This is a genomic window from Deinococcus sp. KSM4-11, assembly GCF_004801415.1.
In the GTDB taxonomy this organism is placed as follows: domain Bacteria; phylum Deinococcota; class Deinococci; order Deinococcales; family Deinococcaceae; genus Deinococcus.
Genome location: NZ_SSNX01000002.1, coordinates 173,015 through 229,952 on the forward strand (window position 1 = coordinate 173,015; position 56,938 = coordinate 229,952).

Below are 56,938 nucleotides of genomic sequence, written 5' to 3' on the forward strand. Positions count from 1 at the left end.
TGCTGCCCAGTTTCGCCTGCACGCTGCTCTGCGCGGCGGGGGCGACCCCGACGATGCGGGACGCGAAGGTGGTGGCGAGCGCCTCGGCGTCCTTCACGGTGACACTCTGGCGCGGCCCGGCGCGCACCAGGCTGCCACCGCCGAAGCCGCGCGCACTGCCCACCGTGAGCAGGTTGGTGCCCAGCGATTCGAGGTTGCGCGTGACGCCCGCCGTGCTGCCCTGGCCGATGGCGGTCAGGGCCACGACCGCCGCCACCCCGATGATCACGCCCAGCGCCGTCAGGATCGAGCGCAGCGGCGTGCCGATGATCGCGCGCCACGCGATGGTGAACGCGCCGCCCAGGCCGATTCCTCCACCGCGCCGATGCGGCGTGGCCGCGAGCGGCGCCGCGGCCGGGGCGCGCTCCGGGGAGGTCGTGGTCATGCCTGCGCCTCCAGCGGAGCGGGTACGCGTGGCACCTGCCGGGTGTCGCTCTCGATCAGGCCGTCGCGGACGCGCACGACCCGTTCGGCGTAGGCCCCGATGTCCTGCTCGTGCGTGACGAGGACGACCGTGGTGCCCTCGCGGTGCAGTTCGCTGAAAAAGGCCATGACCTCCTCGCTGGTGCGGGTGTCGAGGTTCCCGGTGGGCTCGTCCGCGAGCAGCAGCCGGGGACTGCCGGCCAGAGCGCGGGCGATCGCCACGCGCTGCTTCTGCCCACCGCTGATCTGGCTGGGCAGGTTCTTCGCCTTGCTGTCCAGACCGACCCGCGTCAGGACGTGCATGGCCCGCTCCCGCCGCTCGCGCGGGGGCACGCCGGCGTAGGTTAGGGGCACCTCCACGTTCTCGACGAGGCTCAGGCGCGGCAGCAGGTGGAAGGCCTGGAACACGAAGCCGATGTCCTGGTTGCGCGCTTCGGCCCGTTCGTTCTCGGTCAGCGTCGTGACGTCCCGGCCGCCCAGGACGTAACTGCCGCCCGAAGGCCGGTCAAGCAGTCCGATGATCTGCATCAGGGTGGTTTTGCCGCTCCCCGACGGGCCCATCAGGGCGACCATCTCGCCCGGATAGATCTGCACGCTGACGCCCTTGAGGGCCGCGAACACGATGTCGCCCGTCTCGTACACCTTGCGCACGTCCCGGATGTCCACGACCGCCGGTCGCGTGGGCGCGGCGGCGGACAGATCCGGGGTGGGGGCGGCGGTCATGGCGCGCCTCCGGGTGGCGGGCCGAAGCCGCCCTGGGTTCGCGCCGTGCCCGAGCGGGTGGCCGCGCCGCTGCTGGCGCTCTTGCCGGGCACGATGATCGTCTGACCGGGCGTGAGCCCGCCCGTCACGACGGTGTTGGTGCCGTCGGTCGCGCCCGTCTCGACGCGCACCCGCTCGGGATCGGCCCCGGCGGCGACGGGCACCTGCACGTACGAGCGGGTGCGAACCGTCTGGATCGCCTTGCTGGGCACCAGCAGGCCGCGCTGCTCGCTCTGGATGATATCGGCCTGGGCGGTCATGCCGCTGCGCAGCTTGCCGCCCGCATTGCCGAGCTGCACGGTCGCGGTAAACACCGAGATGCCGTTGCTCTGCGTGGCGCCCGGCGACACGCGCACGACCTTCCCGGAGAAGGTCTGGCCGTCATAGGCGTCGAGCGTCACCTCGGCCGCCTGCCCGACCTTCACGCCGGAGATCTCGGTCTCGTCGATCTGCACCGGCAGGTTCAGGGTGGTGTCGTCGAGCAGCGTGAGGATGGTCGCGCCACTGGTCACGACAGTGCCCTCGGTGGCGCTCACGGTGCTGATGACGCCCGTGATCGGCGCGTACACCTTGAGTTCCGACCGGGCCTTCAGGGCAGTACTCAGCGCGTCCTGCGCCTGCTGCACGGCGATCACCTGACTGCGCAGGTTCTGCGCGTCGCTGCTGCCGCCGGTGGCCGCCTGGGTCTGCGCAGCGTCCAGACTGGCCCGCGCGGACTCCGCCGACTGCTGGGCCTTCAGCACCGCCGACTGGGCGTCTGCGAGCGCCTGGGCACTGACGGCCCCGATGGCGCTGAGGCGCTGCTGGCCCTGCAACGTGCGCTGGGCGTCCGCAAGGGCCTGCTCGGCCTGCGTCAGGCTGTTCTGCGCCTGCGTGACCGAACTGCTGCGTCCGGCGGCCGAGTTCGCCTGGCTGGCCCGCGTGGCGTCCACGGCGGCGCGGGCCTTGTCCAGGTTCAGCTGAGCGGTCTGCACGTTCTGGTCGACCGTGTCGCTTTTCAGGACGGTAATCAGCTGGCCCTTCGTGACGCGTTCCCCCACGGCCGGCACCGGCCCGACCGTGGCGGTCAGGTCGGCGCCCACGGTACGGGTCACGTTCGCCTCGAGGGTGCCGGGGCCGCTCACGCTGACGCGCAGGACACCCGGATCGGCGGTGGCCGTGGTCGTGGTCACCGGAGCGGTGGTCGTGGCGGCCGACCGGCTGCGCGCCACGTACACCCCGCCGCCCACCCCCGCCAGCAGCACCAGGCCCGCGAGCACCCACGGCCAGCGGCGCCGACGGGCTGGCCGGGAACCGACAGACGGAGAGGTCATGGTCATATGCTGCCGCCGATGCCCGTGAGATTCACCCCGCTCGCCACGGACAGCGCCGCGAGACTCACCAGCACGTTGTCCTGTGCCTGAAGTCGGGCGTACTGCGCCTTCTTCAGGGCCAGCTGCGAACTCTGCAGTTCCACCGCCGAGATGGTGCCGCTCTTGAGGCGGGCGGCGTCCTGCGTGGCCGTCTTCTGCGCGGCGGCCTCGCGGCTCTGCGCGACCGCCAGCAGCTCGTAGGCGTTCTGGGCGGCCTGGTACGCGCTGGCGAGACTCTGCGTGGCCGCCTTGCTGGCGCTGTCGGAGCTGCGCTGCGCGTTCGCCAGGGCCGTCTTCGCGTCCTGCAGGGTCCGGGCGGGCGTGAAGTCGTTGTCGGCGAGTTTCACGTTCAGGGTGGCGAGGGTCAGGTCACCGGCGGCCGACGTGACGGCGCTGAGATTCCCCAGGCCACCTTGCAGGGTCGCCAGCGTGCTGCTCAGCTTGGGTACGTTGGGCACCCCGGCCGCGCGCACGCCGCTCGCCAGGCCCGTGAGGGTAGCGAGCTTCGCGCTGGCGAGGTTCACCTGCGCTCTGCCGTCCGCGAGGTTCTGCTGGCTGCTCGCCAGGGTGTTCTGCGCGTTCGTGACGTCGAGCGTCGTGGCGTTCCCGATGCCGAGCTTGACCTGCGCGACCTGCACGCCCTTGGTGTCGACCTGCACCTGCAGGGTCTGGAGGGTCACGTTCTCCTGCGCCTCGAGCAGGGTGGTGTAGGCGGTGACCGTGTTCTGGAGCGCCCCCAGCTTCGCGCCACGCAGCTGCGCCTGGGCCAGCGCGTACGTGTTCTTGGCGGAGAGCTTCGCGGCCACCAGCGAACTGGGGTCCGCCTGCGCGGCCACGTTCGCGGCCTGGGCCTTGTCCAGGTTCGCCTGCGCGGTCTTCACGTCCGTGTTGTTGGCGAGCGCGGCCGTCACGGCGGCCGTCAGGGTGGCGCTCGCGGCGGCCTGCGCGTGCGCGGCGCCCCCGAGCAGCAGGGCGGCGGTCAGGGCAGGGACGGTGAAGCGTGGGCGGGTGAACATCATGCGGGGCCTCCGGCGGCGTTCTGAAGCTGAATGAGGGTGAGTTGGGCGGTGACGCGCGCGGCCTGGAGGTCACGCTGCGCCTGGGCGAGGTCGAGCTCGGCGGCCATGACATCGTCGGCCGTGCCGGTACCGGCCTTCAGGCGGGCGTTCGCGGTGTCGAGCGCGGCCTGCGCGACCTGCACGGCCGTGACCTTGGCCTGCACGGCGATGATGCTGGTCTGCAGGGTGGAGTACTTCGTGCGGACGTCGAGCTCCACGGTCTGCTGCGCGACCGTGAGGCTGAGCTGCGCCTGCGTGACGTTCGCCTGCGCGGCGGAGACCTGCGCGGCGACGGCCGGGGAGTACACGACGTACGACCCGCTGATGCTGGCGCTGATCCGGTCGGTGGTGGTGCCCGTGGTGCTCGAACTGGTGCCCAGCGGCACGGCGTAGCCCGCGCCCACGGTGCCCTGCGTGAGGTTCAGGTTCGCGCTCAAGCCGCCGCTGCCACTTGGGCCGTAGCGCACCGAGGCGGTGATGTCCGGGAGGGCCTGGGTGCGTTTTTGCGTGTCGAGGGTGTCCTGTGCGGCCGCGAGCGTATTGCGGGCGTCGACGACCTCACTGCGGCTGGTGCGGGCGCGGGCGACCAGGGCCGCCACGTCCGGCAGGGTGACGGTCTCGGCCGGCACGCTCGGGAAGGCGCTGGTGCCCACGGTCTGCCCGAGGGCCGCCCCGAGGCTGCGCTGGGCGGCCTCCAGACTGGCCGCCGCCTGCAGCTGGGCGGCCTGCGCCGCCTGCAGGGCCGCCTGGGCGCTCAGGACACTCTCGGAGGTGGCGTTCCCGGCGGTCTGCTGCGTCTGCGCGACCGTCAGTTGCCGCTGCCGCAGGGCCAGCGTCCGGGCGGCCACATCGATGTCGAGGTTCGCGAGCACGGCCGCGTAGTACTGCTGGTACACGTTCAGGCGCGCCGAGGCGCCCGCCGCGAGCAGGTTGGCCTGGGCGAGATCCAGGGATCGCTGGGCGGCGCGCAGGCTGCTCTGGTTGCTCGACCAGGGCAGCAGCCCCAGGCTGACGTTTACGCCCGCGCTGCCGCTCAGCGAGGACGCGAGGCTGGTGGTCGTGCCGTCCGACGCGGTGGTCGTGCCGGGGCCGGTGTAGGCGGCATTGCCGCTCACGCTGACGGTCAGGCCCAGCGCGGTGCGGGCAGCGTCGAGGTTCTTCTGCGCGACCTGCACGGAGAGCTGCGCCTGCGTGACGCTGGGCGCGCCGCTGAGCAGCGCCAGGGCCGCGTCGAGCGTGAGGGGCGTCGTCGTGGCCGTGGGGGTCGCGGCGGGCGTGGACGACTGGGCCAGGGACGCGCCGCCCAGGGCGAGGCAGACGGTCAGCGCGGCGGAGCGGGCAACCAGGGCAGGAGCGCGGGGTCGGGTGGTCATGCTGCGCAGTGTCGGCGGGGTTCACGAACAGACCGCGCAGCTTGTTTGAAGATTTGTCGAAGATCGATCCAGACTGTCCAGCACAGTATTTCTATAGTATTTAGGGTGGATCGGGAGTGGATGTTCATTCGCATCCCCTTCACGCGGGGTGCGTACCATGGCGGGCATGAGCGCCCTGATCCTGATTGTCGAGGACGAACCCCAGCTGGCTGAAGTTCTCGAAGCCTACGCCCGCCAGGAGGGCTACCGCACCGAACGCGCCGGCGACGGCGTGAGCGCCCTGACCGTGTTCCGCGCCGCCAGCCCCGACCTGATTCTGCTTGACGTGATGCTGCCCGGCAAGAGCGGCCTGGATGTCCTCAAGGCCGTGCGCGCCGACGGGCAGACGCCCGTGATCATGGTCACCGCCCGCGCCGAGGAGACGGATCAGATCGTGGGACTGGAACTCGGCGCAGACGATTACGTGGTCAAGCCCTTCCGGCCCCGCGAGGTGATGGCCCGGGTGAAGGCCGTGCTGCGCCGCGCGAGCGCCGTGCTCGAGGACGACGAGAAGCCCCTGCGGGTCGGCGTGCTGGAAATCGACCGCCGGGCCGTGCTGGCCCGCGTGAGCGGCCAGATCCTGAACCTCACGCCCGCCGAGTTCCGGCTGCTGTGCCACCTGGCCGAGGCGCCCGGCCGGGCGTTTACCCGTGAGGAACTGCTCGCGGCCGCGCTGCCCGACAGCGACGCCCTGGAACGGGTCGTGGACGCCCACCTGGCCAGCGTGCGCCGCAAGCTCGAGGCCGGCGGCGCCGGGCACCTGCTGCATACCGTGAGGGGCGTCGGCTACCGCCTGGAAGTGAGCACCTGATGCTTACCCGGCTGCTGCGGGCAACCGGACTGCGGCGCGGGCCGAGCCTGGCGCTGACCATGCTGCTGGCCATGCTGGCCGTGTCGCTGCTCACCGTGGCGAGCATGTTCGTGCTGTCCAACGCCGTGGTGGAGCGCGAGGTGCGGCGCCTGCCGCCGGAGATGCAGACCTATCTGCGCGCCCAGGCCGAAGCGCAGCGGCGCGGTCAGGTGATCGTCTCCACGCCCAATCCGGAGGTTCGCACCGGGTCGGTCGCCGACCCGTACCTGCCGCCCGGTCAGAGCAGCCCGGATGTGGGCGGCAGCGTCTACAGCGCCGCCGGGCAGGTTCTGACCATCGTCGAGGGCCGCCGCGTCCGCACGCGGGACGATGGGAGCGGAGGCGGCGGGCCGAAGACCTTTGCGCCCCGCACCCAGGATTTCGTGCGGCAGGTGCAGGCCGCGCTGGTGCAGGTGGGCGTCATCGCCGCGATTGCGTCCGCGCTGCTGGCCTTCTTGCTGGCCCGGCGGGTCGCGCAGCCGGTGAGTGCCATCAGCCGGGCCGCCCAGGGCCTCGCGAAGGGGAACCTCGCGGTGCGCGCCCCGGTCTTCCGGGGGGAACGCGAGGTGGCGGACCTCGCGAGAACCTTCAACGAAATGGCCAGCAACCTCCAGCACCTCGAACTGGAGCGGCGGCAGGCGGTGGCGGACATCGCGCATGAACTGCGCACACCCCTGGCCGTGATCCAGGCCCGGCTGGACGCCCTGGAGGACGGCGTGTACCCGCTGAACACCGAGCAGGTGCGGATGCTGAGCATCCAGGCGCAGGTGCTCACGCGGCTGGTCGACGACCTGCGCACCCTGACCCTGCTGGAGGCCGGGCAGCTCCCGCTGTACCGCGCGCAGACGGACCTTGCAGCCCTGGGCGCCCAGGTCGTGCACGACCTGACGGACCGGGCGGCGGCGCGCGGCGTGGCCCTGACGCTGACGTGCCACCCCGCCCAGGCCTGGGCCGATCCCCACCGGGTGCGGCAGATCCTGGCGAACCTGGTCGAGAACGCGGTGCGCCACGCGCGGGGCCACGTGCAGGTCAGCGTGGAACCCCTGGGTGACGCGGTGGTGCTGCGCGTCGACGACGACGGCCCCGGCATTCCCGCCGAGAGCCGCGACGCGGTCTTCACCCGCTTTACCCGCCTGGACGACAGCCGCCAGCGCGACACGGGGGGCAGCGGCCTGGGCCTGGCCATCGTGCACGCCCTGGCGGCCGCACACGGAGGCCGTGCCCGGGCGGACGAGAGCGAATTCCTGGGCGGCGCGAGTTTCATCGTGCAACTGCCGCAACACACGCCCACCCCGGCGTGACCCGGTTCGACGCGACCTTCATCGCGGCCTGATTTTTCAAGACCATCGCCGGAAAACTCATTAGAGGACTGAAAAAATCACGTGATGCACGCGTCTATCCGGCGCCTCGGGCGCGGGCCTACGCTACGGGCATATGCGCGTCTCCGTTCCCCTCCGCTCCACCAAACGAACCGCGATCCGGCCCCAGACGAGCGGCCTGCTGGCACTGGTGGCCGTGGCCCTGCTGAGCGGCTGCTCGCAGCAGGCCCCCAGCGTGCCCACCGCGACGGCCGTGGCGGCCACGGAGGCGACCACTCCCACACCGGTCAGCGCGACCCCCGCCCCCCAGCCCACCGCCGCGACGCCGTTCACCCTGACATCCAGCACCCGCGAGCTGAGCCTGAAACAGTGGAGCGTCAGCAGCCTGCCGATCACGACCACGGGTGGTGGCGGCCCCGTGACCCTGCGCATGGAGCGGGCCGACGGTGACACGGGCGACGTGATCGAGGTGTCTCCGTCGACGTTCACGCCGGGCGCAGCGCCGGCCGCCTTGAAGCTGCGTCCCACGAAGGTCGCGTTCCCCGCGCCGGAGGACGCCGCTCCCTGGAAACTGGTGGCATCGCAGGGCGGCAAGGATGTCGCCTCGGTCGACCTGAACGTCGTGCTCCAGACCGCGAACCTCACGTTCACGCTGCAACCCGTCACGGCCGCCGAGGGCCAGACGGTGGACGCCGTCCTGGTGGTGGACGCCGATGCCCATGACCTGCCGGGCTTCACCTTCAGCCTCAGCCCCTACATCCCGGACGAATCCGAATCCTATGAACTGGCGGGCAACCCGGCGACCACCTACACGGTCACGAGCCTGCCGGCGACCTTCCATGTGCCGATCACCTTCAAGGCGTTCCACGGAGACGAAGTGACCAGGACGGCTGGCTTCCAGCTCAGCGTGGACGGCCTGTCGGACACCCTCGGCTCGAACCGGTACCTGGGCAAGTACGTGCGTGCCAACCTCACCTGGAACCTCGCCCGCTGAGGGTTCTGAACGGCAGGGGACGGAGGTCAGCCTCCGTCCCCTGCACCTTCTTGCCCTGAGTTCAGGCCCTGGGTGGAGATCCGGAACGGCTGCCCCAGATCCTGCTGCCGGACCTCACGTCCGGCCTTGGCCCAGCAGCTGGCGCCAGCGGGCCGGCCCGGTTCGGACGGCCTTGAGATTCGACGTTCTGGACAGCACGGTGAACAGGTCGTCCACACAGCGGGTCAGGACTCGGGCGACCTCGTCGTTCACCGGCTGCTGATACGCTGCCGGGTCTGCCGACAGCTGCCGGTGGTGGCGTTCCTCCTCCTCAGGAAACAGCTGCTCCGCCACGCCGCGTTCCATCTGCCGCCACGCAAACTCGGGATTCCGGGGCCGCCGCTCCGTTCCGGGCCAGTCCAGCACCTCGCCCGCCCGGAACCGCTCGAACGCCTCCAGATGGAAGACAATCTCTTTGAGCAGCGCGTCGTTCCGCAGGAACTGATAGATGTTCTCGCCCTCGTCCGTCCTCCAGACCAGCCGTGGAAAAACCGCCAGGACGGCCTCCAGCAGGGCCGGGAGGGAGGGGGCAGGCTCTGCCGGGGCCGGTGTGGCGGTCAGGAGGACGCGGGCGAGCTTGAGGAGTTGTCGCAGGCCGCCGGCCAGATCGACGAGGATCAGGAAGCGGGCGGTGTCGGTGTAGTGGGGCGCACGCTGGGCGGCCAGACCGCGGGCGAGGAGGGCCGCGGCCTTGTCGAGTTCCTGTTCGACGCTGAAGGCGAAGACGGGATCGTCGATGGCCATGCCCTACGGTAGCGGAGTCCTGGGTCTCCAGCCACCGGAAGCCCCCGGTGTGCCCGCGTGGCCGTGGGCCGATGAGCAGCTCTCAGGAGCGGCCACTATGGTAAAGGGGATGAACCATGTCAATCCCATCGACCTTCCCGTCTTGCTGATCTCCGTGCTGCTGCTCCTCGGACTCCTGGCCAGTAAGCTCGGCGGTCGACTCGGCATTCCGGGCCTGGTGCTGTTCCTGGTCATCGGCATGCTGGCGGGCAGCGAGGGGCCCGGCGGGATCGACTTCGAGAATTACCCCCTGACGCAGGCCGTCGGGATTCTCACCCTGACCTTCATCCTGTATTCCGGCGGCCTGGAGACCGACTGGGCGCACACCCGGCCCGCCCTGCGCGACGGACTGCTGCTCGCCACGCTGGGTGTACTCCTCACCACCGGGTTGGTGGCGGTGGTGGCGCACGCGCTGCTCGCGCTGCCCTGGCTGACGAGCGTACTGCTGGGCGCGGTGGTGTCGAGTACGGATGCCAGCGCGGTCTTCTCGGTGCTCAAGGAGCGGGCGCTGGGCCTCAAGGGCCAGATCAAACCTCTGCTGGAATTCGAATCGGGCGTGAACGACCCCATGGCCGTGTTCCTGGTGATCGGTCTGACGTCCCTGATCGCCCATCCGGGCACGCCGTGGACGGACGTCATTCCGCTGTTCCTCAAGCAGATGGTACTGGGGAGCGTCATCGGCCTGGGGCTGGGCCGGCTGGCCGTGCTGGTCTTCAACCGGATCAACCTGCCGTCGGACGGGCTGTACACCGTCCTGTCGGTCGCGCTGGTGGGCCTGGTGTACGCGTCCACGGCGCTGGTGGGCGGCAGTGGGTTTCTCGCGGTGTATATCGCGGGGGTCGTGCTGGGCAACAGTTCGTTCGTGCACAAGCGGTCGCTGCGCCAGTGGCACGAGGGCCTGACGTACCTGCTCGAGATCGGCATGTTCCTGCTGCTCGGCCTGCTGGTGTTTCCGTCGAAGGTCGTGCAGCTCGCCGTGCCCAGCCTGCTGATCTCCCTGTTCCTGATGTTCGTGGCCCGCCCGGTCGCCGTGTACATCAGCCTCGCCCTGGCCCGCATGCCCACCCCTCACAAGGGCATGGTGGCGTGGGTGGGGCTGCGCGGCGCGGTGCCGATCATCCTGGCCACCTTCCCGCTGCTCGAGCACCTGCCGGGCGCCGACACCATTTTCAACGTGGCCTTTTTCATCATGCTGACCAGTCTGTTGATCCAGGGCACGACCCTGCCGGTGGTGGCCCGCTGGCTTGGCGTCGATGCCGAGAAGGCCGGGGGCCAGAACACGCAGCGTCTGCAATTCACGCCCACCGGAGCCGGCAAGAACGACCTCGTGGAAGTGGTCGTGCCTCCGCACTCGCGGGTGGTCGGGCAGCGGATCGTGAGCCTGAACTTCCCGCCCGAGGCCCTGATCCTGCTGATCCACCGGGGCGGGGAGTACATCGTGCCCAGCGGATCGACGATCCTGGAGGCCGGCGACGAGTTGCAGATGCTGGGGAGCTCCGCGTTCCTCGACCGGGTGCGCGCCAGAATCGAGCCGTCGGCCGACGCCGCCACGTAGGCCCGAACGCCGCGTTCTGGCGCCGTACCTCCGGTGGTTCCTTCACCCGAGCGGGCGCCCGCCGTCCACCGGGATGACCGCGCCGGTCGTGAAGGTCAGGTGGGTCGCGGCGGCCAGGACGGCGCGGCCCACCTCCTGCGGCCGGGCGATGCGCCCCAGGGGGGTCAGCGTCGCCTGCGCCGCGATCAGTTCGGGCGGCATGCGGGCCGCGTACTCGCCGTCCACCCAGCCCGGCGACACGCTCAGCACCCGGATGTCCGGCGCGAGGGCGCGGGCCAGCGAGCGGGTCAGCGAGTCCAGGGCGGCCTTGGAGGCGCAGTAGGCCACGTTGGAGCCCAGGCCCGTGACGGCGGCCACCGAGGAGATGTTCACCACCAGCCCGCTCCCGTGCGCCCGCAGCAGCGGCGCGAAGGCCCGCACGCACGCGAACGGGCCCCTCACGTTGACGCGCAAGATGGTGTCGATCCACCCGTCGCTTAGGCCCTCCAGATCCGCGTGCGGCACCGGCGTCGTGATCCCGGCGTTGTTCACGAGGATGTCCAGCCGGCCCTCGAGGGCCTGCACATCGGCGGCGGCCGCGACCAGCACGCCGGAATCGTCGACCGTCACGCGGAGGGCGCGGTGGCCGCTGCCTGGCAGCCGGTCCGCCAGGGTCGCGGCGCGCTCCTCGCTGCCGCTGTAGCCCACGATGACCGCCGCACCGGCGCCGGCCAGGGTCTCGCAGATCGCGCTGCCGATGCCGCCGGCCCCGCCGGTGACCAGGGCAACGCGGCCGGTCAGGGGGCCGGGGCCGGAGGGACTGCTCACGACCGGCCGCCGACAACCGTGTCGCGCCAGATGAGTTCGGGCGCGTGCAGGCGCGGGCCTTCGCCCGACCGCGGGTCGTCCAGGGCGCGCAGGGCGTCCTCCACCATGGCCGCCAGCGGCTGTCCGATGGTCGTCAGCCGGTAGGCGAGGCGGGCCGACTCGTCGATGTTGTCGAATCCGATCACGCTGACCTCGTCGGGCACGCGCCGTCCCAGCGTGCGCAGCGCGTCGAGCACGCCGATCGCCACGATGTCGTTCGCGCCGAAAAATCCGTCGGGCCGCTCGCCTGCGGCGTCGAGGTGAAGGGTGGCCTGCACGCCCCAGTCGTACTGGAACGCGCGGGCGGGCGTCGCCACCGGCCGCAGGCCCGCCTCGGCGAGGCGATCCGTGAAGCCCCGCAGGCGATCCTGGTGGGTGGACGTGTCGGGATCGCCGCCGATGAAAGCCGGTCGGCGCACGCCGGCGTCCAGCAGCACCTGCGCCGCCAGCCGACCGCCGCTGTAGTTGTCACAGGCGACCGAGAGCAGCTGGTGGCCGGGCAGGTGCCGGTTGAACAGCAGCACCGGGATGCCGCCGTCCTGCACGTTGCCCAGGCTGGGGGGCCTGGCGGTCAGGCGGGTGGGGAACACGATGGCCGCCTCGATCTGGTACGACCTCGCGGCGTCCAGCGTCTCCTGCACGTCGCGCCGGGGATCATGGGTGAGCAACAATGCCCGCTTGCCGCGCGCCTCGAGCGCCTGGGCGAACTGGGAGAGAGCCTGCGGGTAGAACGGATTGTGCAGTTCCCCCACGATCAGCGCGACGATCCCGCTGCGCTGGGTGACGAGGGAGCGCGCGATGGCGTTGGGCTGGTACCCGAGCCGCTCAGCGGTCTCCAGCACCCGGCGTCGCGTCTCGGCGCTGATGGACGCGCCCGGCGTGAAGGCCCGCGACACAGCGGACTGCGACACGCCCGCCGCGCGCGACACGTCCAGGGACGTGATCCGCTGGGCGGGAACCGGTGGGCTCGTGGGCGGACGGGTCATGGACGTGCTTCCAGCATAAACGCCGGCTTCAGTCGTCGGTGCCCACGGCGAGTGCCGGGCCATACCGCTCGACACGCAGATCCGCCTGCCGCTGGTGACCGGCGAACCCCTCGATGCCGCAGATGACCGAGCAGTGCCGGCCCACCACGACCGAGGCCTCGCGGGTGGCCCGCTGGTACGTCACGGTCTTGAGGAACTTCCCGACCCACAGCCCGCCGGTGTACCGCGCGGCGCGGCCGGTCGGCAGGATGTGGTTGGTGCCGATGGCCTTGTCGCCGTAGGCCACGTTGGTCTCCGGCCCCAGGAACAGCGAGCCGTAGTTGGTCATGCCGCTGAGGAAGACATCCGGATCGCGGGTGAGCACCTGCACGTGCTCGGAGGCGATCTCGTCGGCCATGCGGATCATCTCGTCCTCGTCGTCGGCCAGAATGATCTGCCCGTAGTCGCGCCAGGCCTGCCCGGCCACGGCGGCGGTGGACAGCACGCCCAGTTGACGCTCGATCTCGGCCTCCACCGCGTGGGCGAGCGTCTCGGAGGTGGTGAGCAGCACTGCCGGCGAGTTCGTGCCGTGCTCGGCCTGTCCGAGCAGGTCCGTCGCGACCAGCTCCGCGTCGACCGAGTCGTCGGCGATGACCAGGGTCTCGGTCGGGCCGGCCAGCAGGTCGATGCCGACCTGGCCGAAGAGCTGCCGCTTGGCCTCGGCGACGTAGGCGTTGCCGGGGCCGACCAGCATGTCCACGGCCGGGATGCTCGGCGTGCCGAGCGCCAGCGCCGCGAGCGCCTGCACGCCGCCCATGATGTAGATCTCGTCGGCGCCGGCGAGGTGCATGGTCGCCACGGTGGCCGGGTACGGCTGCCCGTCCTTGGGGGGCGTCACGGCCACCACCCGGCGCACGCCCGCGACCTTGGCGGTCGCCACGCTCATGATGGCCGAGGCGATCATGGGGTAGCGCCCGCCCGGCACGTAGCACGCCACCGAGTTCATGGGCAACACCTTATGCCCCAGGGTGACGCCGGGCATCGTCTCGATCTCCACTTCGTGGATGGACGCCCGCTGCGCCTGCGCGAAGGTGCGCACCTGTTCCAGCGCGAACCGGATGGAGGCGAGCTGCACCTCGGGCACCTGGGCCACAGCGTGCTCGATCTGCTCGGCGCTCAGGCGGAAGCTCGGCGGATTCCAGCCGTCGAAGGCCTGCGAGTGCTGGCGCAGCGAGTCGTCCCCACGCGCCCGGATATCCGCGATGAGGCCGCGCACCGTGGTCTGCACGGTCTCGTTGAGGCTGAGCTGGGTCTGGGCGTTCATGCCGGATTTCAGAATGCGGGCCATCGGGCGCCTCCTTGCAGGTGCGGGCGGAACACGGGTCAGTACAGGGACGTGGAGGGGGTGGGCGTACCGGCGCGCAGGTCGCCCAGGACGCCGCGCGCGGCGCCCGCCAGCAGGGCGAAGTCGGAACCGGCGGTCACGAAGCGGTACCCGAGCGCCATCGCCGCGCGCGCCAGGTCACCGCCCTGCGTGAAGATGCCGGGAATCAGGCCGCGTTGACGGGTCGCGCGGGCGATGCGGGCGACGGCCTCCTCGACGTCACCGCCCCGGAAATCCAGGGTGGCGTGGCCCGTCAGACTGAGGCTGAGATCCCCCGGTCCGACGTACACGCCGCTGAGTCCGGGCGTGTCGAGGATGGCGTCGAGGTTCGCCAGGGCCACGGCGGTCTCGATCATGGCGAAGACCACGGTGTGCGCGTCGGCCCGCGCGGCGTAGGTGTCGCCGTGCACCAGGCGGGCACGGGTCGGGCCGAAGGAGCGGGTGCCCTGCGGCGGGTACCGGCACGCCTGCACCAGCGCCGCCGCCTGCCCTGGCGTATCGATCATGGGGCAGATGACGCCCACCGCCCCGGCATCCAGGACGCGCATCAGGTCTGGGGCATGCAGCCCCGGCACCCGCACGAAGGGCGCGGCGGGCGTGGCGGCCATGGCCTGCAGGGTGGGCACCAGGCCGCCCTCCCCGATCAGGCCATGTTGCAGGTCGATGGTCAGGGCATCGTAGCCGGCGTGGCCCATCACCTCGGCGCTGACGCCGCCGGGCAGGTGCAGCCAGCCGTTCAGGATCGTCTCGCCCCGGCCCAGGCGGCCGTGAAGCTCCGCCAGCACGTTAGGCATACAAAGGCTCCCGCAGGGCGTCCGAGACCGCCCAGGGGGCGTCCAGGGGCAGGTAGTGGGCTGCGCCCGGAAGGACGCGGAGGTCGGTCTGTGGGGCCAGCGCCGCCATCGCCAGGCTCAGCGCGGGCGGCGTGACGGCGTCGTCGGCGCCCACCAGCAGGGTCAGTGGGCCCGTGTAGGCCGCCAGGGTTGGCCGGCTGTCGGGGCGTGAGCGCAGCAGCGCCAGCTGCTCCAGAAAGGTGGCGGCCCCCACCCGGCGGGCCATGCCGAGCACCGCGGGCGCGTGAACTCCCGCCGCCCCGGCCACCTGCCGGGCGACCTCAGCGAACCCGCCCGCCTCGGTGGCCCGCTGCTGCCCGGCCCAGGCGTCCAGTTGCGCGGACGTGGGCGCCAGCGGATTGGCGCTGATCAGGGTCACGCGGCCCACCCGCTCCGGCCACCGGCGCAGCACCTCGAAGGCCACCAGCGCGCCCAGCGAGAAGCCCACCACGTGCAGGGCATCGCTCAGGCCGGAGACCGCGTCCGCAGCGGCGTCGGCGAGGGTGGCGCCCCGGATCGACGGGAGGACGCGACTGTCCTGGGGCCGCGCCACGCCCTCCCACAGCGAGTCGTCGCACAGCGTGCCGGGCAGCAGCACGGTGGTCACGGCCTCAGTCGTCCCCGAACTGCCCCAGCATCTGCTGTTCCAGCTCGGCGAAGTTGTCGGGTTTGATCATCTTGCCGCTCTCGCTGGCCTCGAAGCCGTACTCGCGCGCCCGGCGGATCACGTCCGGCGCCCAGTACGGATCTTTACCCTCGAAGGCCTGGTGCTTTTCGAGGACGGCAAAGATCCAGCTCTCCCCTTCGTCGATGCATTCGAAGCCGCGCCACAGCTGCGCCGGGAGGGTGATGTAATCGAACTCCTCCAGAATGGTCTCGCCATCGATCTTGTCTGGGCCCTGGCCCCAGTAGAAGCGCCAGCGGCCCTTGAGCGGCAGGAACGACTCGATGTAGTCGTGGGTGTGGTAGGCCGGGCCGTTGCCCTGGCGGGCGCGCACCATGCCGATCTGGAAGCCGTGCGGCGAGGTGATGAAGGGCGTGTAGGCGTCGTTCTCGGCGGCCGTGTCGCCGATCACGGCGTAGTTGTGGCGCTGGTGGCCGGGCAGGATCGAGTCGATGAACATCAGCGGGATGGGTCGTGAGGTCAAGTCACGGAAGCGGACGACGTTGCCGGTCATGGCGCCGAGGTCTTCTGGCGTGGGCAGGTCCGGGGATGGGGGCTGAGCGGTCATGGAACCTCCAGGACGGGAAGGCGCAGTGGGCGCCAGCGGTGGGACGGGCGGATCGGCACGCGCCGGGATATGAATACGTATGCAAAACCTACTCCACGCGACCAGGGCCGTCAAGGGCAACGCCACAAAATGCCTTGATAGAGCTGCGGCTGAACGCGTTTCAAGGAAGGCTTGACAAAACCAAAGTCCGACCCCTAAGGTATGAATACGTATGCAAACCGTTGCACCGCGGGCGTCTTCGGCTCCGCCCAGCAGTGGTTTCGTGTACCCCGCTCCACCCTCCCCACGGGATCCCTGGTGCCGCCCCCACGGCGCGCCACCACTCCACAGACCGCCCAGACCCCCATGAACGGTTCACGACACAGTTGTCAGGAGGGAATCACATGATCAAGGCAGATCGAGGAGTTCACCGGCGCGTCGGCTTGACCCTGAGCATCCTGGGCGCGCTCGCGCTCACCACACCCGGCTCCGCCCAGACCGCCGCCACCTACGGCCTCAAGTCGGGCAAACCCTACAACGGCACGCAGCTCAAGTTCCTGATCTGCTGCGCCACGGCCGGCCAGTTCGCCCAGATGATCAAGCTCACCGGCGAGGGCAGCGAGTTCCAGAAGCTCACGGGCATCACCGTCAAGTGGGAGAACACGCCCTACGAGGCCCTCCAGCAGAAGATCCTGGTCGAGGCGACCACCGGCAGCACCTACGACGTGGTCGCGTGGGTGGACGCCTGGGGCGAGGCCTTCAAGTCGCAGATGCTGCCGCTGAACAGCCGCATCGCCGCAGACAAGATCAACATGAAGGACTACCCGAACGCCTACATCGAGGCCTCCAGCGACGCGTCGGGCAACATCGTCGGCCTGCCCTTCCGTGGCCACCCGCTGGTGCTGTTCTACCGCAAGGACGTCTTCAAGGACCTGGGCCTGAAGGTGCCGACCTCGTGGCAGGACGTGGTCAAGACCGCCGCGACCATCCAGCAGAAGAAACCCGGCATGACCGGCCTGTCGACCATGTACGGCGTGAGTGCCGGCCAGAACCTCTTCAACTGGGTCAGCATGCTGTGGGGCAACGGCGGCGACATCCTCGACAAGGACAACAAGCCCGTTTTCAACAGCGCCAAGGGCGTCCAGGCCACGCAGTTCTACATCGATATCCTGCGTAAGGACAAGGTCACGAACCCCGCCGCCACCACCTTCGCGGAACCCGAGTCGTCCTCTGAGCTGCTGCAGGGCCGCGCGGCCATGTGGGTCGGCTGGTGGTGGTACTGGGCGCGCTTCTCCGATCCCAAGGGCGTCGCTCCGGCCGTGCTGAACAATGTCGGCTTCGCGCCCGCGCCCGGCTGGGCCGGCGGCAAGACCCAGAACTACGCCCTGATCTGGCCGCTGGGCATCTTCAAGAACTCCAAGAACCCTGACGCGGCGTGGGAATTCATCAAGTATGTGACGAACACCGAAGTGCAGAAGAAGGTGGCCTCCAACCGCAGCATTCCCGCCGAGGCCGACAACACCATCGTGACCTTCTCCGGCATGAACGACCCCAAGGTCAACGCCGCCAACGGCGGGATTCCCAAGGTCGGCGCGCAGGCCCTGGCCAACGCCCGCACCCTGCCGCAGGTCAAGACCTGGGCCGAGATCCAGAGCGTGCTCGAGATCGGCATCAACCAGATGGCCACCGGCGCCGACGTGAAAGCCACCCTTGACCGCATGGCCAACGACGTGGACGCCATCCAGAAACGGGCCGGCTACTACAAGTAGGGGCGGCGCTGGCCCCCGCCGCTTCCTGTTGCAAATCACACCGGGCCACCTTCACAGGTTGGCCCGGCTGAGGTGAGGACTGATGGAACTTCCCCGCACGACGCCTGAACTCGTGGCCGAGCCCGTGGCCCGCGCGGCGCAGGCTGCCGCCACCCGGCCGTGGCGACCCCAGAGCAGCGGCCTGCGCTGGCTGATGCTCGGCCCCGCCATGCTGGTCATCCTCGCCACCGTGATCTATCCGCTCGTCTCGTCGTTCATCACCTCCTTCCGCGACTGGCGGCTGATCAACTCCCCCACACCCGGCCCCTTCGTGGGCGTGTCGAACTACACGCGGGCGTTCACGGACGCCGGCTTTCTCAACAGCCTGGGCGTCAGCGCCCTGTACACGCTGATCTCGGTCACGCTGACCCTGCTGACCGGCCTGGCCATCGCCCTGATCCTGGCCAAACCGACCCGGCTCAACGTCTTCGCCCGCACCCTGTTGATCTTTCCCTTCGCCGTGGCGCCGATCCTCAAGGGCTACTCGTGGCGCTTCATGCTCAACCCCGAATACGGCGTATACGCCAAGATGCTGGGCGAGGTCTTCCCGCCCCTGAAGGGCTACGTGTGGCTGGGGCACGAATTCAGCGCCCTGGTGTCCATCGCCATGTCGGAGATCTGGGGCTGGGCGCCGCTGTTCGCGCTGATGTTCATCGGGGCGCTCGGCTCGATTCCCACCGAGACGACCGAGGCCGCCAAGATGGACGGCGCGACCAGCTTCCAGATCTTCCGCCGCATCACGCTGCCGCTGCTCGCCCCGGTGATCTACATCGTGGCGCTCCTGAAGATCATCTCCGCCTTCAAGATGTTCGACCAGGTGGCAATCATGACCGGGGGCGGTCCCGGCGACTCGACCCAGACGCTGTACTACTTCGTGTACCAGGTGGCGTTCCGCAACCTGGACCTGGGCTACGCCTCGGCGGTGTCGTACCTGCTGGTGGCCATCATGGCGGTCATCGCCACGTTCTACGTCCGCACGCTGATGAAGGGGGACTGATGCAGGGCTCCATGCGCCGCCCGCCCGAACCCGGGGTGATCCTCCGCCGCCGCCTCGCCCAGACGGGTGAGGTGATCGCCACCCTGGCCGTCATCTTCTTCGTGGCGTTCCCGCTGGTGTGGATGATCCTGGCCGCCTTCAAGAACCAGATCGACGTGTACTCCACGCGGCTGTTCTTCACGCCCATCTTCACCAACTTCCGGGCCATCTTCGCCGACCCGATCCTGCTCGGCTCTCACGTGTGGGTCAGCGCGCTCGTGTCGTTCCTGACCGTGGCGATCACCATTCCGCTCGCGGCGGCAGCCTCGTACGTGCTGTCCCGCCACCGGTTCCGGGGCCGCGACACCCTGTTCCTGCTGATCCTGATCACGCAGTTCGTGCCGGCGGTGGTGGTCGCCATTCCCTTCTTCACCCTGTTCCGCACGCTGAACCTGATCGACACGCCGTGGGCGCTGATCATCGTGTACCTGTCGTTCACGCTGCCCTACGCCATCTGGATGCTGCGCGGCTTTTTCGACGCGCTTCCGGTCGAGATCGAGGAGGCGTCGTTTATCGACGGCTGCAACGAACTCCAGACCCTGCGGCACGTGACCCTGCCCCTGGTCATGCCGGGCCTGCTGGTGGCGGCCGTGTTCGCGTTCATCTCGGCATGGAACGAATTCTTCTTCGCGCTCATCCTGACGCGCTCGAACTCGCTGACCCTCCCCGTGGCCATCCAGACGATCTCCGGGCCACGCGGCCCGATGTGGGAGCAGGTGGCGGCGGCGGGCATGCTGGTGATGGTGCCGATCCTGATCATGTCGCTGTTCATCCGCAAGTACTTCGTCGAGGGCATCACCGTGGGGGCCGTGAAGTGAGCGCCCGGGGAAACGGGTCATGACCACCCCGCCCCGCACGGCCCGCAAGTCCCGCGCCAAGCTTCCATCCCACCCCGCCACTCCTCCTTCAAGGACCTCCATGGACGATCCACAGACCAGCACCCTCCCCGTCTTCGACTTTGCCGACCGGCCGGACTACTCGGACTTCGTGCTGGCCGCCCACACCGGGCGCCGTCAACCCCTGGCGGGCTTCGACGAGGACTACACCGACATCGTCGATTACATCGTGCGCTGCACCCACAAGATCTGGGAGGAAAAGGCCATCGGTCTGATCTACACCCACTACGCCCACAACGTCCTGGTGCACTACTCCAGCGGGATCATGTACGGGCGCGAGGCGATGGTCGTCAATACCCTGCAGCGCATCGCGGTGTACGCCGAGCGCCGTGCCTACGCGGACGACGTGATCTGGAGCGGCAACGAGCGTGACGGCTTCTATTCGTCGCACCGCGTGTCCAGCGTCGGCGTGAACACCGGCTACAGCGAGTACGGCCCCCCCAGCGGCAGGAAAGTACACCGCTGGGGCATTGCCGACTGCTTCGTGGTGCAGAACAGAATTGTCGAGGAATGGCTCGCCTCAGACACGCTGACCGAACTGCGCCAGATGGGCTACGACCCCATGGCGCTGGCCAAGCGCGCGGTACTGCCCGCCACGCCGCACACCCACGGCGAACTCGACCGTCTCCCCACCGGCCAGCAGTACCCGGAATTCCTGGCCGTCCCGGCTGCTGGGGACGACCCGCAGGGCTTCATCCGCGCCATCCTGCTGAACATGTGGAACGCCCGACTGGTGAACATGGTTCGGGAACACTACGCGCCGAACCATGTCGCCTTCGTCCCCGATTCCCGCAAGCTCGCCGGGTACGGCGATTACGAGAACTTCGTCATCACCATGCTCGCGTCGTTCCCGGACCTGGCAATCACCATCGACCACCAGTGCGTGCAGGGGACTGAAGCGCGGGGGTACCGCGTCGCCACGCGCTGTACCTTCCAGGGCACGCATGAGAGCTACGGGCCGTACGGGGCACCGACCGGACGCCGCATCTACCTGATCGTGATCAGCCACCACATCATCCGGGACGGCAAGGTCATGCAGGAATGGACGGTCTTCGACGAATTCGCCCTCCTCAAACAGCTCCACGCGCAGCAGGCGCTGTGATGGCCGGCAGATCAACCCTCCCCGTCTTCGACTTTGCCGACCGGCCGGACTACTCGGACTTCGTGCTGGCCGCCCACACCGGGCGCCGTCAACCCCTGGCGGGCTTCGACGAGGACTACACCGACATCGTCGATTACATCGTGCGCTGCACCCACAAGATCTGGGAAGAAAAGGCCATCGGTCTGATCTACACCCACTACGCCCACAACTCGATCGTGCACACCACCAGCGGCATCATCTACGGGCGGGAGACGGTCGTCCGGAACACCGCCCAGAACATCGCCATGTGGGGCGACCTGCGCGCCTATGCCGACGACGTGATCTGGAGCGGCGACGATCAGCAGGGCTTCTACACCTCGCACCGCCACTCCAACACGGCCACGCAGAGCGGCTACACGGAGTTCGGCCCGCCGACCGGCCGCAAGATCGCGTACTGGGGCATCGCGGACTGCTTCATCGTGCAGAACCGCATTGTGGAGGAGTGGCTGACGCACGACGGCATCACGGTGATCCGCCAGATGGGCTACGACCCGGTGGCCTTGGCGAAACGGGCGTTGCTGCCCGCGACCCCGCACACCCACGGCGAACTCGACCGTCTCCCCACCGGCCAGCAGTACCCGGAATTCCTGGCCGTCCCGGCTGCTGGGGACGACCCGCAGGGCTTCATCCGCGCCATCCTGCTGAACATGTGGAACGCCCGACTCGTCAACATGGTTCGCGACCACTACGCCCCGAACCATGTGGCCTTCGTGCCGGATTCCCGCAAACTGTTCGGGTACGGCGATTACGAGAACTTCGTGATCACGCTGATGGCGGCCTTCCCCGACCTGGCCATCACGGTGGATCACCAGAGTGTGGTGGGTGACGCCGACCGGGGCTTCCGCGTCGCCACGCGCTGCACCTTCCAGGGCACGCATGAGGGCTACGGGCCGTACGGGGCACCGACCGGACGCCGCATCTACCTGATCGTGATCAGCCACCACATCATCCGGGACGGCAAGGTTGTGCAGGAATGGACCGTCTTCGACGAATTCGCCCTCCTCAAACAGCTCTACGGTCTGCCCGGAGGCCGGGGTGACGCCGAACCGACCCCCAGTGACGCCGGACTCTGAGCCGGGCGGGGGGGCCGGCCCCGTGGAAGCGCGGCCAGCCCTGGAGCGTGACCTGATCCGGCTCACACGCTCCATCTGGGAGGACAAGGCAATCGGCGCGATCTACACCCGGTACGCACACAACACGCCCGTGCACCTGCCGGACGCCGAGCTGTACGGACGGGAACAGCTTGCCGAGCGCACCCTCCAGGCCCTCGCTCCCGTGCCGGACGCGCGCCTGCACGGCGACGAGATGATCTCGCAGGCCACCGCCGACGGCATGCTCTCGTCCCACCGGGTCACGGTCAGCGGCCACCACCTCGGGCACGGCCCGTACGGCCCGCCGACGGGCCACGCCGTGCAGTGGCGCGGCATCACCCAGCGGCTCATGCAGGGCGGCCGCGTGGTCGAGGAGTGGAGCGTGCACGACGAGCTGGCCGTGGTGCGTCAGCTGGGTCTGGACGAGTGGGCCCTGGCCCGGAGCCTGGCGCAGCGGGCAGCCGAAGCGGGCACCGGAGGGCCGGTTCACCCCGTGGGCGAGGTGGTGCGCGGCGCCGGTCAGGCGCCCCCTCCCCTCCCGGTGGACGCCACGGCCCCGCTGCCGGGTGACCTGCCCGGCCACATCGCCGCCGTGGTCTGGAACGCCCGGATGCTGAACCTCACCGGGCAGTACTACGCGCCGGACGCGACCATCCGGGTGCCCGGCTATGCCCGCCTGCACGGCCCCGCCCAGCTGACCCGGTACGTCCTGGAATGGCTCGCCGCCTTCCCGGACGGCGCCATGCACGTCGAGCAGGTCACCGGGACTGGAGACGACGCGCAGGGCTTCAAGGTCGCCGCCCGCTGGACCTTCGTCGGCACCCACACGGGAGCCGGGGTCTACGGCCACCCCACGGGACAGCGCGTGCGGATCAGCGGCATCAGCCACTACGACGTCACCGCCGGCCGCATCCGCCGTGAGGACATGGTCTGGAACGGGTTCGCCCTGCTGAAACAGCTGTGCCGACCGAGCAGCCACTGAATCCAGACCCGCCACAGGAGTTCACATGGAATACTTCAAGAAAGCCCCGCCGCAGCCCGCCGCCGTCAACCAGGAAATCCAGGACACCGTCTCGCGGGTGATCGCTGATGTCGAGCGCGAGGGGGTGGACGCCGTGCGGCGCTACAGCGAGAAGTTCGACGGCTTCGCCCCAGCCGAGTTCCGGCTTTCGGAGGCCGACATCCGCTCGCAGCTCGGGTCGCTCGACGACTCGGTCACGCGGGCCATCGACTTCAGCATCGCGCAGGTCAAGCACTTCGCCGAGTCGCAGCGCCGCACGCTGATCGACTTCGAGGAGGAGACGCTGCCCGGCGTGACCATCGGGCAAAAGCAGATCCCGGTGCAGGCGGTCGGCTCGTATATTCCGGGAGGCCGCTACCCCATCCTGGCGTCGGCCGTCATGACCATCGGCGTGCCGAAGGTGGCGGGCGTGGAGCGCATCGTGGCGTGCGCGCCCATCCAGCGCGGCACTGGCAAGGTGAATGCCCTGCAGCTCTACGGCATGGTGCACAGCGGCGCCGACGAGATCTACGCCATCGGGGGCGCCCAGGCGCTGGCGGCCATGGCCTTCGGCCTGGACGGCGCGCCGCCCCTGGAGGCCGTGGATATGATCGTCGGCGCGGGCAACGCGTACGTGGCCGAGGCCAAACGCCAGCTGTTCGGGGTCGTGGGCATCGACCTGCTGGCCGGCCCCACCGAAATCTGCATCCTGGCCGACGAGACCGCCGATCCGGAGTTCGTGGCGGCGGACCTGCTGGCCCAGGCGGAACACGGCACGAACTCGCAGTCGGTGCTGATCACCACCTCGCGCGCGATGGCCGAGGCGGTCACGCGCGAGATCGACCGCCAGCTCGCGTCGCTGCCCACCGCCGACGCCGCCGGGGCGTCGTGGCGCGACTACGGCGAGATCCTGCTCGTCGAGGACGACGAGGAGATGGTGCGGGTCTCCGATCAGGTGGCGTCCGAGCACCTGGAGGTGCAGACGCGCGACCCCGCGTGGTTCCTGGCGCGGCTGAAGAACTACGGCTCGCTGTTCCTGGGCCAGAACGCCACCGTCGCGTACGGCGACAAGGGGATCGGCACGAACCATGTGCTGCCCACCGGCCGCGCGGCCCGCTACACCGGCGGCCTGTGGGTCGGCAAGTTCATCAAGACCGTCACGTGGCAGCGCGTCAGCGACGCGGCGAACCACACGGTCGCGCCCCCATTCATCACCATGGCCGATACCGAGGGCATGGTCGGGCACGCCGACTCCATGCGCCTGCGGGTGCGGTAGGCCGTGTCCCGGGTGCTGCCCCTGGCGGCGGTGCAGGCGCGTCCGCTCCCGGCCGACCAGCCGACGGCCCGTTTTGCTGAGGACGTGCAGGGGGTGGCCCGCGCCTTCCCCCAGTCGCGGCTGATCGTCTATCCCGAGCTGCACCTGCACGGCGGCCTCGTCACCGCCGAGGACTACCGGGCGGTGGCCGAGCCGCTCACGGGTCCCCGCGTCCGCGCCCTGGCGGAACTCGCGGGCGACCTGGGCGTGTGGCTGGTGCCCGGCTCCCTGTGCGAACTGGGAGCCGACGGGCAGATGTACGACACGGCCATCGTCCTGTCGCCCGAGGGCACGCTGGCCGCCTCGTACCGCAAGGTCTTTCCGTGGCGGCCCTACGAGCCTTTCGATGCCGGCGACCGCTTCGTGGTCTTCGATCTGCTGGGCGTGGGCCGGGCGGGACTGAACGTCTGCTACGACGCGTGGTTCCCCGAGGTGACCCGGCATCTGGCGTGGATGGGCGCGGAGGTCGTGTTCAACGTGGTCAAGACGACGACGTGTGACCGGACGCAGGAGGTGGTGCTGGCCCGCGCGAACGCCATCATGAACCAGGTGTTCGTGGTGAGCGTCAACGCTGCCGGGCCGGTCGGCACCGGCCAGAGCGTGATCGTCGATCCCGAGGGCCTGGTGCGGGTGCACAGCGCCACCGAGGCCACGGTACTCACCGATGTGATCGACCTGGAACACGTCTCCCGCGTGCGTCAGTACGGGACGGTCGGGCTGACCCGGCCGTGGTCGCAGTTCGCGCCCGGCGACCCGCCGCTGGCACTCCCGCTGTACCAGGGGAGGATTGAACCAGACCGCTGGGCACCCACCGGGCCGAAGGCCGCGCCCTGAACACGGTCGGCGCCCCCACCTGAATATCCGGCAGGTCATACCCGGGCCGTGAACCGCCCGCGCCGCCTGGTACACCCGCGCGGCGGCGGTTCGTTGATCTCCACCCCTTGCCCAGGTCGGCCATTCGGCGTTCCGGCCGCCGCCCCCATCAGCTGCGTGCTCCAGGCGCACGGGCGTGCAACACGTTCTTCCGGAGACCGGGCGCTGGCTGGTTCCACAGCCCCCAAGCGCTGGAACTGCCAGGCAGGAGACGGCCGTGCGTATACTCACAGCCTGTCTGCCCCGTGGGCTGCCTGACGACGGTCAGGTCCTCTGCACGCACTGGAGTTCCTATGACGAATACCCCCCCGATCAGCGAGGCCGTCGCGCAGCACCCCGACGCGTTCTTGCAGGACTGGCTGGCGACGCAGCTGCGCGCGCCGTCCATGCGCCGTGACCTGATCAGCGACGCGACGCTGCGTCAGCAGTCCGACACCTTCCTCACCTTGTTCACGGCCGCCGTCTCGAACAACGGCCGTGATATCCAGTCGCCCGCGTGGGCCACCCTCCGCGGCTTTCTTGAGACCCTCTCGGCAGAGCGCGTCCTCCAGGGCTTCTCCTCAGCCGAGGTGGCCACCTTCGTCTTCTCGTTCAAGCAGCCGCTGTTCGACCGGCTCCGCGTCCTGCTGAGCGGCCAGCCAGACGCGTTGGCGGACGCCACCTGGGCCGCGAGCGAGCTGATCGATCAACTTGGCCTGTACGCGGTCGAGGTGTACCAGCAGGCCCGGGAAGGCGTGATCGAGCGCCAGCGGCAGGACATGCTGGAACTGTCCACGCCGGTCGTGAAGGTCTGGGCGGGCGTGGTGGCCCTGCCCCTGATCGGAACGCTGGACAGCGAACGCACCCAGGTGGTCATGGAGACCCTCCTCGAGCGCATCGTGGAAACGGGCTCCACGGTCGCGATCATCGACATCACCGGGGTGCCGACGGTCGATACGCTGGTCGCCCAGCACCTGCTGCGCACGGTCGCCGCGGCCCGGTTGATGGGGGCCGAGTGCATCATCAGCGGCATCCGTCCGCAGATCGCGCAGACCATCGTGCATCTGGGCATCGATCTCGAGGGCGTGACGACCAAGGCCAGCCTGGCAGACGCCATTCAGGTCGCCCTGGCGCGCGGCGGTTACCGCATCACGGCCACCGAGCCCGCCTGATCGTCGATGGAGCGGATCCCGATCCTTCAGCTGGGCAGCTGCCTGCTGATCACCATCCAGACCGACCTGGACGACCAGCTGGCCCTGACCCTGCAAGAAGAACTGGCCCAGACCATCAGCGCCCGGGGCGCCCGGGGCGTCCTGATCGACATCTCCGCGCTGGATCTGGTGGACTCGTTCATCGGGCGGGTGCTCGGGAACATCGCGTCCGTGGCCCACGTGATGGATGCCCGGACAGTCGTGGTCGGGATGCAACCGGCGGTGGCGATCACGCTGGTGGAGCTGGGGGTGACGTGGCGACACGTGCGCACCGCGCTCAATGTCGATCAGGGTATGGCGCTGCTGACCACCGCCCGGCCTTCCGCAGCGCCGGAGGAGCTCCGCAGGCACCGTGGCCGCTGAGGTGTTTCCGCTTCATAGTGAGGACGACGTCGTTCGGCTCCGCCGGGCCGTCCGGAGCATGGCCATCGGCATCGGCTTTGGACTCGTTGATCAGACCAAGGTGGTGACGGCCGCCTCGGAGCTGGCCCGCAACGCCCTGGTGCACGGTGGCGGCGGTGAGGCGCGCCTGGAGATCCTGCAGGGCGCCCGCACCGGGCTGCAGATCACGGTCGAGGACACCGGCCCCGGCATTCCGAATCTGGAGCTGGCACTGCTTGACGGGTACTCGACCGCGAACGGGCTGGGACTGGGCCTGGGCGGCACCCGCCGCCTGATGCACGAGTTCCAGGTCAGCACCGAGCCGGGCGTGTACACGCGCGTCGTGGCCGTGAGGTGGAAATGACCGGTACGCCGGCGGGCCAGCACCGCCTGCCCCCCCCGGTCCGCTTCGAGGTGCGAGATCCCAGTGGGGTGGGCGCGGTGCGGCGGGCGGCCGCCGACATCGCGGCCCGGCTGGGCTTCAGCAGCCCACGCGTCTCGGATGTGGCCATCGTGACCACGGAACTCACCACGAACCTCGTGAAACACGCCGGTCAGGGCGAAGTGCTGATCAGCGCTCCCGAGCCCGGCATCCTCAATGTGCTGGCCATCGACCGGGGGCCGGGACTGCTCCGGCCGCAGGACGTCCTGCGGGACGGCTACTCCACCGCTGGCACAGCCGGCACGGGTCTGGGGGCCGTGCATCGCCTGTCCTCCAGCACCGACCTGCACAGCCTGCCAGGGCGGGGCACGGTCGTCTGGGCCCAGCTGGGCGCCCAGCCGGAGCCAGCGCCGCCGCCACGCTTCGACGTGGGGGCCGTGCACGTCCCCTACCCTGGGGAACTGGTGAACGGCGACGGCTGGGCCACCCTGGTGGGGCCGTCCAGCGTGCGCCTGCTGGTGGTGGACGGTCTGGGGCATGGCACGCATGCCCGGCAGGCGTCCCAGGCGGCCGAGGTGTCCTTCGGCACGACGGCCCACCAGCGGCCGGGGGCAGCGCTGGACGCCATCCATGGCGCGCTGCGAGGCACCCGCGGCGCGGTTGGCCTGGTGGTGGAGCTCGACGCGGATGAGCGCCGCGTTCGCTTCGCCGGGATCGGCAACATCACGGCGGCCGTCGTGGTCCCTGGCGCCCGTCATGGCCTGCTGTCCCGCGACGGAACGCTGGGACAGGAAGCCCGGCGCATCGCGGAATCGGAGATGAACTGGCCGCCCGGCGCGGCCCTGATCGCGCATTCGGACGGACTGGGCGGCTCCTGGAACCTGAACCAGTATCCTGGGCTGTTGACCCGGACGTCGAGTGTCATCGCCGGCGTGCTGTACCGCGACTTTGTCCGGGGCCGCGACGACGCGACCATCGTGGTGATCAGGGAATCCGCGTGATGGAGCCCACGGCGTCCTCGCTCCCGTTTCTCACCGTGCCGCTCCGTGGCGAGCAGGACGTCCTGACGGCCCGGACACGCGCCGCCCAGCTGGGCAGCACGCTGCACCTGGGTGTGAACGCGCGCACCCGCTTTGCCACGGCCGTCTCGGAACTGGCCCGCAACGCCGTCATGTACGCCCGCGGGGGCGTGGTGGCCTTCGGCGTGGATCCGCAGGCCCGGCTGGTGTGGGCCCGCGTGTCCGACACGGGCCCGGGCATTGCCGCGCTGGACGCCATCCTGGCCGGTCACTACAGGTCGAAGACGGGCCTGGGGGCGGGGCTGAGCGGTACCCGGCGGCTGGTGGACGCTTTCGACATCCACAGCCATGCCCAGGGCACCCGGATCCAGGTCGGGCAGCGCGTCCCCGCCAGCGTCGATCTCACCGCCGCCGCCCTCACCGCGCGTCTCGCTGCGCTCGGGAAACCGGAGCCCGAGCCGCCCCAGGTCGCGCTGGAAGCACAGAACCAGATCCTGATGAGCACCCTGGCGGAACTGACCCGCCGCGAAAGCCAACTGAGCGAGCTCAATCTGGAACTGGAGGAAACCAACCGCGGCACCCTGGCGCTGTACAGCGACCTGGAAGCCAAGGCGGAGCAGCTGCGGGCAGCGGAACATGAGTTGAGGGCCTTGAATGCGCATCTCACCGAACGGGTGCAGGAGCGCACTGCCCGGCTGGCGGAGCTCAACGCCGAGATGACCGCCTACGCCCGCTCGTTCTCACAGGACATCCAGGAGCCCCTGCGCCGGGTGCACGGCTTTCTGGCCCTGCTCCGCCGCCACCTCGCCGGACACGTGGATTCCACGCTGGATCATTACCTCACCGTGATCGCCGCCGAGAGTGGCCGGGTCGGGAAGCTGGCCGAACACCTCGCGGACTTCAAGCACGAGGGGGAACGCGAGCCGCGCCGCGACCGCGTCCCGCTCGACGTGCTGATCATGCAGGTCCGCAGTGACCTGGCCCCGGTCACGCGCGGGCGCCGCGTGGACTGGCGGATCGCCTCCCTGCCGACGGTGGTGGGCGACGCGCTGATGCTCCGCGCGGCGTTTACCCAGATTCTGCACAACGCCCTGAAGTTCAGTGCCGTCCGGGACCGTGCCCTCATCGAAGTGGGCAGCGACCGGCAGGGAGAGGAGGTGACCGTGTGGATCCGGGACAACGGGGTCGGGTTCCCGGACACGGAGGCCGCGCGCATCTTCGACCTGTTCCAGCGGCTCCACGGAGAGGAGTACAGCGGGGCCGGGCTCGGGCTCACGAGTGTGCGGCGCGTGGTGACGCGTCACGGGGGCCGCGTGTGGGCCGAGGGCCGACCCGGCGAGGGCGCCACGGTCTTTCTGGCTCTGCCGGTCGCCGGTGCGCATGACCCTGTTCCGGACGGCCACCGCCGCTGACCGGTGTCGCATTCGGGTGGAGGCTGCACAACAGGTCGCGTGACACGGTTCATTCGAACGGTCTGGTGATGAAGAGCGCTTCCAGACCGGTTCTGGCGTGACGTGCCCGTTCCCAGAGGCCCACACCGGGTACCGACCATCCCAGCATTCAGGTGTTCCGGCGGCGCCGGGTCAACGGGCCTCAGCGCCGCCGGTCGAAGGCCCGCCGGAGGGTGGCCAGGTGTTCCGACGGGCTGAGCGCCGTGTCAGCCATGGTGGCCGGCGTGCCGACCGCACCGATTTCCGCGCGGGGAATCACCAGCATCGGGCAGCTCTTCGTCAGCCCGGGGCCCTCGATCATGACGTGCTCCAGCACGATGGCGTCCATGCCGCCACCGTCTGGCCGGAGCAGCAGGCCGGACAGATCCTCGCGGTTGAGATCGGCCTGTTCCCCGGTCACGATCAATCCCTGCACGATCAATACCAGTTTGGGCATGCTCCAGCGTAGGCTGCGGCGCGTTGAGTCGATGCTGAAAACACCACGTTCCCATGGGCCCAGCCGGGCCACCCATCGGGGGAACCAGCCTGGCCGGGTCATCGCCGCCGTCAGGGACTCAGCTCATGCCTGGGTGGCCTCCGCTCCCCGGCCCTCAGGAGACGCGTACCGAGCGGCGTCCCTGGGATGGAGGGCCACGCCGCTGGCGTGCCCTCCAGGCGTCCGGTGATCCGGTCAGTGCAGGCGCGCTTCCAGCCGTTCCCGCAGGGGTTCGAGGTCGGCGCGCGGCCTGGGACGCCGGACGGTCACGCGCAGATCCTCGGCGACCTCTCCGCCGCTGAGCAGGAGGACGCGGTCGGCGAGTTTGAGGGCCTCATCGAGGTCGTGCGTGACGAGCAGCGTCGTGGCGCCGGTCTCGTCAAGCAGGGTGTCCAGCAGCTCGTGCATGCTGGCGCGGGTCAGGGCGTCGAGGGCCCCGAAGGGCTCGTCGAGCAGCAGGAGCGAGGGCCGGTGGGCGAGCGCGCGGGCCAGGGCCACCCGCTGGCGCTGTCCGCCGCTCAGGTGGTGCGGGTAGGCCTGGGCACGGTCGCCCAGCCCCACGTCCCTCAGGGCCGCGTGACCGATGGCGCGTTCCTGCCGCGGAAGTCCGAGAATGACGTTGTCCAGCGCTCCCAGCCAGGGCAGCAGGCGGTCTTCCTGGAACATGACGCGGACGCGGGCATTCTCGTTCACCTGGCGCAGGTGCAGGCTGCCGCCGCTGCTGGGCGTGAGTCCCGCCAGGGCGCGCAGCAGGGTGGTCTTGCCGCCGCCGCTGGCACCGACCACGGCGACGCGTTCCCCCGCCGCGATGTCCAGGGTGAGGTCGCGCAGCACGGTCTGCTCGCCGTACTTCACGCTGAGGTCGCGCAGGTGAATGCTGGCGCCGTTGACGTGCAGGGCGCTGGCTGGCCGCGGGTGTGGCGTCTGGACGGCCGTCATGCGCTCACCTGCCATGGCAGCAGGCGCCGTTCCAGGGCGCGCACCAGGACGTCGGCGACCTTGCCGATCAGGGCGTAGATCAGGATGGCCAGCACGATCACGTCGGTGCGGAAGAACTCGCGGGCGTCCATCGCCAGGAAGCCGATGCCGCTGCTGGCCCCGAAGGACTCGCTGACGACCAGGGCCAGCCAGGAGATGCCCAGGGCGTAGCGCAGACCGACCAGCACGCCCGGCAGCGCCCCCGGCAGGGTTACCCGGCGGAAGGTCTCGAGAGGCCTCAGCCCGTAGACGCGCGCCATTTCCGTCAGGCGCGGGTCGATGCTGCGAACGCCGTGCAGGGTGTTGAGGTATACGGGGAAGAAGGTAGCCAGCGCGATCAGGAAGATCTTGCCGGACTCGCCGATACCGAACCACAGGATGACCAGGGGAATCAGGGCGAGGTTGGGGATGGTGCGGAGCATCTGGAAACTGGTGTCCAGCAGCAGGTTCGCGGTGCGTGACGTGCCGTTCAGGATGCCGAAGGCGAAGCCCAGGCCGCCGCCGAGCAGCACCCCCAGGCCGGCCCGCTGGAGACTGATCAGGAAGTGATGCCACAGCTCGCCGCTGCGGGCCAGGTCCCAGAACGCGCCGACCACGGCGCTGGGGGCTGGCAGCACGCGGACGTTGAGCCAGCCGGCCGCCGAGGCGAGCTGCCACACGGCCACGACCAGCGCCGGCACCAGCCACCGCACCCACTCCCCGGCCGGCCGCACCCCGGTGCGGCGTGGCAACGGCACCCGTGCGCCGTGCTGGCGGCCGGTGATCGCGCCGGTCACGGGATCCTGCGTGATGTCCAGCTGCGTCACTTGCTCTCCACCGTGGCCAGCGGCGCCGTGAAGCTGGGCAGCGTGACGTACTGTTGCGGGCCGAAGTTCACGGCCCTGGGCAGCACGCCGTCCTCCGTGAAGGCGTCCGCGAGGCGTTGCAGGGGCCGGGTGTCGCCCGCGCGGAAGGGCCGGATATTGAAGGGCAGCGCCTTGGGCACCGTGACCTCCAGCACGCTCCTGGGGACGCCGAGGTCATCCGCGAACTGCGCGATCACGGTGGCCTGGTTCTTGTTCGCCCACTCGGCCGTGCGGCTCAGTTCGGCCAGCAGCACCTGGAGTGCCCGTTTCTTCTCCGGGTTGCGGAGCACCGCGCTGGGCACCAGGTGGTAGCCGTCGCCCCGGCCCAGCCCGGTGTGGTCGCGCAGGACACGGGCGCCGCCCCCCTGGACGGCGGTCGTCAGGTATGGATCCCAGATGGCCCACGCGTCGATGCTGCCGCTTTCCAGGGCCGGACGGGCATCCGGGGGGAGCAGCGGCACCACGGTGATGTCCCCAAAACCCAGGCCGGCGCTGTTCAGGACGTTGTAGAGGAAGAAGTGGGCGCTGGAACCGCGGGCCACGCCAACTTTCTTCCCTTTCAGGTCGGCCACGGCCTTGATGCCGCTGTCCTTGGGAACGATGACGGCCTCGGTGCTGTCGGAGCGGTTCTCGTTCACGGCGACGAATTTGAGGTCAGCGCCCCCGGCCAGGGCGAACACGCCGGGAGCGTTGCCGACACTGCCGAAGTCCACCGCGCCGGCATTCGCGGCTTCCAGCAGGGGGGGGCCGGCGGTGAACAGGGCCCATTTGAAGTCGATGCCCTGCGCGGCGTACTTGTCGAGGGTGCCGCGCGCCTTGAGGATGGCGGGCAGGCCGCCTTTCTGGTAGCCGATGGTGAAGGTCAGGGCGTGGGCACTGCCCGCGAGGGCGAGGGTCAGGGTGGAGACGATCAGCGGGTTCTTCATGGCGGACTCCAGGAGCTGTGGGTGAGGACGGCGCCGTGTAGAACGGCACCTCAGGACATGGGGGAGGCTGGGCGGCCTCTTCCCCCGCGGGGCAGTGGCGGGTTAGATGCTCTGGAAGCGGCCGACGGTGACGGGGGCGCGTTCGGCGTTCAGGGTGGGCGTGGAGGTGTGTGTCACGGGCTGACCGTCGCGGGGCGTGAAGACGGGACTGGTGCGGCCCAGCGCCGGGAACAGCAGTTCTGCCACCCGGTACGCTTCCTCCAGGTGCGGATACCCGCTGAGGACGAAGGTGTCCACCCCGATGTCCTGGTACTCGCGCAGGGCGGCGGCCACGTTCTCCGGGTTGCCCACGAAGGCGGTGCCTGCTCCGCCGCGCAGCAGCCCCACGCCCGCCCACAGGTTCTTGCCGATGCGCAACGATTCGCGTGTGCCGCCGTTCAGGGCGCTCTGGCGGCGCTGGCCTTCGGACGCGCTCGACAGGAAGGCCTGGTGCGCCTGGGCGATCTGGGCGTCGCTCACATCGGCGATCAGGTCGTCGGCGGCCGCCCACGCTTCCTCTTCGGTGGGCCGGACAATGACGTGGGCGCGCAGGCCGAAGCGCACCTGGCGGCCGTGCCGGCGCGCGTCCGCGCGGATGCGCTCGAACTTCTCGGCCACCTGCTCGGGACGCTCACCCCAGCTGAGATAGACGTCCACGTGCTCGGCCGCGACGGCCAGCGCCGGATCACTGCTGCCCCCGAAGTAGATGGGCGGATAGGGGCGCTGAACGCTGGGCAACAGGGAGCGGCTCTCGCTAAGGTGCAGGTGGGTGCCGTCATGCTGGACCGTCTCTCCGCGCAGCAGTGCCCGGAAGACGCCCAGCCACTCGTTCGTCAGTTCGTAGCGCTCGGCGGAGGTGAGGTTCACGCCTTCGAGTTCGTTCGGGCTGCTGCCGGACACGATGTTCAGGTTCACGCGGCCACCGGAAATACGGTCCAGGGACGCGGTCAGGCGGGCCGCGAGCACCGGTGAGATCAGGCTGGGGCGGAGCGCCACCAGGAAGCGCAGCTGCCGCGTCACGCTCGACAGGGCGCTGGCGACGACGATGGTGTCCTCGTTGGTGCCGCCGGTCGGCAGGAGGACGCCGTCGAAGCCGAGGACGTCCGCAGCCTGCGCAACCTGGGTCAGGTAACTGAAGTGGGCGGGGCGGGTGGGCTGGCCGAGACGACGGCCGTCGCCGCCCGAGGGAATGAACCAGTAGACTGACGGGCTGTCGTGCGTGTCGTGCGTCATGTGGAACCTCGTGGGGTGCGCGGATCGCTGGCGGCTGTGGTCAGGCGACGCGGCGTGGCAGGTTCGGGGTGAAGGTCTGCTGTGGAAGGGCGTCACGGACGACCTGGGCACGGCCACGGAGGTACAGGTCCGCCATGGCGGCCCGGCCGAAGATCCGTTCGAAGATCAGGACGTTCCATTCGAGCGTGCCGTGTGGGGACGTGACGAGCAGGGTATCGAGGGTGCCGGGCTTCCAGCGGACGTGGAGGGTCTCGGTCATGGCCGTCTCCGGGGAGGGCAAGGGAGGGCGGATGCCGGAGCAGCGTCAGGGTCTGCGCCTCAGGTGGAGCGACATCGCATCATTGGGTTGTCCTTTCGGGGAGCCGGTGGGCTGGGGCTCGTTCTATCGTTCCCGGCGTGGGCAGGCGTTCAGCACCGTGGATGGATGAATCAGGGCCGGTCGACACCGACAGCGCCGCCCGGAGGTGGGCGTTCGCTGGGGAGTGATCGGGTGCTGGTTCATGCTTCTCCTGGTTGCTGCGGCGTCGTCGGGCCTGTTCCCTCAGCCGCTCTGGATAGTGACCCGTGTGCGGGGTGAGCACACCTTAGAGAAGATTACAAAACTTGTCAACTGATGGAGCCCGGGTGCGCATCAACGGGACTGCCCCGGCGTTCCAGCCGTCATCCTGTCGAACTGAGCTAAGGCACAGCACAATCAGGACGGGGGGACGGCAGGCACCAGAACATCTGCGCGCAGACACACACCACAGGCGGCGCGTCTCCGCCCCTGGCGCTCTGAAGCGCAGGAGACCTTTACGAAGTCCTGCACTGCCTCATGACCCCCTCAGGCAAGGTGACCCTCACCGTGGAGGTGTGATGGCTGTCATCGTCGTCTCAAACAGAGAACCCTACGCACCTGCCCTGCAGGACGGCCACCTCACCTGGACGCCCTCCATCGGGGGCCTCACCAGCGCCCTCGACCCCGTGATGCAGCGTGAGGGGGGCACCTGGATCGCGTGGGGCGAACGGCACCCTGAGGTCGACCACGCCGATCTTCCCCCAGCCTCTCCCCGCTACCGCGTCCAGCGGCTCGATCTCAGCGAGGATGAGGTGCAGCGGTACTACCACGGGTTCTCGAACGGCACCCTGTGGCCGGTCAGCCATTACTTCGTGGAACGCGCGCAGTTCCGGGCGGACGAGTGGGACATGTACCGTGCCGTGAACGCCCGCTTTGCCCAGGCGGCCATCGACGCGTACCGGCCGGGCGATCTCCTGTGGGTGCACGATTATCAGCTCGCCCTCGTTCCGGGCCTGCTGCGCGCCGCGCTGCCCCACGCGCGCATCGGGTTTTTCTGGCACATTCCCTGGCCAGCCCAGGACGTGTTCCGCACGCTTCCGTGGGATCGGGAACTGCTCACCGGCCTGCTCGGCGCCGACCTGATCGGCCTACACACGCCCGCCTACGTCCGGCACTTCCAGGACGCCTGCGAACGCACCCTCGGCTCGGAGACGGGCTCCGGAACGGTCACCCTGGATGGCCGCACCGTACGGGTCGAGGCGCGGCCGATCGGCATCGACGTTACGGCCTTCGAGACGCTCGGCGCCGCGCCCGAGACGGCCGAGCGGGCCGGCAGACTGCGCGACAACCTGCGCACCCTGATCCTGCTCGCCGTGGATCGCCTGGACTACACCAAGGGCATTCCCGAACGCCTGGACGCCTTCGAGTCCTTCCTTGACGCGCATCCTGGCGCGCGCGGGCGGGTCTCCCTGGTGCAGATCGCCGTGCCCAGCCGCGAACGTGTGGACGCCTACCTGCAGTTGCGTCAGCAGGTGGAAGGCCGCGTCGGGCGCATCAACGGCCGCTTCAGCCGGGACGGCTGGACACCCGTCCACTACGTGTTCCGTGGACTCGACCGGGAGGAGCTCGTCGCGCATTACCGCGCCGCAGACGCCATGCTGGTCACGCCGCTGCGTGACGGTCTGAACCTCGTCGCCAAGGAGTTCGCCGCGAGCAGCGCGGACGGCGTGCTGCTGCTGTCCCGCTTCGCAGGGGCCGCTGGCGAGATGCCCGGCGCGATCGAGGTGAACCCCTACGACCGGGACGGGCTGGCCGACCGCCTGCTGGCCGCCCTCCGCATGCCGCTCGAAGAAAAGAAAGCCCGCCTGCAGGGCCTGCGAAGGCACCTGCGAGAGAGCGACCTGCAGGACTGGACGGAACGCTTCCTGCGCGACCTCGCGGGCCCGGACGCCCTGCCGGCGCCCCTCCTGGCCCTCGGCACCCGGCCCCTGCTGATCATGTGCGACTACGACGGCACGCTCGCCCCCATTGCGGCGCGCCCCCGCGACGCCGACCCGCAGGCGGGCGCATACGAGGCCCTGGCCGCGCTCCTGCATCATCCCGCCCACCACCCGGTGGTCGTGACCGGTCGCCGCAGCGTCCAGGTGTACGGCTACCTCCCACTCCCGGATCTGCCGGTGATCGGCCTGCACGGCATGGAATGGCTGGGCCGCACCCCAGACGCCCCCCAGCGGGGCGTGATCGAAGCGCTCGCCCACCATTTCCCCATCGAACCCGGCGTGCGCGTCGAGGACAAACGCTGGACCGTCGCCGTGCACTACCGCAACGTCCCCACGAACCGGCAGGAGGTCGTGCAGCAGCACCTCGAAACCGTGCCCCTGCCACCCGGCTGGGAACGAATCGCCGGGAAGCTCGTCCGCGAATTCCGCCCCCAGGGCTACGGCAAGGGCCGCGCCGTGACCACCCTCATGGCCGCCCACCCGGATCTCCACCCCGTGTTCATCGGCGACGATGACACCGATGAGGAGGCCTTCGCGGTCGTGAACGCGGTGGGTGGCACCTCGGTCAAGGTGGGGGCCGGCACCACCGTCGCCCACCACTTCCTCGACCGTCCAGCGAACGTCACGGCACTCCTCACCGCGTGGAGCCACACCGGGGTCACGCCAGAGAAGGCAGAAGCCCCGCGTGACCCCGCGCTGAGCAACCATTGAACGCTGGTGACCGCATGTACGTGCAAAACCTTCGAGGTTCGGCGGCGGTTGACACGCAGAGCTGCAGCATTCGGTGGATGACCGTACCGAGTTGAGCACCCCTCGGCGTCCAGAGGAGCCCTCAAGAGGGCGGCCGCAGGTCGACCACCGGCACGGCATCCACCGAATGCTGCGACGCCTCGAGGACTGCATGCCCGTGTTGAACCGTTCCCCCGGCAAGGTCTGACGAACGTGCCGGGCCTGCATCGCCCAATACGCAATGGCAGGGGCGGCGCTCCTGACAGGTCGAGAAGGAAGTGGGCAGGCATGGAGCGAACCGCAGGCTCAGAGGCACCACCGTGCCACCGGTCGGCACCCAGAACCGACCGGCGCATGTTGATGTATCCCGTTGATCCAGGATCGTGTCTGTAAGCGCTGCGCGGAATTGGGCCGCAGAAGGCTCAGCCTCCCCCCACCAATGCAGGTGAAGGCAGCATCCCGTCGCGACCCGTCACCGCCCACGAGCACCCATGAACGCTCAACGGCGTGAACGCTGGCGTCACCCAGCTGGCGTAGGGCGCCACGGACGACCGGGACACCAGCAGATTCACGGTTCCATCCAGCACGATCTGCGCCAGCAGCGCCGCCGTTACCAGCGCGGGCCGCTCCCCTGTCACCCGCCACCGTGGATCAACCCACACGACCCGCCCCTGCTCCGCGTGGATGTCAATGCCATTGGTCGCCACCACGCGGCCGTTGACGTACGCTTCCCACCGTGGGCCACGGTCGCGGGTCTGAGGCGCGGGCCACACCCGTGCCTGCGCAGCTTCCGCGGCGCGCACGGTGATCCCCGCTTCGCGGGCGGTGGCCAGCACACCTCTGAGCGTGTCGCCCATCGGCCGGGTGTCGGTTAGGTGGGCATACCACTGGGTGTGCGGCCGCCAGCCGTGACGGACGTAGACCGGCTGCAGGGTGGCGAGTAGCGGCGCCGGCAACCACGCGTGGACAGCCGTGATCCTGTGTCGCTGGATCAGCGCGTGCATCGACTGTTCGAGGCGATCCAGCAGCGGATCGATGTGGTGCGTGGAAGAGGTATCGGTGACCACGACGACGCGGATCTCGCCTGCCGTCACGAAGTCATACCACCCGACCGCAACGACCTGGCCCTGCTGCCGAACGATCCAGATCTCAGGCTGCTCGAAGCCGAGCACGTCGAGCATGACCGAGTGGTGGGGCATCCACGCGTCGTAGCGTGCCGACCCATCCGACACCTGCCGGGTCAGGAGCTCACGGATGGCGTCGCCGTCCCGGGGCTGGGCACGCTCAATAGGGCACGCAGGTTCAGCGATCACAGCGCCCACACCGTCCATCGGCGACGCTGGGGCTGTGTCACGGCGCCGCGAACTCCAACGACAAGAACCATACCAAGAAGTATAGCACCAAGAGTTGCTGTACCACAACAGATAGCGCGCGGGATGCTGCGGGAATGCCCACAACGAAACGAGCGCCGAGTGCCGAGCGCCGGCTGTTCGGCGCTCGGCTGCGTGCCGAACGGCGCCGCCAAAGTCTCACCCTCGAGGACGTCGGTGACCGGGCGGATATCGCATGGAACTACGTGGCCCAGGTCGAGCGCGGTGAGCGCAATATCGGCATCGACAACATGGCCGCGCTGGCCCACGCGCTTGGACTTGACCTGGCCACGCTCCTCCAGACCCCCGAGGAGCATGCTGAACCGCCCAGTGGATGAGGCGAGCTCCGGGCTTCCCGCGGCCATCGAACACACGGTAGGGTCAATCGACCGGATCGGGCGCGGCGGCTCACCCTGGCCGCTGGCGGACGCAACTGGCTGGCCCAGGTGAGCCTGGACGGACAGGACTCGCTGGTCTCTCGGCACTCGCGGGCGGCTCCGCGCCACGCTGTACGCCCTCCAGCGCCCCGGCACAGCAAACCGAGAAGCCGGCGCAGTGCACCCTGAACAGCGCATTCGGGCGGAGTGACCTGCGCCGCGCCCTGGCACTCGGCGACCCGAGGAGTGGCCAGATCGACGACCCCACGCATCCGTCAGCAGGCGTGGACACCGTCGCCCCGGGCATCAACGCCCAAGGCCAGTCCCGTGCCAGTTCTGGTCGCCGGCCGGCCGACACGACGGGCTACCGGCAGCCCCTCGCCGACCTTCACCCGCCAAACGTGCCGAGGGTAGAATCCGGCGGCGCTGTCAGCACGGAAAGCCACCCTCAGTCAAGAACACGACCCTAGTGGCGGCCGGCCACCACCGTGATGTCCGCCACGCTGAATCCGGCGGGCACCCGAACGAGTCGCACGCCATAGGGTTCCAGGGTGAGGGGCTGGGCGAGGGGCTGCCCGTCCAGCGTGTGGAGCGTGCCCGGCACGGTCACCTGCACGGGGTCGGCGCGGTGGGCGTTGAGCAGGTGAAGGATCAGGCCGCCTTGCGTCTCGGAGAGCGTCACGTCGAGGTGGGGGGGCAGCGTGGTGTGGGGCATGCCGGCGTCGGTCAGGGCGCCTCTGAGCACGTCCATGAGTGACTGTTCGGGCAGTTGGGTGGCGATGTAGGTGGCCTGTCCCTGCCCGCTGACATGGCGGGTGATGGCCGGGCCACCCTGCCAGTAGCCGTCCTGGAACGTTGCGAGCACCTCGGCGCCGGTCGGGTGGATTACCTCGGCCCAGGTGGTGGCGGGCACGGGCGTCGCCGCACCGGTGAAGCGGACGTGGGTGAGTTCGTCGGGGTGCAGGGGCACCCACTCCTCGACCCACAGGCCCAGGACGTCCCGCAGGCTGGCGGGGTAGCCGCCCAGGCCGATGTGCTCGTGCCCGTCGACGATGCCGCTGAAAAACCCGGTGACGAGATGCCCGCCGCCCTGCACGTAGGCACGGACGTTCGTGGCGTCCGCATCGGTCAGGAGGTACGAGTTCGGCATGACCAGCAGGTCGTAGGCGCCCAGGTCGCCGCCGGGATGCACGAAGTCCACGTTCTGCCCGAGCTGCCGAAGCGCGGCGTACCACGCCTGCACCAGCGGCATCAGGCTCAGCTGGGCGGGCTTGCTGTCGAGTTCCAGCGCCCAGCGGCTGTGCCAGTCGAACACGATTCCCACGCGGGCCCGCACGCGGGCGTCCAGCAGCGGCGTGAGGGTCCGGAGTTCCTCGCCGAAGGCCACGACCTCCCGCCACACGCGGGTGCGCTGGGGGCCGGGGTGCTGCACCAGGGCGCTGTGGTACTTCTCCGCGCCGGCCTTTGAGGCCCGCCACTGGAAGTACATGATTCCGCTCGCGCCGTGGGCGAGCGCCTGATGGTTGAGCAGCCGCGTCAGGCCGGGCGCCTTGGGAGCGTTGATGGCGCGCCAGTTCACGGCGCTCGTGGCCTGTTCCATCAGGATCCAGCGCTGCCCTCCGCGCAGGCTGCGGGTCAGGTCGAAGATCATGCCGGCCTCCAGGTGCGGATGTGCGGCGGCCGGGTCGGGGTAGGCGTCGACCGAGGCGACGTCCTCGTGCGTCGCCCACTCGAAGTAATCCAGGCCGGGCAGGAAGCCCAGGAAGTTGGTGGTGACGGGGATGTCCGGCGTGACGTCACGCAGGATGCCGGCCTCCAGCTGGTACAGCTCCAGGATGTTGTCGCTGGAGAAGCGCCGCCAGTCGAGCTGCTGGGTGGGGTTGGCGTAGGTGGGCGCGCGACGGGGCGGCTGGATCTGCGCCCACTCGCCGTAATGCTGGCTCCAGAAGGCCGTGCCCCACGCGGCGTTCAGGGCGTCCAGGGTGGTGTACCGCGCGCGCAGCCACGCGCGGAACTTCACGGCGCAGGTGTCGCAGTAGCACTGGTCGATATGACAGCCGTACTCGTTGCCCACATGCCACAGCTGCACGGCCGGGTGCGTGCCGTAGCGGTCGGCCATGGCCCGCACGAGCGTGGCCACGTGCGCCCGGAAGCCCGGGTGGCTGGGGCAGTACAGCTGTCGGCCGCCGACCTCCAGCCGCACGCCGTCCACCGTGACGGGGCGCGAGTCCGGGTACAGCGTGGACAGCCACGGCGGTGGCGACGCGGTGGCAGTGGCCAGGTTCACGCCGATACCACCGGCATGCAGCAGCTCCATGACCTCATCGAGCCACGCGAAGTCGAACTCGCCGGGCGCCCGTTCCAGCAGCGCCCACGAGAAGATGCCGAGGGACACCAGGTTGACGCCCGCTTCCCGCATCAGGGCCACGTCCTCGCGCCACACCTCCGGCGGCCACTGTTCGGGGTTGTAGTCGGCGCCGTAGATCACGTGCGGCACGGCTGGGACGCGGGGCATCAGTCCTTCACCGCCCCACCGGCGATGCCGGCCACGAAATGGCGTTGCAGTGCCAGGAACAGCGCCAGGAACGGCACGGTGGCAATCGCTGTGCCGACCATCAGGCCGCCCCACGACACGCGCGTCAGGCCCACCAGGGTGCCGAGCGCGACGGGCATGGTGTAGCTGTCCTTTTGCGTCAGCACGATCAGCGGCCACAGGTAGTCGTTCCAGGACGCCAGGAACAGCAGGATCGCCAGGGCCGCCAGGGCGGGACGCACGACCGGCAGCGCAATCTGCCAGAAGAGACGCAGTTCGCTCGCCCCGTCGATGCGCGCGGCGTGCAGCAGGTCGGTGGGCACGGTCTGGAAGGCCTGGCGCATGTAGAAGATGCCGATGGTGTTCGCCAGCGAGGGCAGGATCACCGCCTGGAAGGTGTTGCTCATCTTCAGGTCGCGGGCGACCAGGATGAACTGCGGAATGATCGTCACGAAGGCCGGGATGGTCAGGGTGGCGACGATCACGCCGAACAGGACGTTCTTGCCCCGGAAGTCGTATTTGGCGAAGGCGAAGCCGCCCAGGCTGGTCAGCAGCATGCTCAGCACCGTGTAGACGCTGGCGATCACCACCGAGTTGAGCAGGGTGCGCAGGAAGTTCGTGTCGGCCTGCAGGCCGCGGAAATTCTCAGCGAAGTTCGCCCCGAACCACAGGGGGGGCGTGGGACTGAAGATCGCGGTGTCCGGGTGGGTGGCGAAGACCAGCATCATCCACAGCGGCGCGAGGAACAGCAGCGCCAGCGGCACCAGGATGACGTGCAGCAGCGTGCCGTTGAGACGGTCGCGGGCCTGCTGGCCGCGTGGATCGCGGGGGGCGGCGGTCACTGTTCCCGCCCGAAGAGGCGCAGCTGGATGACGCTGAAGATCGCCGCGATGGCCGCCACGGTGTACGCGATGGCGCTGGCGTACCCGAAGTTGAACGACCGGAAGCCCTGCTGGTACAGGTACGTGCCGAGCGTCATGGTGGCGTTGCCCGGGCCGCTGTTGGTGATCAGGGCGGGCTCGGTGAAGAGCTGCAGCGTGCCGATCACGCTCAGCACCAGGCAGAACAGCAGGCTGGGCCGCAGGAGCGGCAGCGTGATCCGCCAGAACTGCTGCCATGGGCTCGCGCCGTCGAGCGACGCGGCCTCGTAGACGTCTCCTGGAATGCCCTGCAGTCCGGCCAGCAGGATGATGGCGTTGTAGCCGGTCCAGCGCCACGTCATGGCGATGATCAGGACACTCATGGCGGGGCCGGCCTGGTTGAGCCAGTCCACGGGCGCGAGGCCAAGGCCGTGCAGCGCGCGGTTCACCATGCCGTAATCGGTGTTGAAGAGCAGGCGGAACACGGCCGAATAGGCCACGGTGCCGACCACCAGCGGCGCGAAGAACGCGAAGCGGAACAGGCCGGCGGCGCGCAGCAGGCGGCTGTTCAGTGCGACCGCCAGCGCCGTGGCGATGCTCAGCATCACGGGCACCTGGATGATCATGATCAGCAGGGTGTTCTTCAGGGCGGTGCCGAAGAACTCGTCGTGGATCAGCCGCGACCAGTTGCTCAGGCCGTAGGGCGCGGTGGCGCCCAGGCGGGAGTCCTTGAAAGACATCAGGAAGGAACTGACGATCGGCCACGCCCAGAAACTCAGGAAGATCAGCAGGTACGGCAGCAGGAACAGGTACGGCGCGAGCGGCGAGCGGGGCCGGGCGCGCGCAGACCTCTGCGGGGACAGAGTGGTGGTCATGGGGGAGCTCCTGTGGCAGGAACGGCAAGGGACGCGGCTGTCCAGCTCGCCGCGCCCCCGCCGGAGTGCTTACTTCGCGACGGGCAGGCCGGTGGCGCTGCTGATCTTCTTCGCAGCGTCGTCCAGGGCGTCCTGTGCGGTCTTGTACTTGCCTTTCACGTAGTCCGCCTGCACGACGATCATGACCTGCCGGGCGTCCTGGAAGTACTGCGTGCCGCGCGCCTGGGGCACGTCACCGAGCGTGTCGAGGATGGTCTGCCAGACCTTCTGCCCGCCCCAGTACGGCTGCGGCTGCGCCACGTAAGCGTCCTTGGCGGCCGTGAGCAGGCTGGGCACCAGACCCTCGCTCTTGAGCATGGTCACCTGGCCGTTCGTGGTGGCCAGGGCATTCTGGATGAAGGCGTAGGCGGCGTCCTTGTTCTTGCTCGCGGCGGGAAGGGCCAGGGCGCTGCCCCCGAGGTTGCTGGCGCGCACGCCGCCGGCCTTGCTGGCGGGCATGGGGTACACGCCCCACTTGCCCTTCTGATCCGGGGCGTTGGTGCGGATGGTGCCCTCGTACCACGCGCCGAACATGGCGCTGGCGAGTTTGTTCGCCTTGAAGGCGGTGATCTGGCCGCCCCAGTCGGTGGTCATCAGGACGCCGCCGCCGATGAGCTTTTTCACAGTCTCCAGGGCGTTCACGCAGCCGCTCTTGGCGACGGTGACCTGGGTGGCGGCGTTGTCGAAGTAAAAGCAGCCGTTCTGGTTGGCCAGCATGCGGAACCATTCGTCGTCCTGACCGTTGCCGACGGCGCCCATCTTGACGCTGCCGCCGAACTTGGCGCTGACCTTCTTGCCGGCGGCCAGGAAGTCGTCCCAGGTCTTGATGGCGGTGGGGTTCACGCCGGCCTGCTGGTACAGGTCACGGCGGTAGAAGATCACGACGGGACCCGAATCCCACGGCATGGCGTAGCGTTTGTTCCCGACCATGAGCTCCGTCCACTTGAAGGCCGGGAACTGCGCGGCGACCTTGTCGGCGCCCAGGGTGTTCAGGTCAGTGAAGCAGTCGGGGAAGCGGGCCCAGAAGACTTCCGCCTCGTTGTTCTCGATGGAATACACGTCCGGGAGGTCGGCGCCACCGGCGGCGCAGCCAGCCAGCCCACGGTCGTAGGTGTTCTGGTTGCCGAGGTCGACGACGTTGACCTTCACGTTCGGGTACTTGGCGTTGAAGCTGGGAATGGTGGCCTGCAGCGCCTTGGCGGCCACGTCCCAGGACCACACGGTGACGGTGCCGGACAGCGCGTTGCCCTGCGCGGCGGCGCTGGTGGCGGCGGACAGGGTGGCGAGGGTGAGGGCAGTGATCAGCGCGGTCTTCTTCATGGATTCTCCTGTGTGGCTGGGACTGTACCGGCGTTCAGCAACCGGTTTCTCGGCGGGGCACAACGGTGCCCTTCAGGGTCAATCCGGCGCGGTGAGCAGCGAGGGCAAGGCCGTCGAGCGCGGGATTTGATTGTTGAACGGTTGAAGCATACATTCTGAGCAACCGGTTTCGCAAGGGGGAACGTATCCGCAAGAAAGCCCCGACCATCTACGACATTGCCGCCCGCGCCCAGGTCTCGGTCTCCACCGCGTCGCGCGTCCTCAACGGCCACACCACCGTGAACGCCGACCTGCGCGAGCGGGTCGAGCGCGCCATGCAGGACCTGCGGTTCCGGCCCAACCGGATCGCGCAGACGCTCTACCATCACCGCTCCCACACCATCGGCTGCATCCTCCCCGACATCGGCAATCCCTTCTTCTCGCAGCTGTTTCTGCAACTGGAGATCGGTGCCTTCGAACGCGGATACACCATGATCCTGGGCAACACCGTCAGCCTCCGCGAGCTGGAACGCACGCACCTGCGCACCCTGGCCGAGCGGCAGGTGGACGGCCTGCTGTACCTCGGCGGCCTCGCCAACGACGCCGCCCCGGATCCGGAAGACCTGCAAGCCGTGCACGACGTGGCCGAGCGCCTTCCGGTGGTCGTCGTGAACGGCGACCTGCCCGGCGTGCCCGTCGCCGCGCGGATCCGCTCCGACGAGGCGGCCGGCATGCGCGCCCTGCTGAACCTGCTGCAGGCCCGGGGCCACCGGGACGTGGCCTTTCTGGGCGGGCGGAACGACGTGACGACCAGCCTCGACAAGCTGCGTGAATACGACGCGCTGCACCCGGACGCCCCGGCCCACTGGCGGCAGGTGACGGGACTGACCATCGATGCCGGGCGCGCCGCCATGGCCACCCTGCTCGCGGGTGGCGTGCAGCCCACGGCGGCGGTGTGCATCAACGACCTCGTCGCCGCGGGCGCGCTCGCCGGGGCGCGGGAACAGGGCGTGGACGTCCCCGGTACCCTGTCCCTGGCCGGGTTCGACGACATCTTCGTCGCGCAGGTGGTCTCCCCTCCACTGACCAGCGTGAACCACAACTACGACCTGCTGGCCCGCACCGCCCTAGACGCCCTGATGGACAGCATCAACGGAAACCTGTCGCCCCGCTCGGTGGAGGTGCCCACCGTGATCGTCGAGCGCGGCTCCATCCGCACCCGGTGACGGTCTACTTGGGTTCCCGATGTCCGTGCCGGGTGCGGCCGGACTGGCGAAGCGGAACCCGGCTGTGAACCGGCCCGCGGTTACAGCGGCGCCGCCCTGCCGATCTGGTATTCCGCCTCGGCGTCATGCCGGATGACGACCTCGCATGCGGACTGCTCGCGCGCACCTGAGGCCGCGCACATGCTGAGCGCACCGGGAAGATCGCGGTTCAGGTACAGGTAGTAGCGGGCGGCATCCGTATAGCAGGTGTGCCGGAGCGCCGGGTCGGCCGCCTGCGGGCACAGCCGCTGCACGTACGGCCGGTCCACCGCCAGGGTTCCGGTCACCCGGTCACGGGATATGCTCGACGCGCAGGCCTGCGCCGCCACGCCCCCGGCGTGCGCGCAGACCGCGAAGGCCGCGGCGGCCGTGCGCGACCGCAGGGCAATCAGGGTGCCCTGGTAGCTGTAACACGCGGTGCGCTCCACACCCTGCACCTGGGTACACGGCCACGCCGGATCCCCGCTGCGGTAGGTGGGCGGCGTGGGGTAATGGAACGCCTTCATGGTCGCCGCGACGCGGTACTCCATGAAGACGCCGCCCGTGCAGAAGAACCGTTCGGTCTCCCCCGCCTGACGCATGCCCTCGCAGCCCCGCAGGGCCTCCCGGAGCTGTGGCCAGCCTCCCGGCCCGGGCGCGGCCATCAGGGCGCGCATCATCAGGCCGTGCCCGATGCCGTGCACGCAGTCGGTGTACATCGCGGGCGGCCCCTGGCCGCGGTACCCGGCGCAGACGGCCGAGAGGTCGGCGTGGGCATTCTCCGGCCGGCCGATGTAGAGCATCAGCACGCCGTGATAGCAGCCGCTGCCCAGCGTATCCCCACACGCCTGGAGCTGCTCGCCCAGCGTGGCGTACTTCGAGGCCGTGGCGTACCCGATCTCATGTGCGAAGGGATGGCCCTCGCTGGCGAAGGCCGGCTGACGCACCAGTTCCGTGGCGATCCGCAGGGCCGTGCGCGGATCGGTGCGCGCCACGATCCGGCGCAGTTCCCGCCCCACACAGTTCACGTCCTCACCGCACACGCGGCTCACCTGCAGGCCGTCCATCGGCACTGGCGCGATCCGTGGCCACAGCAGGAGCGCGCCGATCAGCGCGGCCAGCCCAGCCAGCGGCCACAGCAGGAGCCACGTGGCCCGGCGCCGCGCGCGGCGGTGGTCGGTCACCGCTTCACCGTCCGTCCATGTCATCGGGCCCACTGTAGCGAAGCTGGATGAACGCCGCCGGGGCGGAGGCCCACCCCGACCCGGCGCGTCAGATCTTCACGAACGGAACGCCGGCCGGCGTTCAGGGAACCGTGAGACGCGCTCCCCTACGCTCGCGCCAGGGAGGCAATCCGCCCTGGTCTGGGTGGACCGTGGCCACATCGGCCGACCGCCCGGCTGGCTCTCCGTCTCTGACCGTCCGCACCCTGACGTCCTGGGCCCAGGTGATCGTGGCCCGTTTCCCTCTGGAGGTTCACCCGAATGCCCAGTTCCCACCTTGCCCGTGCCCGCCACTGGTCGGCCGCGGCCCTGTTGACCGCGCTGCTCATCGCGTGTGCCGGGCCGACAGCGACCCCCACCCCGCAGGTCACACCGGTGCCCACCTCCACGCCCGATCCCACGCCCGTGCCGGGGCCGCCCGACCCGGCACCCCTGAGCTGGGTCGAGCACACCGCCAGCCCCATCCCGCTGTACGAGGGTCAGGGCGCAGCGGTGAACGGGCGCCTGTACGTCTTCGGAGGGTTTGACAAAAATGTCGACGGACAGCCGATCGCGACCCGGGCCGCCCATGTCTACGATCCAGCCACCGACCAGTGGGCCACGCTGAACGACATTCCGGACGCCGTCACGCACGCTGGCGTGGCCGTGGACGGCACCGTCCTCTATGTGGCGGGCGGATTTCTGGGGAATCATCCGGGACCGCAGACGGATCACGTGTGGAAGTACGACACCACGGCCGACCACTGGACGGCCATGCCGCCGCTGCCCCGTGCCCGTGGGGCGGGCGCGCTGGTGCGGCTGGGCCGTGAACTGCATTACTTCGGCGGCACCGAACGGACGGCGGACGGGCATTACCTGCAGGACGACGGTGACCACCTGGTGCTGTCGCTGGACGCCCCCACCACGTGGCGTCAGGCGGCGCCACTGCCAAACCCCCGCAACCATCTGGGCGGCGCCGTGCTGGGCGGCATGATCTATGCAGTCGGTGGACAGCACCTGGGCAACGAGGCCTACAGTGACCAGACCGACGTCGACCGCTACGATCCGGCCACGGATACCTGGACGGCCGTCGCGTCCCTCCCGATGCCGCTGGGCCACATCACGGCGTCGACCATCGTGCTGGGCTCCCGGCTGGTGGTGGTGGGCGGCGTGACGCTGGCCACCCACGCGGGGGCCAACGAGGGCCTGGAGAGCGACGAGGTGACGGCCTACGACCCGGCGACGGATCAGTGGGCGCCCCTGACGTCCCTGCCCGGGCCCCGGCAGTCGCCGGTTGCGGACGTCATCGCGAACACCCTGGTCGTCACGACCGGCTCCACCGCCGAAGGCCCGGTGGACAACACCTGGACGGGGCACTGATGGCCACGCGGGCGGAGCACCCAGCACGCCCTATTCGGGCGCTTCTTGGGCGGACTCTCACCCCCTTCTTACCCACCCGGTTTCTAAAGACCCGCTCCACAGATCATCAAAGCGGCGTCAGGTAGGAATGCGCACACTGAGGGCATGACGTTCCCCTCACTTTCCTCACCCCTGCGCTGGTGGCCCAGGGTGCTCTCACGGTTCACCCGATCCGCTCCGCCCCGTGGCGTCCGCACGCTCAGTGACGCCGAGAGCCTCGGCGACTGAGCGGCCGTCCCGGGCACGCCCAGTGGCTGGGGCACGACCCAGGGAGCGGGATGGGCGACGCGGTCGCTCCGGCCGTTGCCGTCAGCCATGTACAGCAGCGCGACCTGCACGTCGACCGGCAGCCCTTGGTTGTCGGGCCGTGCTGGAAGCCAGTCAGGGAGTGCTGCGTGGCCCCGCGACGCGGGTATGACCTTGGATTCGAAGCCTCGTCCGGGTCGTGGAACCGCGAACCTCCACACAAACACCTGGCCCTGAGCAACGGCGCGGCCTATGTCACAGGCCAGGCCCAGCGGGTTGGCGGTGCCGTTCCCCTGGTTCTTCCCGAACGCCTTGTTCCGGCCCGCAGCGGGGAGCCGTCCGGCCAGCCGTCCTGCAGGACGGAGAGTGCCTCGACGGCACGTCAGTTCCTCCCAGATTCCCTCCGGTCGGGGGCGGTCGACCCGCGTGGCCCGCTGCGCCATTCACCCAGACGGCGGCACGTCTTGGATCGGATTCCTCGCAGGCGTTGCAGGTGCTGCCCACCGGGCCGAACATCTGATCGTCGGGTTCGAGCACGACCGTCCGCAAGCATTGCTTGCCGTTGTCCGGCAGATCGGCGACCTTCTCCGGCTCGGGCCGTGACGTCTCCCGCTGCGTCGCGGCGCGCGCCCTGGCTCAGGACATCCCTTCACAGCCTGGAAATCAGGCCACTGAGGTCGCTGCGTGAATCGCAGTCATGGGCCGCCACTCCCTTACACCCCGGCGGGGTCATGTGATCCCACTGACGCGGAGCGGACGCCGCAGGGACGCCTCCAGCCGTGGCAACGCGGGTCGGGCCACGCGGAGCCTGGACGAGATCACGCGCTGGTGAGCGGTTCGGTCGTCGGGACAGCCTCGCGCGGCGTCCGGGTGCCAGGTGCCCAGGTCACGCTCCGCACCACGGCCAGGGCGGCCAGCAGTCCGGACAGGCCCGACCCGACCGCGATGGCGTACAGCGGGGCGTGGAGCGTGGTCAGGGCCAGGCCCGCCACGATGACCAGCGCGAGCAGCAGCGGCAGCGCCTGCAACAGCCTCACGGCCATCCGCCAGCGCAGTTCGAACTCCGGCACGTGAACGTCCATGCGTTACGGTATCGGGCGGATGTCAGCGGCACAAGTCCAACGGCTGACCAGACCTTCGGCATTGGGGGGCCAGGTGCCCCCCACCGCGAATCTACACAGGGATGACCTGCCCTCCACGCGGCCCTGGAGTGGCCTCCCAGGGCCGCGCCGTCTGGTATCACGGACACAAGGAGCCCACCATGACCACCCCGGACCGTACCCCCACCACCTGGCACCTCACCTCCGAGCAGCGCCGCGTCGTCCTGGGACGGCACCTCGCTGAACTGCGCGCCTGGGCCGACCGGGCCCACACCGAACTGGAGGCGTGGACCTTCACCTTTCCGGGCGACGCGCCCGTACCGGTGCGGCTGGGCCAGCCGTGGCCGCGGGTGGACGGCGCGGTCGCGGGCGGCCCGGTGCGCTTCGAGTCGACCTTCACCGTTCCGGCGGGATTCGAGCGTGCGGAGCTGGAACTCGACGTGGGTGGCGAGGGTCTGGTGCGGCTGTCCTGCGGCGGGGCGGGCGGCCTGAACCCGCACCACCGGCGCTTCCCGGTCACGGCCCGGCCCGGTGAGCAGGTAACCGTCACCATCGACGCGGTGCCCAAGGGCCTGTTCGGGGCGCACAACCCCGAACCGACGCTGCGCGTGGCGAGGCTCGCGCAGCCGGAACCCGACGTGACCGCCCTGGCCACCGACCTGAGCGTCCTGCTGGACGTCGTGCAGGGGCTCGGCGGTGAGGTCGTGGCGGCGCATCTGCTGAGCGCCGCCGAGGACGCCCTGGCCGGGCTGACGTGGCCCTCCGATCCCGCCGCGTACGCGGGCCGTCCGGGCGCGGGCGTCGGGGCCGACATGGGCCGGCTGTGGTCGACGCCGCCGGTGGGGGAAGCGCTGCCGCTGTCCCGGGACGTGCTGCAGGGCGTCAAGGCAGCGCGGGAGAAGCTCACGGCCCGGCTCGGGCAGCTCCTGGCCGCGTTCCCCCCACGGGGCGCCCTCGCGCTGAGCGGCCACGCGCACCTGGATCTGGCGTGGCTGTGGCCCTTTGCGGAAACGCGGCGCAAGGGCGCCCGAACCTTCGAGACGGTGCTGAACCTGATGGATCGCTATCCGGACATGACCTACAACCAGTCCTCGGCGCAGCTGTACGCGTGGATCGAGGAGGAACATCCGGAGCTGTTCGCACGCATTGCCGAGCGCGTGCGTGAGGGCCGCTGGGAGCCGGTGGGCGGCATGTGGGTCGAGCCGGACGCCGCCATGAGCGGCGGGGAGTCCCTGGCGCGGCAGCTGCTGTACGGCCAGCGCTACTTCCAGGAGAAGTTCGGCCGGCGCAGCACCGTGGCGTGGCTGCCGGATACGTTCGGCTTCACCGGTCAGCTGCCGCAGCTGCTGCAGCAGGGCGGCGTCAGCGGGTTTTTCACCACCAAGCTGTCGTGGAATGAGACGACCGCCTTCCCGCACGACCTGTGGTGGTGGGAGGGCATCGACGGCTCGCGCGTCCTGGGACACATGTTCAAGAACGACATCTACGGCGCCGAGGCCCTGGGCAGTTACAACGGTGACATCAGTCCCGAGCACCTGCTGCGCGTGAGCGGCCACGACCGGGCGGCGGCCACGCCGGGGTGGCGGGGCCGCGCGCCCGAGACGCTCTTCACCTACGGTCTGGGCGACGGCGCGGGTGGCCCGAGCGCCCCCATGCTCGACCGGTACGAGCGGCTGCGCGAGTACCCCGGCATGCCCCGGCTGCGGCATGCCCGCGTGGACGAGTTCTACGCCGCGCTGCCCAGCGAGGGACTGCCGGTGTGGGTGGGGGAACTGTACTTCCAGCTGCACCGCGGCACGCTGAGCTCGCAGGGCCGCACCAAGCGGCTGCACCGGCAACTCGAGGCCCGGCTGGTCGAGGCCGACGTGGCACTCGCGCTCGCCCGCTGGAATGGCCGGGAGGATGCCGGCGCGCAGGCCGGGCTGGAACGCCACTGGAAAACACACCTGCTCCACGAGTTTCACGATGTGCTTCCCGGAAGTTCCATCCGGGAGGTGTACGCCGAGGCGGAGCCGACCCTGATGGCCGCGCTCGACGGAGTCACGGCCGCGCGCGACCAGGCACTCCAGGGCGAGGGGGAGGGCGTCACCGTCGTCAACGCCTCGCTCTTCCCCCGCCCGCTCCAGGTGATCGTGCCCGGCGCTGGTTTCTGGGAGGTGGACGGTGCGGCGCTGCCAGCCCAGACCGTCGAGGGCGGAACCCTGCTCGTCTCCTCCACCGTCAGCGTGCCGCCCCTCGGGAGCGTCACCCTCACGCCAGGTGGCGCGTCCGGTTCCGGCACGGCGAGCGCGACCCTGACGGAAACGCCAGAGGGCACGTGGCTCGGCAACGCCCTGCTCCGCGTCCTTCTCACCCCGGACGGGCACCTCGCCCGGCTGGTCACCGCCGCGGGGCGCGACGCCCTCGGCCCGCAGGGGCACCGGCTCGTCGCGTTCCGCGACCTGCCGCGCGCGTGGGAAGCCTGGGATGTCAACCCCGACACCCAGGACGCCCACCTCGGAACCGTCCTGCCGGGCGCGCAGGTGAACGTGCTCGAACGCGGCCCCCTGCGCGTGGCGGTGCGGGTCACGCGGACGTGGCGCTCCTCGACCATCACGCAGACAATCAGCGTGACCGCCGGAAGTCCCCGCGTGGACATCCACACCCACGCGGACTGGCAGGAACGCCGCACGCTGCTCAAGGCGTTTGTCAACGTGAATGCCAGGAGCGACTTCGCCACCCTGGAGACGGCCTTCGGAGCAGTACGGCGGCCGACGCACCGGAACCAGCTCAGCGACGCCGCGACCTTCGAGGGGGGTGCCCACCGCTTCGCGGATCTCAGCGAACCCGGCTTCGGCCTCGCGCTGCTGAACAACGGACGGTATGGGCACGCCGCGTACGGCTCTGAACTGTCCCTTACGCTGCTGCGCGGCCCCATCTACCCGGACGCGCACGCGGACCTCGGGGAGCATGAGTTCACGTATTCGCTGCTGCCGCACGGTGGCGACTGGACGCAGGATGTCGTGCGCGAGGCCGCCGACCTGAACAGCCCGCTGGTGGTCGGTGCCGGAAGTGGCGGTACGCCCCTGCCCATCCGGCTGGGCGGTCTGCCGGTTGCCCTGGGCACCCTCAAGCCTGCCGAGGATGGAGACGGCGTGATCCTGCGGTTCTACGAGCCGCACGGTGCCCGCGGCGAGGTGCAGCTGTTCACACCAGAGGGCGTCACGGTCGCCCGTGTCAACCTCCTTGAGGACGATCAGGGCGGAGTGGGCACCTTGACCACTGCTGACGGCGGGCTTCGTTGGACGATCCCCATGCGACCTTTTGAGGTGTCCAGCCTCCGTGTGGTCAGGGCGGAGGCACGTTCCAGCCACTGAGGCGCCGTGCCCTGTTCTGCGCGGGTGTGTCCATGCCCGCTGAGGGCCACCGGTGTCTCAGGAGGCGTCGCTCCCGTGTGGTGGTTCGGAGCCGTTCGGTTTCGTACCGCGCCTCGTGGCCGGCACGGTGGCGGAACTGTGGGCGCACTGGGCACCGTCATCTGGGGTCGCTTTGCAGAGTGAGCTCGAGGCAGTCACGTGGCCCGTCGATCGCCATCGGACTGGCGTGTGTAAGAGCGTGGATGTGCTGGCCGCTCGGCGGCGGAGCTCCTCGGCGTGGCCGGGCCTGCCGTGGGCGGGCTCCCGGCACGCCGTCGGTTCCTCCCTGGCCGTGGCGGAGGGCACCACGCGGACGACAGAGTGCGCAAAGAAAGGTGACTCCGTGCCTGCATTCGGCTCTTTTTGCCGATCGCGCCTGGATGGAGGGTCTCTCAGGTCGGTGCCTGTCACCTTCCCATCTGGAGTGTGATTGAGGCTCCAGGCGCCAGGACGGCTCCATGCAGCGGGGGAGGTAACCGTGTCGCACCGTGTCGCACTCTGTCGTATTTTTTGGTGTTTTTTTGCAGGTACGGCGCCGCACTGGGGCAGCATTTATTGCTGGGTACCGTCCAGCGCGGTACCCAGAACCTCGTCCTGTGACGGGGCGGCCGCCTGGCATTAATGTGCTCTTGTTCACCTTTGTACAGGCAGGAGCTCCTGGGCGTTTGCCCCTGGCACAGACTCCTGTCAGCGTAGCGTGCCGGCTGCTGGGGCAGGGTCGGCTATTTCACGAACCCTGGCGAGCGGGGCGCCCCGCCCAGCGCCTGCCCCAGCCGTTGGTGGCGCCAGCCATGCCATCGGCGGGGAAGGTGCTCCCAGCCCTGGCCTCCAGGGCGGTGACGGTCAGCGTCAGGAACGCGGCCCCCATGGAGGCCCCGCCTCCCGGCCCGCCGGCGTACTGATGGAACCACATGAGGGTGAAGCACCTGCACGCCACGCTGCTGAGCGTGTGGGCAGGGTGCCCGGCCGATGCTGCTCCCTGCCGGAGTGGGCGTGGACTCTGGCCGGGTGCCGGGGGACGGCGCGATCCTGCAGGCCGCGGGTGCCATGGGCCGCGCGGTCTGTCCAGGGAGCGCGTGGTCGGCCTCTGTGCGTCATCCCAGCCGCGTGGCCGTGGCCGCCTCCTGTACCTGTGGATATGGCTCCGCTGTGCACGGGATGAGGCGCGAGCAACCGTACCTGTAGACAGAATTTCGGCGGTGACGGGGCGGCCGGGCGCTGTGGCACTGGCGATGAATTGCGCTGTCGTTGCCGGTGTGGATAACGGCCTCCAGCTGGGAGTATGGGATACCGCGCAGAGGTGGGGGCGTGCAGGCCGTAGACTGACCTGACATGCAGAACCCGCCATCTTCAGTCTCAGCGGCGGATCAGGTTGACCTGGTTCAGATTTTCGGCGCGCTGAGACGCTACCTCCCCGTGATTCTCCTGGTGCCGCTGGTCGTGGCGCTCCTCGGCTACGTGCTGTCCAGCCGGCAGGCGAAAGTCTACGAGGCGAGTGCCAGCGTGATCGCGGTGGACACCAACGCGCAGAACTCCCTGATCAACAACACGCTGGTGACGGCGCCACCCCTGCCGCAGGGCGCGGTGGATCAGGTGCTGCACAGCCGCTCGCTGGTCACGGACATCGTCGCGCGCCTGGGCAAGAGTGGCCTGGACGCGGCGACCGTGTCGAAGATCAGCGCGGACCTGACGCGGGAGCTGGAGGCGAATGTCTTCAACCGGCTGAAGGTGCGGGCGCGGCTGGACACCCAGCAGCGCGGCGTGTATGAGATCCGCGCCCAGGGCAGCTCTCCACAGGCGGCCAGTGACCTGGCCCAGGCGGGCGTGGACGCGCTCCTCGCGTGGGACAACGACCGGGCCAAGCAGGGCGTGGTGAGGTCCCGTTCCAGCCTGCAGCAGCAGCTTCAGAACCTGACGGCCCGCATCGGCAGCACCACGGACGCCCTGGAGAAGCAGAGCCTCATCGCCGCGCGTGGGCAATTGCTACAGAACCTCTCGCAGGTGACGGTGCTGGAGACGGCCGCGACGGGCACGCTGATTCCGGTGGCGGAGCCGGTCGCCCCGCGCGCGCCGGTGTCGCCGCGACCGCTGCGGAACGCCGCGCTGCTCGGGCTGGTGACATTGTTCCTGACGGTCGGCGCGGCGCTGATTGCCGACAGCCTGCGCCGCCGTGTGGAGGGCCCCGAGGACCTGCTGCCGATGGGGCTGCCGGTGCTCGCGCAGTTGCCGCTGCTGCGCAAGCGCCAGCTGGCCGGCGGCTTCCTGGCGGCCAGCCATGGGGGCGCGCTGTACGAGAGCGTGGGCTTCCTGCGCATCAACATCCAGTCCATGCTGAAAGACGGCGAACACCGCCGCCTGGCGATCTCCAGTTCGTACCCTGGGGAGGGCAAGAGCTCCATGACGGCGGCGCTCGCGGAGAGTCTCGGCGCGACGGGCCTGAAGGTGCTGGTGATCGACGCGGACCTGCGCCGCCCCACGCAGCTGAAAGTGTGGGCACCGCAGCGGCTGGGCACGCACCCGCTGCTCGGCACGGACGAGTCCCTGGCCCCGGCGGTCACGGTCACCGAGATGTTCACGCGGCCGGACGCGGCGCATGCCACGAACGTCGCGCCGAACGTCGATTTGCTGCCGGCCGGGACGCCGCAGCGGGGTGATAGTGACGCCAGCATCCTCAACCAGCCGGCCTTCAGCGCGCACCTCGCGCAGTGGGCGCAGGGCTACGATTTCGTGCTGATCGACACGCCGCCCATGCTGCTGCTGCCTGACACGCTGGCGGTCGCGCCGTACACGGACGGCGTGATCATGGTCGTGGAGAACGGCAAGACCCGCACGGCCGACGTGCAGCGCAGCCTCCAGAATGCCCGCGCGGCGGGCGTGCCGGTGCTGGGCGTGGTTCTGAACAAGGTCAGCCGCCGCCGGGACGCGTACTACCGGTACGGCGGATACGCGTATAGCGACCAGGGGAGCGCGCCGATCCTCGGGCCGGCGACCGAACCGGTCAGCAGCACGCGTTGACACCTGAATTCGCATGAGTGACCGCACGGCCCCGGGCGATGGGCCCGCGCCCCTGTGGCTGCGGGTCTGGACGGCGATCCTGCCCGCCGTGTACTTCCTCTCCCCTCTCACGCTGCTGGCGTTGCCGGCGCTCCGGCGGCTGCCACGCCCGGTGTGGTGGGTGCTGGGTGCCTACGCCCTCAGCCAGCAGCTGCCGGCCCTCCTGACTCCGGATCCGCTGCTCGCCAGCGTCCTGGCTCTCGGCCGCACGGCATTGATGCTGGGCTTGATCGCAGCGGGCGCCTTCCTGGGCAGCAGTCGCCAGCTGGGCGTGATGGGCTTCGGCCTGGCCTTGGCGTACGTCACTGCGCTGGGCGTGGCCCTCGTGCGGGGGGAACCCCTGCTCGCGCAGCGGCTGACGCACCCGTACATGACGTCCATCACGCTGGGCCTGCTGGGCGCGGCCGGCCTGTGGATCGCGCTGTTCGCTACGGGGCGAGTGTGGTGGCGCGTGCCGTTGGGGGCCAGTGGGCTGGCGATCCTGCTGCTGAGCGGCAGCCGGGGCCCGCTGGCCGCCGCGGTCATCGGAGCGGTGCTGGGCCTCGCGGTACGTTCGGGCCGGCGGCTCGCGCTAGGCCTGGTGATCGGCGCCGCAGCCCTCACCGGCGCGTACGTGGCCGGGCAGCAGCTCGGCATTCCCGCCCTGGAACGACTGAACACGACCGACTCGTCCGGACGGGACGTCATCTGGTACTCGGCACTGTCAGTGATCCACAGCGCCCCACTGGGCGGCGTCGGCAGTTACCTGCTTGGCGACCGGCTTGCGCCGCCCGGTGACCCCTGCACGCTGTGGCCGACACCCGAGGGCGCCGCGCCATGTCCCGCGTGGATCGCCCGCCTGGGGCATCCCTGGCTGATCGCGCACAACGTCACGCTGCAGCAGCTCGCCGAGACCGGCCCACTGGGGCTGCTGGGGCTGTTCGTGCTGCTGGGTGTCGTGGTCGCGGCAGCGGCCCTGCAGCGCGATGCGTTGGGGATCGCGGTGCTGACCGGGCTGCTGGTGGCGACCGCGAAC

The 56,938-nt window shown here is 69.7% G+C and carries 50 protein-coding genes and 1 riboswitch (2 of these 51 cut by a window edge); of the genes, 25 read left to right on the top strand and 25 right to left on the bottom strand.

Translation table 11 applies throughout. The annotated features are described in order from the left end of the window. The 5 genes in view from E7T09_RS07960 to E7T09_RS07980 are tightly spaced (at most 2 nt apart) and all read right to left on the bottom strand, a layout consistent with a single transcriptional unit that may run on beyond the window. A protein-coding gene (locus tag E7T09_RS07960; protein WP_136388656.1) for an ABC transporter permease crosses the window boundary here: on the bottom strand, positions 1-424 show its 5' portion. The gene continues 908 nt to the left of window position 1, outside the view; the window shows 424 of its 1,332 coding nt (coding positions 1-424); it begins with the start codon at positions 422-424; its stop codon lies off the left edge, out of view. Next, positions 421-1,185: an ABC transporter ATP-binding protein gene (locus E7T09_RS07965; protein WP_136388657.1), complete on the bottom strand. Its 765-nt coding sequence runs from the start codon at positions 1,183-1,185 to the stop codon at positions 421-423. The genes E7T09_RS07960 and E7T09_RS07965 overlap by 4 nt, the downstream gene beginning before the upstream one ends. Continuing rightward, positions 1,182-2,537 carry an efflux RND transporter periplasmic adaptor subunit gene (locus tag E7T09_RS07970; protein WP_136388658.1) on the bottom strand — a complete coding sequence of 452 codons (1,356 nt, stop codon included), beginning with the start codon at positions 2,535-2,537 and terminating at the stop codon, positions 1,182-1,184. The genes E7T09_RS07965 and E7T09_RS07970 overlap by 4 nt, the downstream gene beginning before the upstream one ends. A 2-nt stretch (positions 2,538-2,539) precedes the next feature. Further along, positions 2,540-3,595 (bottom strand): TolC family protein, encoded by a 1,056-nt coding sequence (locus E7T09_RS07975; RefSeq protein WP_240741683.1) that lies wholly within the window; start codon positions 3,593-3,595, stop codon positions 2,540-2,542. Then, positions 3,592-5,007 (bottom strand): TolC family protein, encoded by a 1,416-nt coding sequence (locus E7T09_RS07980; RefSeq protein ID WP_136388659.1) that lies wholly within the window; start codon positions 5,005-5,007, stop codon positions 3,592-3,594. The genes E7T09_RS07975 and E7T09_RS07980 overlap by 4 nt, the downstream gene beginning before the upstream one ends. Positions 5,008-5,173: 166 nt before the next feature. Between E7T09_RS07980 and E7T09_RS07985 the strand changes: the two genes are divergently transcribed. The 3 genes from E7T09_RS07985 (at position 5,174) to E7T09_RS07995 (ending at position 8,209) form a co-directional block, all read left to right on the top strand. After that, positions 5,174-5,857 (top strand): response regulator, encoded by a 684-nt coding sequence (locus tag E7T09_RS07985; protein WP_136388660.1) that lies wholly within the window; start codon positions 5,174-5,176, stop codon positions 5,855-5,857. Then, positions 5,857-7,197: a cell wall metabolism sensor histidine kinase WalK gene (locus tag E7T09_RS07990; RefSeq protein ID WP_240741684.1), complete on the top strand. Its 1,341-nt coding sequence runs from the start codon at positions 5,857-5,859 to the stop codon at positions 7,195-7,197. Before E7T09_RS07985 ends, E7T09_RS07990 begins: the two co-directional genes overlap by 1 nt. Before the next feature lie 133 nt (positions 7,198-7,330). Beyond that, a complete protein-coding gene (locus tag E7T09_RS07995; RefSeq protein WP_136388661.1) occupies positions 7,331-8,209 on the top strand; it encodes a hypothetical protein in 879 nt (292 codons plus the stop codon). 114 nt (positions 8,210-8,323) lie between these two features. Here the strand turns inward: E7T09_RS07995 and E7T09_RS08000 are convergent, their stop codons facing one another. Continuing rightward, the gene (locus E7T09_RS08000) at positions 8,324-8,992 is read right to left on the bottom strand and encodes a hypothetical protein (protein WP_136388662.1); all 669 of its coding nucleotides are present in this window, start codon (positions 8,990-8,992) and stop codon (positions 8,324-8,326) included. Between the two features lie 109 nt (positions 8,993-9,101). Here E7T09_RS08000 and E7T09_RS08005 point away from each other — a divergent pair, with 109 nt between their 5' ends. Next, entirely contained in the window at positions 9,102-10,586 is a 1,485-nt protein-coding gene (locus E7T09_RS08005) for a potassium/proton antiporter (protein ID WP_136388663.1), read from the top strand. Positions 10,587-10,628: 42 nt separating this feature from the next. Here the strand turns inward: E7T09_RS08005 and E7T09_RS08010 are convergent, their stop codons facing one another. Genes E7T09_RS08010 through E7T09_RS08035 form a run of 6 tightly spaced genes read right to left on the bottom strand, consistent with a single transcriptional unit; the run spans position 10,629 to position 15,846 of the window. Beyond that, positions 10,629-11,393 (bottom strand): SDR family NAD(P)-dependent oxidoreductase, encoded by a 765-nt coding sequence (locus tag E7T09_RS08010; protein WP_205746961.1) that lies wholly within the window; start codon positions 11,391-11,393, stop codon positions 10,629-10,631. After that, entirely contained in the window at positions 11,390-12,418 is a 1,029-nt protein-coding gene (locus E7T09_RS08015; protein ID WP_168734755.1) for a LacI family DNA-binding transcriptional regulator, read from the bottom strand. The genes E7T09_RS08010 and E7T09_RS08015 overlap by 4 nt, the downstream gene beginning before the upstream one ends. Positions 12,419-12,446: 28 nt before the next feature. Then, positions 12,447-13,745, bottom strand: a complete 1,299-nt coding sequence (gene hisD, locus E7T09_RS08020; protein WP_136388665.1) for a histidinol dehydrogenase — start codon at positions 13,743-13,745, stop codon at positions 12,447-12,449. Between the two features lie 35 nt (positions 13,746-13,780). Then, the gene (locus E7T09_RS08025) at positions 13,781-14,575 is read right to left on the bottom strand and encodes an HpcH/HpaI aldolase/citrate lyase family protein (RefSeq protein WP_136388666.1); all 795 of its coding nucleotides are present in this window, start codon (positions 14,573-14,575) and stop codon (positions 13,781-13,783) included. After that, positions 14,568-15,221: an alpha/beta fold hydrolase gene (locus E7T09_RS08030; RefSeq protein WP_136388667.1), complete on the bottom strand. Its 654-nt coding sequence runs from the start codon at positions 15,219-15,221 to the stop codon at positions 14,568-14,570. Before E7T09_RS08030 ends, E7T09_RS08025 begins: the two co-directional genes overlap by 8 nt. 4 nt (positions 15,222-15,225) lie before the next feature. Beyond that, positions 15,226-15,846 carry a cupin domain-containing protein gene (locus E7T09_RS08035; protein WP_136388668.1) on the bottom strand — a complete coding sequence of 207 codons (621 nt, stop codon included), beginning with the start codon at positions 15,844-15,846 and terminating at the stop codon, positions 15,226-15,228. A gap of 383 nt (positions 15,847-16,229) precedes the next feature. Between E7T09_RS08035 and E7T09_RS08040 the strand changes: the two genes are divergently transcribed. From E7T09_RS08040 to E7T09_RS08100, 13 genes are all read left to right on the top strand, one after another. Continuing rightward, positions 16,230-17,594 (top strand): ABC transporter substrate-binding protein, encoded by a 1,365-nt coding sequence (locus E7T09_RS08040; RefSeq protein ID WP_168734756.1) that lies wholly within the window; start codon positions 16,230-16,232, stop codon positions 17,592-17,594. An 82-nt stretch (positions 17,595-17,676) separates the two neighbouring features. After that, entirely contained in the window at positions 17,677-18,630 is a 954-nt protein-coding gene (locus E7T09_RS08045; RefSeq protein ID WP_136388670.1) for a carbohydrate ABC transporter permease, read from the top strand. Next, on the top strand, positions 18,630-19,487 hold the full coding sequence (locus E7T09_RS08050; RefSeq protein ID WP_240741685.1) for a carbohydrate ABC transporter permease: 858 nt from the start codon (positions 18,630-18,632) through the stop codon (positions 19,485-19,487). Before E7T09_RS08045 ends, E7T09_RS08050 begins: the two co-directional genes overlap by 1 nt. A 19-nt stretch (positions 19,488-19,506) precedes the next feature. Further along, entirely contained in the window at positions 19,507-20,667 is a 1,161-nt protein-coding gene (locus tag E7T09_RS08055; RefSeq protein ID WP_370293787.1) for an ester cyclase, read from the top strand. Next, positions 20,667-21,779, top strand: a complete 1,113-nt coding sequence (locus E7T09_RS08060) for an ester cyclase (RefSeq protein WP_136388671.1) — start codon at positions 20,667-20,669, stop codon at positions 21,777-21,779. The genes E7T09_RS08055 and E7T09_RS08060 overlap by 1 nt, the downstream gene beginning before the upstream one ends. Continuing rightward, positions 21,742-22,779: an ester cyclase gene (locus E7T09_RS08065; protein ID WP_168734757.1), complete on the top strand. Its 1,038-nt coding sequence runs from the start codon at positions 21,742-21,744 to the stop codon at positions 22,777-22,779. The genes E7T09_RS08060 and E7T09_RS08065 overlap by 38 nt, the downstream gene beginning before the upstream one ends. Positions 22,780-22,804: 25 nt before the next feature. Further along, entirely contained in the window at positions 22,805-24,073 is a 1,269-nt protein-coding gene (gene hisD, locus E7T09_RS08070) for a histidinol dehydrogenase (RefSeq protein WP_136388673.1), read from the top strand. A gap of 3 nt (positions 24,074-24,076) precedes the next feature. After that, positions 24,077-24,946 carry a carbon-nitrogen hydrolase family protein gene (locus E7T09_RS08075; RefSeq protein WP_136388674.1) on the top strand — a complete coding sequence of 290 codons (870 nt, stop codon included), beginning with the start codon at positions 24,077-24,079 and terminating at the stop codon, positions 24,944-24,946. A gap of 332 nt (positions 24,947-25,278) precedes the next feature. Then, a complete protein-coding gene (locus E7T09_RS08080; RefSeq protein ID WP_136388675.1) occupies positions 25,279-26,136 on the top strand; it encodes an STAS domain-containing protein in 858 nt (285 codons plus the stop codon). 6 nt (positions 26,137-26,142) lie between these two features. Beyond that, positions 26,143-26,538, top strand: a complete 396-nt coding sequence (locus E7T09_RS08085; RefSeq protein WP_136388676.1) for an STAS domain-containing protein — start codon at positions 26,143-26,145, stop codon at positions 26,536-26,538. A 1-nt stretch (position 26,539) separates the two neighbouring features. Beyond that, on the top strand, positions 26,540-26,920 hold the full coding sequence (locus E7T09_RS08090) for an anti-sigma regulatory factor (RefSeq protein WP_255578422.1): 381 nt from the start codon (positions 26,540-26,542) through the stop codon (positions 26,918-26,920). Beyond that, a complete protein-coding gene (locus E7T09_RS08095) occupies positions 26,917-27,939 on the top strand; it encodes an ATP-binding protein (RefSeq protein WP_136388678.1) in 1,023 nt (340 codons plus the stop codon). The genes E7T09_RS08090 and E7T09_RS08095 overlap by 4 nt, the downstream gene beginning before the upstream one ends. Then, the gene (locus tag E7T09_RS08100) at positions 27,939-29,369 is read left to right on the top strand and encodes an ATP-binding protein (RefSeq protein WP_240741724.1); all 1,431 of its coding nucleotides are present in this window, start codon (positions 27,939-27,941) and stop codon (positions 29,367-29,369) included. Before E7T09_RS08095 ends, E7T09_RS08100 begins: the two co-directional genes overlap by 1 nt. 181 nt (positions 29,370-29,550) lie before the next feature. On the opposite strand, the gene E7T09_RS08105 is transcribed toward E7T09_RS08100, so the two are convergent. From E7T09_RS08105 to E7T09_RS08130, 6 genes are all read right to left on the bottom strand, one after another. Next, a complete protein-coding gene (locus E7T09_RS08105; RefSeq protein ID WP_136388680.1) occupies positions 29,551-29,844 on the bottom strand; it encodes a hypothetical protein in 294 nt (97 codons plus the stop codon). Positions 29,845-30,078: 234 nt separating this feature from the next. Next, positions 30,079-30,822 carry an ABC transporter ATP-binding protein gene (locus E7T09_RS08110; protein ID WP_136388681.1) on the bottom strand — a complete coding sequence of 248 codons (744 nt, stop codon included), beginning with the start codon at positions 30,820-30,822 and terminating at the stop codon, positions 30,079-30,081. After that, positions 30,819-31,667, bottom strand: a complete 849-nt coding sequence (locus E7T09_RS08115; protein ID WP_136388682.1) for an ABC transporter permease subunit — start codon at positions 31,665-31,667, stop codon at positions 30,819-30,821. Before E7T09_RS08115 ends, E7T09_RS08110 begins: the two co-directional genes overlap by 4 nt. Continuing rightward, positions 31,664-32,632: an aliphatic sulfonate ABC transporter substrate-binding protein gene (locus E7T09_RS08120; RefSeq protein WP_136388683.1), complete on the bottom strand. Its 969-nt coding sequence runs from the start codon at positions 32,630-32,632 to the stop codon at positions 31,664-31,666. The genes E7T09_RS08115 and E7T09_RS08120 overlap by 4 nt, the downstream gene beginning before the upstream one ends. A gap of 102 nt (positions 32,633-32,734) precedes the next feature. Beyond that, positions 32,735-33,904, bottom strand: a complete 1,170-nt coding sequence (locus E7T09_RS08125; RefSeq protein WP_136388684.1) for an LLM class flavin-dependent oxidoreductase — start codon at positions 33,902-33,904, stop codon at positions 32,735-32,737. A 40-nt stretch (positions 33,905-33,944) separates the two neighbouring features. Beyond that, the gene (locus tag E7T09_RS08130; RefSeq protein WP_136388685.1) at positions 33,945-34,163 is read right to left on the bottom strand and encodes a hypothetical protein; all 219 of its coding nucleotides are present in this window, start codon (positions 34,161-34,163) and stop codon (positions 33,945-33,947) included. A 120-nt stretch (positions 34,164-34,283) separates the two neighbouring features. Beyond that, a riboswitch (SAM riboswitch) is annotated at positions 34,284-34,465 on the bottom strand. 294 nt (positions 34,466-34,759) lie between these two features. On the opposite strand from E7T09_RS08130, the gene E7T09_RS08135 reads away from it, so the two are divergent. After that, the gene (locus E7T09_RS08135) at positions 34,760-36,892 is read left to right on the top strand and encodes a bifunctional alpha,alpha-trehalose-phosphate synthase (UDP-forming)/trehalose-phosphatase (protein WP_136388686.1); all 2,133 of its coding nucleotides are present in this window, start codon (positions 34,760-34,762) and stop codon (positions 36,890-36,892) included. A gap of 440 nt (positions 36,893-37,332) precedes the next feature. On the opposite strand, the gene E7T09_RS08140 is transcribed toward E7T09_RS08135, so the two are convergent. Beyond that, the gene (locus E7T09_RS08140) at positions 37,333-38,091 is read right to left on the bottom strand and encodes a hypothetical protein (RefSeq protein ID WP_136388687.1); all 759 of its coding nucleotides are present in this window, start codon (positions 38,089-38,091) and stop codon (positions 37,333-37,335) included. Between the two features lie 266 nt (positions 38,092-38,357). Here E7T09_RS08140 and E7T09_RS08145 point away from each other — a divergent pair, with 266 nt between their 5' ends. Continuing rightward, complete coding sequence (locus tag E7T09_RS08145) at positions 38,358-38,618, top strand: helix-turn-helix domain-containing protein (protein ID WP_136388688.1); 261 nt, start codon at positions 38,358-38,360, stop codon at positions 38,616-38,618. A 505-nt stretch (positions 38,619-39,123) separates the two neighbouring features. On the opposite strand, the gene E7T09_RS08150 is transcribed toward E7T09_RS08145, so the two are convergent. From E7T09_RS08150 to E7T09_RS08165, 4 genes are all read right to left on the bottom strand, one after another. Next, positions 39,124-41,172, bottom strand: a complete 2,049-nt coding sequence (locus E7T09_RS08150) for a beta-galactosidase (protein ID WP_136388689.1) — start codon at positions 41,170-41,172, stop codon at positions 39,124-39,126. Continuing rightward, positions 41,172-42,032: a carbohydrate ABC transporter permease gene (locus E7T09_RS08155; protein ID WP_240741686.1), complete on the bottom strand. Its 861-nt coding sequence runs from the start codon at positions 42,030-42,032 to the stop codon at positions 41,172-41,174. The genes E7T09_RS08150 and E7T09_RS08155 overlap by 1 nt, the downstream gene beginning before the upstream one ends. After that, positions 42,029-42,925, bottom strand: coding sequence for a carbohydrate ABC transporter permease (locus tag E7T09_RS08160; protein ID WP_136388690.1), 897 nt, complete (start codon positions 42,923-42,925; stop codon positions 42,029-42,031). Before E7T09_RS08160 ends, E7T09_RS08155 begins: the two co-directional genes overlap by 4 nt. A 69-nt stretch (positions 42,926-42,994) precedes the next feature. After that, complete coding sequence (locus E7T09_RS08165) at positions 42,995-44,284, bottom strand: sugar ABC transporter substrate-binding protein (RefSeq protein ID WP_136388691.1); 1,290 nt, start codon at positions 44,282-44,284, stop codon at positions 42,995-42,997. Positions 44,285-44,499: 215 nt separating this feature from the next. Here E7T09_RS08165 and E7T09_RS08170 point away from each other — a divergent pair, with 215 nt between their 5' ends. After that, positions 44,500-45,489 carry a LacI family DNA-binding transcriptional regulator gene (locus E7T09_RS08170; RefSeq protein WP_240741725.1) on the top strand — a complete coding sequence of 330 codons (990 nt, stop codon included), beginning with the start codon at positions 44,500-44,502 and terminating at the stop codon, positions 45,487-45,489. 80 nt (positions 45,490-45,569) lie between these two features. On the opposite strand, the gene E7T09_RS08175 is transcribed toward E7T09_RS08170, so the two are convergent. Beyond that, positions 45,570-46,715, bottom strand: coding sequence for a hypothetical protein (locus E7T09_RS08175; protein WP_136388693.1), 1,146 nt, complete (start codon positions 46,713-46,715; stop codon positions 45,570-45,572). A gap of 276 nt (positions 46,716-46,991) precedes the next feature. Between E7T09_RS08175 and E7T09_RS08180 the strand changes: the two genes are divergently transcribed. Together E7T09_RS08180 and E7T09_RS22420 are read left to right on the top strand one after the other, a co-directional pair. Beyond that, positions 46,992-48,089 (top strand): kelch repeat-containing protein, encoded by a 1,098-nt coding sequence (locus E7T09_RS08180; protein WP_240741687.1) that lies wholly within the window; start codon positions 46,992-46,994, stop codon positions 48,087-48,089. 144 nt (positions 48,090-48,233) lie between these two features. Further along, complete coding sequence (locus E7T09_RS22420) at positions 48,234-48,356, top strand: hypothetical protein (protein WP_255578412.1); 123 nt, start codon at positions 48,234-48,236, stop codon at positions 48,354-48,356. Positions 48,357-49,192: 836 nt separating this feature from the next. Here the strand turns inward: E7T09_RS22420 and E7T09_RS08185 are convergent. Further along, a complete protein-coding gene (locus E7T09_RS08185) occupies positions 49,193-49,456 on the bottom strand; it encodes a hypothetical protein (protein WP_136388694.1) in 264 nt (87 codons plus the stop codon). A gap of 179 nt (positions 49,457-49,635) precedes the next feature. On the opposite strand from E7T09_RS08185, the gene E7T09_RS08190 reads away from it, so the two are divergent. The 3 genes from E7T09_RS08190 to E7T09_RS08200 all read left to right on the top strand — a co-directional run. Next, positions 49,636-52,830: a glycoside hydrolase family 38 C-terminal domain-containing protein gene (locus tag E7T09_RS08190; protein ID WP_136388695.1), complete on the top strand. Its 3,195-nt coding sequence runs from the start codon at positions 49,636-49,638 to the stop codon at positions 52,828-52,830. Between the two features lie 1,371 nt (positions 52,831-54,201). Next, a complete protein-coding gene (locus tag E7T09_RS08195; RefSeq protein WP_136388696.1) occupies positions 54,202-55,884 on the top strand; it encodes a polysaccharide biosynthesis tyrosine autokinase in 1,683 nt (560 codons plus the stop codon). A 13-nt stretch (positions 55,885-55,897) separates the two neighbouring features. Then, positions 55,898-56,938 carry the 5' portion of an O-antigen ligase family protein gene (locus E7T09_RS08200; protein WP_136388697.1) on the top strand. It continues 501 nt past the right edge of the window, so the window shows 1,041 of its 1,542 coding nt (coding positions 1-1,041); it begins with the start codon at positions 55,898-55,900; its stop codon lies beyond the right edge, outside the window.

Coding starts and splice junctions, on each gene's coding strand:
- E7T09_RS08080 (WP_136388675.1), top strand. CDS start 25,279: ATGACGAATACCCCCCCGATCAGCGAGGCCGTCGCGCAGCACCCCGAC.
- E7T09_RS08015 (WP_168734755.1), bottom strand. CDS start 12,418: ATGACCCGTCCGCCCACGAGCCCACCGGTTCCCGCCCAGCGGATCACG.
- E7T09_RS08045 (WP_136388670.1), top strand. CDS start 17,677: ATGGAACTTCCCCGCACGACGCCTGAACTCGTGGCCGAGCCCGTGGCC.
- E7T09_RS08145 (WP_136388688.1), top strand. CDS start 38,358: ATGCCCACAACGAAACGAGCGCCGAGTGCCGAGCGCCGGCTGTTCGGC.
- E7T09_RS07980 (WP_136388659.1), bottom strand. CDS start 5,007: ATGACCACCCGACCCCGCGCTCCTGCCCTGGTTGCCCGCTCCGCCGCG.
- E7T09_RS08085 (WP_136388676.1), top strand. CDS start 26,143: ATGGAGCGGATCCCGATCCTTCAGCTGGGCAGCTGCCTGCTGATCACC.
- E7T09_RS08110 (WP_136388681.1), bottom strand. CDS start 30,822: ATGACGGCCGTCCAGACGCCACACCCGCGGCCAGCCAGCGCCCTGCAC.
- E7T09_RS08175 (WP_136388693.1), bottom strand. CDS start 46,715: ATGACATGGACGGACGGTGAAGCGGTGACCGACCACCGCCGCGCGCGG.
- E7T09_RS08160 (WP_136388690.1), bottom strand. CDS start 42,925: ATGACCACCACTCTGTCCCCGCAGAGGTCTGCGCGCGCCCGGCCCCGC.
- E7T09_RS08105 (WP_136388680.1), bottom strand. CDS start 29,844: ATGCCCAAACTGGTATTGATCGTGCAGGGATTGATCGTGACCGGGGAA.
- E7T09_RS08185 (WP_136388694.1), bottom strand. CDS start 49,456: ATGGACGTTCACGTGCCGGAGTTCGAACTGCGCTGGCGGATGGCCGTG.
- E7T09_RS08190 (WP_136388695.1), top strand. CDS start 49,636: ATGACCACCCCGGACCGTACCCCCACCACCTGGCACCTCACCTCCGAG.
- E7T09_RS08000 (WP_136388662.1), bottom strand. CDS start 8,992: ATGGCCATCGACGATCCCGTCTTCGCCTTCAGCGTCGAACAGGAACTC.
- E7T09_RS08100 (WP_240741724.1), top strand. CDS start 27,939: ATGGAGCCCACGGCGTCCTCGCTCCCGTTTCTCACCGTGCCGCTCCGT.
- hisD (WP_136388665.1), bottom strand. CDS start 13,745: ATGGCCCGCATTCTGAAATCCGGCATGAACGCCCAGACCCAGCTCAGC.
- E7T09_RS08125 (WP_136388684.1), bottom strand. CDS start 33,904: ATGACGCACGACACGCACGACAGCCCGTCAGTCTACTGGTTCATTCCC.
- E7T09_RS08140 (WP_136388687.1), bottom strand. CDS start 38,091: ATGCTCGACGTGCTCGGCTTCGAGCAGCCTGAGATCTGGATCGTTCGG.
- E7T09_RS08180 (WP_240741687.1), top strand. CDS start 46,992: ATGCCCAGTTCCCACCTTGCCCGTGCCCGCCACTGGTCGGCCGCGGCC.
- E7T09_RS22420 (WP_255578412.1), top strand. CDS start 48,234: ATGACGTTCCCCTCACTTTCCTCACCCCTGCGCTGGTGGCCCAGGGTG.
- E7T09_RS08150 (WP_136388689.1), bottom strand. CDS start 41,172: ATGCCCCGCGTCCCAGCCGTGCCGCACGTGATCTACGGCGCCGACTAC.
- E7T09_RS08165 (WP_136388691.1), bottom strand. CDS start 44,284: ATGAAGAAGACCGCGCTGATCACTGCCCTCACCCTCGCCACCCTGTCC.
- E7T09_RS08195 (WP_136388696.1), top strand. CDS start 54,202: ATGCAGAACCCGCCATCTTCAGTCTCAGCGGCGGATCAGGTTGACCTG.
- E7T09_RS08135 (WP_136388686.1), top strand. CDS start 34,760: ATGGCTGTCATCGTCGTCTCAAACAGAGAACCCTACGCACCTGCCCTG.
- E7T09_RS07985 (WP_136388660.1), top strand. CDS start 5,174: ATGAGCGCCCTGATCCTGATTGTCGAGGACGAACCCCAGCTGGCTGAA.
- E7T09_RS08025 (WP_136388666.1), bottom strand. CDS start 14,575: ATGCCTAACGTGCTGGCGGAGCTTCACGGCCGCCTGGGCCGGGGCGAG.
- hisD (WP_136388673.1), top strand. CDS start 22,805: ATGGAATACTTCAAGAAAGCCCCGCCGCAGCCCGCCGCCGTCAACCAG.
- E7T09_RS07975 (WP_240741683.1), bottom strand. CDS start 3,595: ATGATGTTCACCCGCCCACGCTTCACCGTCCCTGCCCTGACCGCCGCC.
- E7T09_RS08060 (WP_136388671.1), top strand. CDS start 20,667: ATGGCCGGCAGATCAACCCTCCCCGTCTTCGACTTTGCCGACCGGCCG.
- E7T09_RS08050 (WP_240741685.1), top strand. CDS start 18,630: ATGCAGGGCTCCATGCGCCGCCCGCCCGAACCCGGGGTGATCCTCCGC.
- E7T09_RS08055 (WP_370293787.1), top strand. CDS start 19,507: ATGACCACCCCGCCCCGCACGGCCCGCAAGTCCCGCGCCAAGCTTCCA.
- E7T09_RS08120 (WP_136388683.1), bottom strand. CDS start 32,632: ATGAAGAACCCGCTGATCGTCTCCACCCTGACCCTCGCCCTCGCGGGC.
- E7T09_RS08035 (WP_136388668.1), bottom strand. CDS start 15,846: ATGACCGCTCAGCCCCCATCCCCGGACCTGCCCACGCCAGAAGACCTC.
- E7T09_RS07995 (WP_136388661.1), top strand. CDS start 7,331: ATGCGCGTCTCCGTTCCCCTCCGCTCCACCAAACGAACCGCGATCCGG.
- E7T09_RS08095 (WP_136388678.1), top strand. CDS start 26,917: ATGACCGGTACGCCGGCGGGCCAGCACCGCCTGCCCCCCCCGGTCCGC.
- E7T09_RS08130 (WP_136388685.1), bottom strand. CDS start 34,163: ATGACCGAGACCCTCCACGTCCGCTGGAAGCCCGGCACCCTCGATACC.
- E7T09_RS08040 (WP_168734756.1), top strand. CDS start 16,230: ATGATCAAGGCAGATCGAGGAGTTCACCGGCGCGTCGGCTTGACCCTG.
- E7T09_RS07965 (WP_136388657.1), bottom strand. CDS start 1,185: ATGACCGCCGCCCCCACCCCGGATCTGTCCGCCGCCGCGCCCACGCGA.
- E7T09_RS08005 (WP_136388663.1), top strand. CDS start 9,102: ATGAACCATGTCAATCCCATCGACCTTCCCGTCTTGCTGATCTCCGTG.
- E7T09_RS07990 (WP_240741684.1), top strand. CDS start 5,857: ATGCTTACCCGGCTGCTGCGGGCAACCGGACTGCGGCGCGGGCCGAGC.
- E7T09_RS07970 (WP_136388658.1), bottom strand. CDS start 2,537: ATGACCTCTCCGTCTGTCGGTTCCCGGCCAGCCCGTCGGCGCCGCTGG.